Here is a 53,586-nt window from a genome sequence, read left to right on the forward strand (position 1 = left end):
GTGCAGGGAAAAGCACCGCTCAAGAACGCCAGGAGGCGTCGACCATGAACCCCGAGCTTCACCACCAGCTCATCAGCGACCGCACCGCCGAGCTCCACCGGCAGGCCCGTGAGCACCGCCTCGCCCGCGAGGCGAAGGCCACCTCGGAGGGCCGGTCCGGCGGCGAGCGCCGCCGGAGCCTCCTCTCCCGGATCCTCCCCGCATGACCACGCTCCGAGAGCCCGGCCGCCACCCTCAGCCCGGCCGGGCTCAGCGGCCTCCCTGAGCCGTACGGCGGGCCCGCCCGCCGTACGGCAAATGGGGAGATAACTACCCATAAGGCGTGACATGCTAGAGCTCATGATGGGTCGGACGGTGAGCCCCGTCTTCGTGGGGCGGCAGGCCGAACTCGCGGCGCTGACGGAGGCCTTCGCGCAGGCGTGCGAGGGCACGGCCGCGACCGTCCTCCTCGGCGGCGAGGCGGGCGTCGGCAAGACCCGGCTGACCGGTTCCTTCGCCGAACGCGTCATCCGCGACGGCGCCCACGTACTCCTCGGGGGCTGCGTGGAGCTGTCCGCCGAGGGCCTCGCCTACGCGCCGTTCACCGCCGTGATCCGCCAGCTCGTCCGCGAGTGCGGCGCCGAGAAGGTCGCCGCCCTGCTGCCCGAGGGCGGCGCGCGGGACCTGGCCCGGCTTCTGCCCGAGTTCGGCGAGCCGAGCGGCGACGCCGACGGGGAGACCGCACGCGCCCGGCTCTTCGAACAGGTCCTCACCCTCCTGGAACGGCTGGCCGAGCGCCGCCCGGTCGTCCTGGTCATCGAGGACATCCACTGGGCCGACCGCTCCAGCCGCGACCTGATCGCCTTCCTCAGCCGCAACCTGCGCGCCATACCGGTCCTGATGGTCCTCACCTACCGCTCCGACGAGCTGCACCGCCAGCACCCGCTGCGTCCGGTGCTCGCCGAGCTGGGCCGGGTCGAGGGCGTGCTCCGGCTGGACCTGCCCCGGCTCACCCAGGACGAGGTGGCCGCCCAGATGGCCGGCATCCTCGGCACGACGCCCGAGTTCGCCCAGGTCGGCAAGGTCTTCGAACGCAGTGAGGGCATCCCCCTGTTCGTCGAGGCGCTCGTCGAGTGCGGCGGCGAGTGCTCCTTCCCGGACTCCCTGCACGACCTGATCATCGGCTCCGTCGAGCAGCTCCCCGACGAGACCCAGCGGGTGCTGCGCATCGCCGCCGCCGGGGGCAACCGGGTGGGCCACGCGTTGCTCGCCGCGGTCAGCGGCCTGTCCGACATCGACCTGGAGGACGCGCTGCGGCCCGCCGTCGCCGCCAACGTGCTCCAGGTCGCCGACGGCCGCGCCTACGCCTTCCGGCACGCCCTGATCCGCGAGGCCGTGCACGACGAGCTCCTGCCCGGCGAGCACATGCGGCTGCACGCCCGCTTCGCCGAGGAGATCAGCCGGGACCGCACGATGGTCCCGCCCGGCCGGGCCGCCGTCGAGATCGCCCACCACTGGTACTCCGCCCGCGACGACAAGTGGGCCCTCATCTCCGCCTGGGAGGCCGCGGGCAAGGCCGCCAAGAGCTTCGCCTACAACGAGGAGATGCAGCTCCTGGAGCGGGTCCTCCAGCTGTGGGGCAAGGTGCCCGACGCCGCCGAACTGATCGGCGCCGACCACACCACGGTCCTGGAGCAGGCGTCGGCGGCGGCCAACGCCTGCGGCGAACTGGAGCGTGGGACGAAGTTCGTCAAGGCCGCGCTGTCCGAGCTGGACGAGGGGACCGAACCCGCGCGGGTGGCCGAGCTGGTCGTGCGGCTCTCCCAGTTCAAAACGGCCAAGCGCAAGCCCGGCGCGCTCGACGACCTCCGCTACGCCGAACGACTGGTCCCCGGGCCCGGCCCGCACCGCGCCGCCGTCCTGACCAGGCTCGGCTCCCACCTGATGTTCGGCGGCGAGGTCGCCGAGGGGACCGCGCTCACCGAGGAGGCGCTCGGCATCGCCCGCGAGCACGGCGACGAGGGCCTGGAGGCAGACCTGCTGCTCAACCTCGCCCTCGGCCACTCGATCGCCGGACGCATGAACGAGACGATCACCGTCAACATGACCGCCAAGACGATCGGCGAGCGCGTCGGCTCCGGCCGCGTCGTCCTGCGGTCGATCGCCAACACCGTGGACGCGCTCAACAACATGGGCCGCTCCGCGGAGGCGGTCGAGATGGCGCTGGAGGGGGAACGGCTGGCCAGGGAGTACGGCCGCTACCGCACCCAGGGCACCTTCATCGCCAACAACCGGGCCGAGGCGCTGGAGGCGCTGGGCCGCTTCGACGAGGCCGCCCGGGTCGCCGAGCAGGGACTCACCATGGACCCGACCCTGCGCACCCGCCACCACCTGCGCAGGATCCGCGCCGACGTGGCGATCGCCCGCGGCGAGACCGACCTGGTCGCGTCCGTGCTGAACGAGGTCGGCGCCTTCTCCACGCAGGAGGAGTTCACCCAGGAGCTGACCGCGAACATCCGGCTCCGCGTCGGACTGCACCTGCTGAACGGCGAGCCGCTCGCCGCCCTGGAGGTCGCCGAGGAGGCCGTCCGTGCAGCCCTGATCACGAGCAAGCCCATGCTGGGCTGGCGCACCCTCGCCCTGCTGGCCGGGGTCTGCGAGGTCGCCGAGCCCGTCGCGCCCGAGCGGGCGGCGGCGCTGCGGCCCCAGGTCGAGGAGGCTGCCACGTCGCTGACCGTGGACAGTCCGGTCTCGGAGGCCTACCGCTTCTCCGTCAACCGCGACCACGACGCCGCGGCCGCCGTCTGGGAGAAGCTGGACCGCCCCTTCCCGCGCGCGAAATCGCTGCTGCAGGCGGCACGGGCCGCGGCCTCCGCCGGTGACCGCGAGGGCGCCGCCGTACGGCTGCGCGCGGCGCACCCGGCCGCGGCCGCGCTGGGCGCCCGGCCCCTGACCACCGAGATCGAGTCCCTGGCGCGCCGGCTGGGGGTGACGCTGGACCGCGAACCCGCCGCCGGCGCGGCCTCCTCCCCCGTGGCGGACGCTCCCGCGGCTCCGCTGACCCCGCGCGAGCAGGAGGTGCTCCGGCTGGTCGCCCAGGGCCGGTCCAACCGCGAGATCGCCGCCGAGCTGTTCATCTCCGCCAAGACGGTCAGCGTCCACGTCTCCAACATCCTCGCCAAACTGGGCGTCGCCACCCGCGGCGAGGCCGCCGCGGCCGCGCACCGTCTCGCCCTGATCGGCTGACCTCACCGGGTACGGCGCCGCCGGCGGCCGGCCCCGCCGGACCCGGTGACGCCGACGGGCCGGCCCACCGGGTACGGCGGAGGGATCAGCCCGTCACGTCCACCTCACCGGCAGTGAGGCCACCCCCTTGATGGCGTGCCCGGTCCTGCGGGGGATCTCCTCGGAGGGGACGGCCAGCCGCAGGCGGGGCAGCTCCCGGGTGAGCAGGCCGATCGCGACGACGATCTCCAGGTGGCCGAGGTGGCGGCCGAGGCAGTGATGCGGACCGTGCCCGAACGACAGGTGGTGGTTGTAGGGACGATCGAAGATCATCCGGTGCGGGTCGGGGAAGATCCGCGGGTCGTAGCTGCCCGCGTCGGTCGAGGCGATCACTATCTCGCCGGGCCGCACCTCGGCGCCGCTGGGCAGCGTCACCCGCCGCGTCGCCCGGCGGGGCATGGTGTCGGCTCCCGTGGTGGAGAACATCCGCGTGAGCTCGGTGACCGCCGACGGGATCATCTCCGGGTGGTCGACGAGGTAGGCGTAGGCCGTCTCGTATCCCTCGTAGGGGTGGGTGAGCAGGACCTGGACGAAGGTCCCGATGGAACTCGCCGTGGTCTCCCAGCCGCCCAGCACCAGGGCGATCGGCAGCATGATCTGCTGCGCGGGGGGCAGATCCGCGCCGGCGACGGCGATCCGGCCCAGCAGGTCCGGTTCGGGCCGCTGCCGCCGCTGCTCGATGAGACCGGCCAGGTAGCCGGCCATCGCCGCCGACGAGGCCTGGGCCTCCTCCCCGGCCACGATGGTGTGGGCCAGGAACGACTCGCCCCAGTGGCGGAACCGCGCCCGGTCCTCATGGGGCAGCCCCAGCAGGTCGGAGATGGTGTCCAGCGCCAGCGGCAGCGCGAAGTCCTCGACCAGGTCCGCGGGCTCCCCGTTCTCCGTCATCTCCTTCAGCCGCGCCGCCGCGCTCATCTCGACGTCGCCCCGATGCCGCTCCACGGCCCTTGGGGTGAACAGCGCCTTGACGACGTTGCGCACGGCCGCGTGACGCTCCCCGTCCAGTCCCAGGATGGTGTCCTCCAGGCCGACGTCGTCGGCGTCGAGGGCGGCCTCCCGGGAGAACGCCGCCTGGTTCCGCAGCACCTCCTTGACGTCGTCGTAGCGGGTGACGAGCTTGCCAGTGCCGGTGGGACGGATGACCTCGGTGACGCCCGTCCCCGTCTCGCGGATCCGGTGGTACAGCTCGTTCGGGTACAGGCCGGGCCGGTTGACTCCGGCGGCGTCCTGGTCGAGCGGGTGCCTCGGGCAGGCGGCGTTCTCGGAGGCGGCGGCGGTCATATGGATCCCTTCGTACACATGTGGGTGTGTGCAGCGGATCAAAAAAAGATCGCCAAGGCAACCACGAATACGGGTTCCCGCCCCCCGTCCTCCCGGAATCGACTTATCACGTGCTATGGGCCTATAAGCGCATAAATAGCGATATATGGCGATATTTAAAAGCGATGATTCACCGGCCACGACCCCACCGCGCCCATACCCCGCCGTACCCGCGCTCGGCTGATGGACGCTTCCCGGACCGGCGCGCCTCCCCAGAGCCCACGCGGGCCGGTGCCCACCCGGGCTCATCCGGACCGGTCGGAGGTGCGTGCCGCGGTGGGCGGGATCCGGGAACACAGGGCCTGGATGGACCAGTCGAGTGCCGGGGCCGGGTCCTCCGGGGCCGGCCAGCCGTTGACCACCGCGAGCAGTTCCAGGTACCGCTGCCTGCGGGGGTCGTTCGCGGTCTCCAGCCGGGTCAGCAGCCGGCGGCGGAGCCCGTCGTCGTCGGGGAGACCGACGACACGGGCGTAATGAGCCGTCAGCGCCGCGACGATCGGGGCGGCCTGCGACGAGGCGGGCGCGACGCCGGCGTCCAATGCCGGACGGACCCCGTCCCGGACGGCCGCGACGGGGTCGCGTCGCGGGACCGCGGCGCCGCCCGCGGCACGTTCGGCCGCGTGGTCCTCGGCCGTGCGCCGTACGGCGGCGCGGAAGCCGGGGTCCCGGGACAGTTCCGCCAGTTCCACCCAGGCCCGGACCTGCTCCGTGCCGGGGTCGTCGGGCAGTTCGGGGGTCATCGAGCGCCGGATCCCCGCGAAGTGGGGGTCGGCGAGTCCGCCGAAGACGGCGTCGAGGAAGTCGTCGACCAGGCGCCGGCGTTCGTCCCCGGAGAGCTTGGCCAGCTTGTGCATGAGATCCATCTCCTCGGGAGTGGCCCCGCGCTCGGCCACCGCCGTCAGCACCGCGCGCCGCAGACGCAGGACGCTGATCTGCGTCACCAGGGCTTCGGCGTGCGTCGCCGCGACCTCGGTGAGCGAGAGCTCCCGGTCCACGACCTTGCGGATCGTGGCGAGGTCCAGTCCCAGGTCCCGCAACGTGCACACGAGGTCCAGGCGGGCGGCGGCCTCGACGTCGTAGAGGCGGTGACCGGCCGGGCTGCGGTCGGTCGGCGTCACGATCCCGCGATCGGAGTAGAACCGGATGGTCTTGACCGTCAGCCCGGTCCGCCGGGCCAGGTCACCGATCGAGTGGAGCGTGCCGCCGTTCATGGCCCCTACCTTCGCGGCTCCCCTTGGGGGAGGCGCAAGCCCCCGGCCGCCGACGGGCGGACCGCCCCCGTCCCACGAACCCTGCGGTTCATCACGGCGCCGGCGGACGGGATGAGGCCCCTACCGGAATCGGGCGACGAAACGGCGCAGCCAGCGGGCCTCCCAGGGAACGGGCGGCGGCTCCTTGCCCAGCAGGTACAGCGCGAAGGCGGGCTCCCGCCCTTCCGGAAGCGGGCGCCTGAGCCCCCGGCCGCGAACCAGCCGGCCCGAGGGCAGCCGCAGCACGCCCGGCGCCGTGGATTCCCAGGAGTCGACCATGAAAAGAGCCTAGCCTTCGTGACCTGGAAGGGAACGGCTACGGCGCCCGGCCCTGCGCTCTCCCCCGCCAGGGTGGCCGCAAGGCTACGGCGGCCAGCCCTGACCGGGAAGCGGGGTCGCTTCAGCATCGGCGAGAGCCGTGGGCTTTCGGAAAGCAAGCCGCTACGGCGGGTCATCCGTACGGCCGGGGCAGGCTTGGCGCGGAGGTGGGTGGGTGTTCCGGCCGGCTTCAAAACGCCCGCAACCGTCGCGCCCGGGACCAGGCCGGAGGCCGGTCGGCACCGGACATCAGCCACAGCGCCGGCCGGAACACCCACCCACCGCAGCGCGCACCGCCGCCCAGCCCGGGACCACCGACCCGCCCAAGCCCGGGAAACACCCCGCGCCGGAAGGCCCGGCCCACCCTCACTCAGATGAATCCACGGGACCCGTTGATTACTTAATCGATTAAGTCCTACGATACCGAAGTCATCGCCATTCCCGCTTTCGCAAGGATGCACTCCGAAGGGTGCGGTCAGGGCCCCTTCGCCCGGGTATCCACTGGTGAACGCGGCGGTTTCGGGCTGCCCATGCCCGGCGAGAGGAGATTCTCGCATTCCGCCGACGCGCCAGCGGATGCCGTCACACCGCAGACCGGACGGCCGTCACTGAATCAGTTAACCGTACCGCTGTCAGAAACGGCCGGCAGACCCACGAGGAGAGCCATGGCACCATCTTCCCCACCGCGACGCCGCGCCGTGCTCGCGACGCTGCTGGCCGTATCGGCGCTGCTGGCGGGCGGTACGGCGACGACCGCGCACGCCGCCCCGTCCGCGTGCGCGGTGGCCTACAAGGTCACCTCCGCCTGGGGCGGCGGGGCGACGGCCGACGTCACCCTCACCAACAACGGGCCGTCCGTCACCTCCTGGACGCTCGGCTGGTCCTTCACCGGCGACCAGAAGATCACTTCAGGGTGGAACGGCGTCTTCCAGCAGTCCGGAACCGCGGTGACGGTGCGCGACGCGGGCTACAACGGCTCGCTGGCCGGCGGCGCCTCCACCGGCGTCGGCTTCACCGTCTCCTACACCGGGACCAACACCGCCCCGGCGGGCTTCACCTTCAACGGCCTCCCCTGCGACGACGGCTCGTCCCCCACACCGAGCCCGACGGCGACCCCGAGCCCGACGGCCACCGCCACACCGGACCCGACCCCCACCGCCACGCCGACCCCCACCCCGACCCCGACCCCGACCCCGACCCCGACAGCCGAGCCGATCAGCCGGGTGACCAGGCAGGGCACGAAGCTCATGCTGGACGGCAGACCCTTCAGGTTCGGCGGCGTCAACCTCTCCTGGCTCGGGCTGGACGAGAACGTCGGCGGGATCGCCTACCCCACGAAGTTCCGGATCGACGACGGCCTGGACACCGCCAAGGCCATGGGCTCGACGGTGGTGCGTTCGCACACGCTCGGCATCTCGACCGGGCACCCGCTGACGCTGGAGCCCCGTCTGGGTCAGTGGAACGACGGCGCGTTCGCCACCATCGACTACGCCGTGGCCGCCGCCAGGGCCCGCGGTCTGCGCCTGGTGGTCCCGCTGACCGACAACTGGCACTGGTACCACGGCGGGCGGCACGACTTCACCGACTGGCTCGGCCTGCCGGAGGACGCCTTCTACACCGACCCGCGTGCGATCGACGCGTTCAAGCAGTACATCGACCACCTGCTCAACCACGTGAACCCGTACACCGGGACGGCGTTCAAGGACGAGCCGGGCGTGCTGGCGTGGGAGCTGGGCAACGAGCTCACCGGCGTCAACACGAACTGGATCCGCACCATCGCCCAGCATCTCAAGCGCCTGTCACCGGACACCCTGGTCGCCACGCACTGGAGCGGCCAGGAGTACGGGGTGAGCGAGATCGACATCGTCGACGCGCACTACTACCCGCTGTCCTCCGGCGACGCGGTCCGCAACGACGCCCGCGACATCACCGGGCACGGCAAGGTGTACATCGCCGGGGAGTACGGCTCCACCGACGCCGACAGCGGGAAGCTCTCCGCGATCGCCGGGGACCCCGACGTCAGCGGCGCGCTGTTCTGGCAGATCTTCCCGCACCGCGACGACCACGGGTACGTGCAGCACAACGACGGGTTCACCATGCACTATCCGGGTGACGACGCCACCATGCGGCAGCGGGCCACGGCCATCCGGCAGTTCCATTTCCAGATGAGCGGGACGCCGGTGCCCGCCGTACCCGCGCCGGGCAGGCCGCTGGTCACCTCGGTGCAGCGGAGGAGCGGCGGGGTGTCGGTGGCCTGGCGCGGATCGACGACCGCGGCCACGTACTCGGTACGGCGCGCCACCGCCGGCGCCGGCGGCCCGTGGACGACGGTCTGCGACCGCTGCGTCTCGGACAACGGCACGCCGTGGACGGACTCCTCGGCCCCCTCCGGGGACGTCTGGTACACCGTGACCGGCCACACCGCCGAGGGTACGGCCGGGCCGGTCTCGGAGGCCGGCGAGGTCGGCACCGGCGGCCAGACCGGCACGACCCTGTACGACTTCGAGTCGGGCACGGACGGCTGGACCGGCGCCGGGGTCACCGGAGGTCCCTGGTCCGTCGGCGAGTGGGCCGCCTCCGGGAGCAAGTCCCTCAAGGCGGACGTCACCCTCAACGGCACCGCCTACCTGGCGCGCACCGGCTCGGCGAACCTCAGCGGACGCGCCACGCTGCGCGCCGTCGCGAGGCTGGCGCCCTGGGGTGACGCGGGCGGCGGCGTCCAGGCGAAGTTGTACGTGAAGACCGGTCCGTCGTGGGCCTGGCACGACGGCGGACCCGTTCCGGTGACCTCCGCCGGCGCCGTCCTCACGCTGGACCTCGCCGGACTGACAGATCTGGGCGACGTCCGGGAGATCGGCGTGCAGTTCGTCAGCCCGTCCGACAGCGGCGGCGGCTCGGCGGTCTACGTCGACGACGTCACGGTGAGCTGACGGCCGCCGCCGCACAGACCTCCCGGGGTGGGAGACAGGAAGCGCCCCCGTCCCCTGACGCAGGGGGCGGGGGCGCTCGCCCGTCCGGCTCCGGTCGCGGACGCCCGCCCGGGTCGTGGCCCGTCCGTCAGGCGAACAGCGGTTCGAGCAGGAGGATGATCCCGAAGACCGCGAACGCCGCGGCGGCGCCGTACCGGATGACCTTCTCGGGGAGGTGCTTGCCGAGCATGCGGCCGACGAGGATGGCGAGCGCGTCGGCGGCGACCATGCCGACCGTGGAACCGACCCAGGTGCCGAACCAGCCGTGCTGGGTGGCCAGGGTGATGGTGGCGAGCATGGTCTTGTCGCCCAGCTCGGCGAGGAAGAAGGCGACGGTCACCGCGATGAGGGCCGACCGGGTGGTGCGCTGCGCCTTCTGCGCCTCGTCCTCGGTCAGCTCGTCGCCGCGCAGCGTCCACACGGCGAAGCCGAGGAACGCGATGCCCGCGACGATGGTGATCGCCGTGGTGGGGATGAGGTCCCCGGCGATCCTGCCCAGGCCGACGCTGAACAGGTGGACGACGGCGGTGGCCAGGGTGATGCCCGCGAGCACCGGCCACGGTTTGAACCGGGTCGCGAAGGTCATCGCCATGAGCTGGCTCTTGTCGCCGAGCTCGGCGACGAAGATCACAGCGAGGCTGATCCAGAACGCTTCCAACGAGAGTGCCCTTCCGCGTGCGCGGCCGGGCCGGAAGAGAGGCACCCGGGGAGACGGGCACGGCTTCGGCCCGGCAGCGTGTGTGTACGACTGCCAGGCCGAAGGTCTCGTCCGCCCGCATCCACTCGGATGCCGGGCCCGCGCGACCGGGCGCCGAGAGGCGCCAGTATGTCGATCACGCGATTGGGACTACTCCCCTTCGGGTGGTTTCTCTTGACTCTAACAGGCGGAGAGGACCGATTGTTCCCCTCCCCGAAGCGCCTTCGACCGGCCCGTGACGATCAGTCGCCGCCCGGCCGGGGGACGGCGGCGGGCGACCGGGAGGGCGGGCCTGTCGTCCCATCCTCCGGGTTCACCGGCCGGCGGGTGCCGGATGGCACCGATGCGCGGTAGTAGGTGATGAAAACCGCGGCGGCCCAGTTGCCGTAGTCGAGGTCATTGACCCGGACGACGGCGATGTCGCCGGTGTTGCGGTCGCGCAGGCAGAAGCTGGTGCCGGGCGGCACCTGGGGAAAACGCACCTCACGGGTGGGGTGCTGAGCCAGTCCGGCGACGCAGTCGCCGACGGTCGGTACGGTGCGACCGGCCAGGTAGGCATCGGTGAGCGACTGGAGCTCGAAGGCGCCGCGGCTGTTGCCCCCCGCGTTGGTGCTCAAGGTCCAGGCGCCCTCCCTGGCGACGACGACACCGGCGATGAGGTCGAAATACTCTTCGTAGTCGCGCAACGACAGCGGCCTGCCGACGTAGACGGGCGTGTACGCGGAGGAATGCGCACCACTGTCTCCACCGGCCTGAGCCCTGTCCGCGGGTGTCACGTCAAGGGTCTCGTTCGCCCGGGGAGACTGCGGGGAGCCGGTGGCCCGCACCACGTAGACACCGCCACCGGCCGCTGCCAGTACGAGCACCGCGGAAACCGCCGTGATCTTCCTGCGCCACCAGACCGGCCTCTCCTCTCCGGCAGCCGGTGGCGGCGACCCGCGGGGACGGAGGTCCGGGCCCGGTTCCTCCTCTGGGTACCGGGGGACGTTCCCCGGCGACGCGACGTCCTGCGAGCCGGTCACCTGCGCCTGCCGGGCGGTCGGCCGGAGCGGAATCTCCGGCATCGCCACACCCGTCATCGCCGAGCGGGCCCGCGTCCACCGGCGGCGGCATTCCTGCACCATGGCCTCGTCACCGGTCATCGCGCGGACCATCGCCACCGCGTGATCGATCGAGGGCAACCGCGTGGCGTCCAGAGCGTCCTGCAGCGTGCTGCGTGCCACTCGCGTTCCGGCCTGTCGCGTGCGGCGTTCCAGCTCACGCAGAGACGCGTCTCCACCCGAAAGCCGCACCTGCCGCAACCACAGCGCGAAATCCTCGACCGCACCGCGCTCGTCGTCCGCCATGGCGCCGCCCTCCGGTGTCCGGGACTGTCCGGAGAATAACGCCGCAGTCCGGATCTGTCCGAAGGTTTGCCTTATATGTCCGGATCGCTCTGACCTCCGGCGCATGTACGGCGCACTTGAGGCATCCCCCTTTCCCTCCAGCCGGTCGCACACCGCCCCGGCTGTCTCGAAGGGATGCCCCATGACCGACGGACAGCCCCCTCCCTGGCCGTGCTCCGGGACCGAGATGATCCGCCATCTCGAACGCAACGGATTCCACCGAGTCCCCAGCCGCCGTCATGCCAAGCTCCGCAACGACCAAGGAAGATCCGTCGCCGTTCCCCGCCACCGTCAGTTGAGAAAAGGCACCTACCACAGCATCCTGCGCCAGGCCGGCCTGAAACCTTCTTCGGACGGCGGGTGAAGGACACCGGCGTGGCCGGCCCGGATCGCATCGGGCCGCCCAGCGCCCGTGGCCGTGTGGGAGGCGCCGACCGTCACGGACTCACTGCGGGGCACCGGGCCACCGCGGCGGGCCCTCCGAGGGACGCCGGAGCATCACGCCCCGGCGCCCCTCACAGATCACAGCCGGACGCCCACCATGACGGGCTCGTTGACCAGCGTGACGCCGAACCTCTCCCGCACCCCGTCGCGGACCTCCCTGGCCAGGTCGAGCAGATCGGCGGTCGTGGCCGACAGCTCGGGGTTCGTCAGGGCGAGGGTGTGCTTGGTGGAGATGCGCGCCGCGCCGCGGCGGTACCCCTTGGGGAACCCGGCGTTCTCGATCAGCCACGCCGCCGGGACCTTGACCGACCCGTCCGGCATGTCGAACCGGGGGAACCCGGGAACGCGCCGTTCCAGCTCGGCCGCCTCGGCCGCGGACAGCAGCGCGTTGGTGAAGAACGAGCCCGCGCTGCGGCTGTCGGGGTCGGCGGCGTCGAGCACCATCCCCTTGCCCCGGCGCAGCTCCAGCACGGCCTCGCGGGCCCTCGCCACCGGCACCCGCTCGCCGAGGGCGACGCCCAGCCGTACGGCCAGCTCGCGGTAGGCGACCGGACCGGACAGCCCGCCCGCCGCCGGAAGCTCGTAGGCGACGGCGAGGACGACGTATCGTCCCGGCTCCTCCTTGAACACGCTGTGCCGGTAGGCGAACCGGCATTCGTGCGCGGGCAGCTCGGTCACGTCGCCGTTCTTGCGGTCGTAGACCCGGACGCCGGCGATGGTCTGCGACACGTCCTGCCCGTAGGCGCCGACGTTCTGGATCGGGGTGGAGCCGACCTGGCCGGGGATTCCGGCCAGGCACTCGATGCCGGAACGCCCCTCGGCCACCGCGCGGGCGACCAGCGCGTCCCAGTCCTCCCCGGCCTGGACGACGACCCGGTCGCCGTCGGCCTCGATCCCGCGGGAGGCGACCCGGACGACCAGCCCGTCGAAGCCGTCGTCGGACACGACGAGGTTGCTGCCGCCGCCGAGCACCAGGACCGGCTCACCGGCCCGGTCCGCAGCGGAGACCAGCTCGACGATCTCCTCCGCCGACCCGGCCTCCGCGAACGCCCCGGCCGGTCCGCCCAGCCCCAACGTCGTGTACGGCGCCAGCCGCACCCCTGCCACCCGCTCAGCCATGCACTTTCCCCAAAAAACGCCGGTCCCGGACCTCGCGACCAGCCTACGGGGAACCCAGCAGCCTCAGCACGCGCTCGTAGGTCCGGCGCGACTCGCGCTCACGGTATTCGGGATCGACGTCGTGGTAGCCGCGGTGCCGTCCCTCGTGGACCGGGAGCTCGTCGCCGAGGGCGACGACGGTGCCCGGGATCGTGAGGGAGAACTCCAGGTCGGCGTTGCGGTAGTAGCGCGCCCCCGAGGGGAAGCCGCCCACCGACAGCGCGGCGTCCCGCCGGACCGCGAACAGGTGGCCGAGCACCGCCCGCACGTCGCCGGGCCCGGCGTCCTTCCACTCGCGGCGGTCCTCACCCGGGTCCACGCCCTTCCAGCCCGCGGCGCTCACCTTGTCGTTCAGCGCCCCGGCCAGCGGGGTGATCGCGTCGCCGTCGAGGACGACGGAGGTCTCCATCACCACGTGCACGTCGGAGTCGTCGAGTTCCAGCAGCTTGTTGCGGCTCTCGCCCCAGCCGGCCGTGCCGCCCCGCCAGTGCGGGGTCTCGGCCACGTGCCACGCCTGGATCCGCTCGGGGTCGGCGTCGGCGAGCTCCTGCAGGACGGCGCCGGCTCCGTCCACGTCGCCCAGGTCCAGCGCGACGATCTTCGCGTCGGTGTGGGCGAGCAGGGCGCGGACGCACTCGCGCAGGTCGTCGGGCCAGCCGTCCACGACGAGTCCGACCGTGACGGTCGGCGAGGTCATCGGCTTGCGCCCCTCGACCGGGGTGATCTCCTCGTCCACCCGGGAGACGGCCAGGCTGGAGTCCCACAGCAGCTGGGAGGAGACCATGCGCTCGGGGGCGCGCTCGACGTCGTCGGACCGGCCGAGGAGCTCGGCGCCCTCGGGTCGCGGCCGGGGGGCCGCCTCGGCCTCACCGACCCGTTCGGCGTCGAGCTGGCCCACCTCCTCGGGTCGGGCGCCGGGCTCGGCGGCCGCGGCGACCCGTTCGGCGTCGGGCGCGTCGCCCCGGCCGACGTCCGCGGAGGCGCCGTGCCCGGTCCCCGCCGCGGCGCCGCCGCTCCCGGCCGGTTCGCCGGTCCTCGTCCCGTCACCGGCCCCTGCCGTACCCGCGGCGGTGTCACGGCCGGTGCCGGCGTCGGTGTCGCGGTTCGTGGCCGCGGGGATGCCGTGTCCCTCCGGGCGGATCCCCGCCTCGGCGGACCGCTCCGGCTGCCTGCCGCCCGCACCCGTCACGGGTACGGAGCTCACCGTGGGCCAGACCTTGAAGGACGGCCGGGGGGCGAGCTCGAACCCGTCGCCGACGTCGCGGACGGTCCAGCCCTCGGCTTCGATATCGTCGCGGAGCGCGTCCGCCCCCGCGTAGTCGCGGTCGGCGCGGGCCCTGGCCCGCCGCTCGGCGAGCTCCGTCACGTGAGGTGGTACATCGCTCATGCCGGGACGCTACCCACGGACCGGGCGAAGTATCGCCCGGCCCGCCCACCGCCGGATCTTTCGGCGCCGCGGACCCGGAACACGCCCGCCGTACGGCCCGCCGCCCGGGGGATCCCGCGGGACGCCCGCCGTGCGGCCCGCGCTCCGGAGACGATCCGGCGCGGGCCGGAAGCGGTCAGGAGAGCTGGACCACCGCGCGGGCCCTGGAGAGCACGCGGGAGTCGCCGGACCGGGCGGTCAGCCCGACCAGCACGCGCTTGTCGTCGAGCTTCTCCTCGACGACACCGCTCACCGTGATGGTCGCCCCCTCGTCGTCGTCCGGGACGACCACCATCGAGGAGAAGCGCACGCCGTAGTCGACGACCGCTCCGGGGTCGCCCGCCCAGTCGGTGAGGAACCGGCCCGCCTGCGCCATGGTGTACATCCCGTGCGCGATGACGTCGGGCAGGCCGACCGCCTTGGCGAACCGCTCGTTCCAGTGGATGGGGTTGAAGTCGCCGGAGGCCCCGGCGTACATCACCAGGTTGGCGCGGCGGACCCGGTAGTCGGCGGCCGGGATCTCCTGGCCCTGCTCGACCTCGTCGTACCTGACAGTCGCGGCCATCTCAGCTCGCCCCTCCGCGCTCGACGATGGTGTTGTAGGTCGTGCAGACGGGCTCGCCGCCGACCGTGGTGACGTCGCTCCTGACCGTGATGAGCTCGTTGCGGCCCACGCTGCGGATGTCGGTCACGGTGGAGACGCTGACCAGCTCGTCACCGGCGTGGATCGGCCGGTGGTACTCGAAGCGCTGCTCGCCGTGGACCACCATGGCGAAGTTCAGGCCCAGCTCGGGGTCGGCCAGGATCGACCCGCCGGAGAGGCTGAACACGATGGGGAAGGTGGGCGGCGCGATCACGTCGGGGTGGCCGGCGGCCCGGGCCGCCTCACGGTCGCGGTAGACCGGGTTGTCGTCGCCGATCGCCGCCGCGAACTCCTTGATCTTCACGCGGCTGACCTCGTAGGGCGGGGAGGGCGCGGACGCCCGACCGACGAAATCGCGGTTCAGAGCCATCTTGCTCCTTTACGGTTACCGAGCTGGTGGGACCGACGGTAACAAGAGTCCTGCGCTCCCGCCCCGCGACCGGTCATCCAGAAACCGTAGCCCGGTCCGCGGGCGGCACCGGCTGTCGGGCGCGGTCAACGCCCGGCCGGGAAAGCTGTCCGGACACGACAACCGCCCGGACCCGGTGGCCGGTCACCTGTGGGACACGACGACCGGCTCGGCCGCGGCGACCTCCGGATGCGGCGATCGCCCGGCGCGGCGACCGGCCTGAACGCGGTGATCACCCGGACGCGACGAACCGGCGCCCGATGTCGGGACGCCGGTTCGTCGTCGGTATGGAATGCCGCTGAAGCGGGCCTCACCCGGTGGAAGACCGGTGGGCCTCGCCGGGAGACCTAGCGGGTCTCGCGGTGCGCCTGGTGCGCCTTGCAGTTGGGGCAGTACTTCTTCAGCTCAAGCCGATCCGGGTCGTTGCGCCGGTTCTTCCGCGTGATGTAGTTGCGGTGCTTGCACTCCTGGCAGGCCAGCGTGATCTTCGGCCTAACGTCGGTGGCAGCCACTTGGGAGTGCCTTTCTACGTTCGGGACTGGGACAACCCACACCGATGCCCCTGCTGGGAGACCGGGAGGGTAGTAGCGGAGGCCGGACTTGAACCGGCGACACAACGATTATGAGCCGTTTGCTCTGCCTGACTGAGCTACTCCGCCTTGAGGCCGACTGACATCGGCCGACCCCGATAGGATACCTGACCCGCGGAGTGACTGCGCACTCGTGCAGGTCGGGGCCCTTGTTTCCGGGTTTCCCCAGTATGCCCGCCCGCACGCCGGGAGTCACCGGAGTTTTCCGGCCTCGTGAGCCCCGCCCGGACCGGGCTCCCGCCGTCGGCGGGTCCTCCCTGATCGCGGGTCAGATTACCAGCGGCGGGAGATCGGCGCGAACCACCGCGCCCCGCCGTACGCCACCGTACGCCACCGTACGGCGGTCCGGCACCCCGTCCCGGCCGGCCCCGGACCCCCGGAACCCCGGACCGGCGTACGGCGGACGCCCGTCCCGCGAGCCGCCGGTCGGTAGGATCCGGCCGTACACGATCAAGAAAGCGCACGATCGGAGAATCCGGCGCCGAGCCGGAGATCCCGTCCGGGAGGGCACCGTGATCGACGAGACCGAGCTGAGGCACCTGCGCCGCTGCGTGGAACTGGCGGCCGAGGCCCTGGACGAGGGGGACGAGCCGTTCGGCTCCGTGCTCGTCGCCGCCGACGGCACCGTCCTCGGCGAGGACCACAACCGGGTGGCCTCCGGCGACCACACCCGTCACCCCGAGTTCGAGCTGGCGCGCTGGGCCGCCGCGAACATGACCCCGGAGGAGCGGGCCGCCGCGACCGTCTACACCTCGGGCGAGCACTGCCCGATGTGCGCCGCCGCGCACGCCTGGGTGGGCCTGGGCCGCATCGTCTACGTGAGCTCCTCCGAACAGCTGTCGGCCTGGCTCGCCGAGCTCGGGGTCCCCGCGCCGCCGGTGCGGACGCTGCCGATCCACGAGATCGCCCCGGGCGTCGTGGTGGAGGGCCCGGTCCCCGACCTGGCGGAACAGGTCCACGACCTCCACCGCCGCTTCCACTCCCCCCGCTGACCCGCTCCCCGTCCGCCGATCGCTCCGGCCCGGCAGGTCAGCTCTCTCCGACCGGCCCGGAGTAACCGAGACGAGAGGTCTCCGCGGGGACGACCATGTCGGCGATCTCGACCGGCCTGCCTTCGGCGAGGTAGGTCCGCTCGACGGTCAGGACGATGGATCCGGCCGCGATGCCGAGTTCCTTCGCCTCGTGCGGACTGGCGGGGCGAGCACCGACGTCCTCAACCCAGTCGTCCACGGCGATGCCGATCTCAGCCATGCGGTGTGTCACTCCGTGACCGGCGAACGGCCCGTCCTCAGGGAAGGCGATGACCGTGCCTTTGGTGAGGTTGAGCGGTTCGTAGGAGTCCGACAGCATCCACGGCTGGTCGTCCGCGGTGAAGACATAGTGGGTGTGCATGACATCGGGCATGCCGCCCTGCGGATCATCGAGACCGAGCCGGGCCCTCACGTCAGGCGATGCCTGGATGGTCGCGGACTCGTACCGCCAGGCGCCCTTGCGACCCTGTCCCAGCATGTCCGCGGCGAAAGGGGAACCGGCTCGGCGTTCACGGTGCCAGGAGCGGGTGACGCGCCGTACCTTCGGCTGCTCTTTGACGTACACACCGGCGCCGGGCCGGGAGACCACATGACCTTCTTGCGCGAGCTGGCGGATCGCCTCGCGGACGACTCCTTCCGCTACGCCATGTTCAGCCGCCAGATCCTGGCGGGCGGGGAGGCGCGTCCGGGGCGGGAGTTCACCTGTGACGATTTGCCGCCTTATGTGTGCGGCGAGTTGCAAATACCGAGGCTGATCCACGCCACCAGCTTGACAGCCGGATATCCGGCTTACAAGCTGGCTATACCAATCATGAGCCGGATATCCGGATCGCTTTTCCCTGGGGGTGACTCATGCCGACCTTCGCTCAGGATTACGCCTCCCTGCCGAGCAGCACGGAAGCGGCCGTACATCATGCCCGCGCGGTCGTGAACGACCACCAGCCCCACCGCACCGCCGACGCGGAACACATCATCCGCGCGTTCTTCACCGCCGCTCTCGCCCGAACCGGGCCCGAGGGCAATATCAGCCTCATCACGACGGTGACCTCCAACAAGATCCGCTTCGAGATTCACGACGCCGACGCCCCCGTCCCAGGCGCGGAGACCGACCCTGAAGCACACCGCGTCATCTCCGACCTGGCCGACCGGTACGGCTCCCAGGCGACCCGCGCCGGGCACATGGCATGGGCCGAGTTGCACAACCGTCGGGCGGTGACCACGTGACCCGCGGCGAACCGACCGCGGAGTGCCGGCACTGCGGCTGCGAGCTGGAGCGCATCCCCGGCCGGAACGGACCCGTCCACCTCCGGCGGATCCGCCGTGGCGACGTCGACCGGGTGCCCTGCGAGGGCGATGGCTCACCGGATCGCAAGCACGAGCTGGAGACGTCCTCCGTGAACGACACCGGGTGAGCCGTCGAGGACCGTCCCGCAAGCGGCTGCGAGGTCCTCCCAGAACGTCCGGCGCGTGGAACGCCCCCGTTGCCCGTGCGCCGGACCCGGCCCGCCTCACATCCCCCGAGGCGAGCCGCGCCGGGCGTCCGGCGCGCGTCTTCCCCGATCTCATGCGCGCCGGACGTCCGGCCCCGCGGACCGGCGGAGAGTCAGCGGTGCGAAGGTGTCGTGAAGGCGAACGCCCGGCCCCGCGACCTCACGGCCCGAGCGGGTTGAAGGTCGTCGTACAGATCTCACACACAACAAGAAACGCCCGGCCCCGCGATCTCGCGGTCCGGGCGATCTGTCGTACTGGAGTGGAGCCCCTTTACGGAATCGAACCGTAGACCTTCTCCTTACCATGGAGACGCTCTGCCGACTGAGCTAAAGGGGCCTGTCCGCTGCGCTTTCGCGCCTGCCGACAGGTGTAACCATACACGGCTCCGGACCGGGATGCGAAATCAAACGGGAGCTACCGGATCACGACGTCCCGGCGGACTCCGCCTCCACGCGACGCCGCTCAGCGGGGGTTCGATCCTGTGAGTTCCGCCTGATCCTGTCCGGGCGCGGCGTCAGGTCGGGATGGATTCACCGACGCCGTGGACCAGCCGGGGCAGGCTCAGCAGCCGCCTGGCACGGGCCAGCAGCGCCAGGCCCGCCACCGCGACGGCGGCCAGCACCGCCAGCGGCCAGACGAGCTGACCGGGATATGTGATCATGGTGCCGAGCGCGCGGAAGTAGGTGACGTCGTGATCGGAGGTCAGCGTCCGCAGGTCCGCGCCGCCCAGGGCGCGTGCCAGCGCCAGCATGGTGCTGCCGTGGTGTTGCAGGCTGCCCCGGCCGAGGTTGGCGATGGAGTCGCCCGCGGTGTGATACAGCGAGGAACGCTCGATGTAGGCGAAGTTCATGCCGGTGAAGCCGGCCTTGGTCAGCGGTGTGAAGTCCGTGTTGTTGGGCAGCAGCCGATACAGCTCCACCATGGCGGAGTGGCCACGCGGCGCGGGGACGGCGCCGGTGAACGTCTCGACCAGGCGGGCGTTGTTCGCGGAGGTCTCGAACATCAGCGAAGGGCCGCTGACCCCGCGCGCCTCCCAGTTCAACAGCACGCCGCCGGCCTTGCCCAGGGCGTGCTCACGGACGAAGGCCTCAGCGCCGAGCACTCCGTCCTCCTCACCGTCCGACATGAGCAGCACGATGTCGTTACGCAGGCCGGGGCCGCCGCGCAGCGCCCGGATGGTCTCGAGCATCGCGGCCACCGCGGCGCCGTCGTCTGAGGCACCCGGCCCCATGGCTGCGGAGTCGTAGTGCGCGGCGATGAGCACGGTGCCGGTCGAGTTCGTTCCGCGCAGCCGGCCCACGATGTTGTCGACTCGGCCGAACGTCGCCAGCCCCGCCGCGGAGCGGGCACCGACCGAGCGTTGAATCTCGACCTCCAGCCCTGCCGCTCGCAGCTGCCCGGCCAGGTGGTCCCGGGCCCGGTCGCCGGCCGGGCTGCCGATGGGTCGTGGTTCGGCGGCGAACTTCTTCAGGTGAACCAGGGCGCGCTCGGCGCTGAACTGGTCGTTCGGGGCGGTGGCCGGCAGGGGTTGCATGGTGCTGTCCGCCATGGCGGTCAGCATGATCGCTGCGACCAGGACGAGCAGGGCTGCCAACCCGGCCGTCGGCCGCCGCGGCGCGTCGAACAACTTTCCAATCATGATCAAAAACGGTAGATCGATCCGCTCGCCCGGCGGAATGAGGCGCCCGCCCGTTTGAACCTGCGGTTTTCCACATTCCCTGCACGACCGTAAGGGGTATGATCCAATTTATTCGGTTACCGGGGCGAGGTGAAGTGTGCGGATCTCCATCACCGACTACACGGTCGGGGCGACCATGGCGGGCGAGCTGGCCAACACCTCGCCCACCGTGCAGGCCGCGGCGGGCGAGGCCCTGCCGACCCCGGACGCGTTGATGGAGTTCCTCACAAGGCACGGGCTGCGGCTCGACGCCGTGGCGGACGGGCGGCCGCCGACCGGCGACGACGTCCGCGAGGTTCACCTGCTGCGCCGGGAGGTGCGCGGCGTCGTGGAGACCGAGACGGAGAGCCAGGCCGTCGCGGGCGGCGCCGTGCTGGCCGGGCGAGCGGGGCTCAGGCCGGTGCTGGATCGCGACCCCGGCGGACGATGGCAGTGGTACGTCCCGACCAGGCCGGACGCGCCGCTGGCCGAGGAGTTGGCCACGCTCATCGGCATCGGGCTGCTCGGCACCGTCCGGGCACTCGGGCACGACCGGTTCCGCGCCTGCGCCGCCCCGGGCTGCCGCGGGGTGTTCGTCGACATCAGCCGCGGGGGACGCCGCATCTACTGCAGGCCCGACGTGTGCGGCAACCGGATCAATGTCGCGAATCACCGCGAACGGCGGCGGCTTGACAACACCGCTCACTGAAGAAGACAGCACCGCTCACCGAAGAAGACAGCTCCGCTTTCCGAAGGACGTGAAGAGAACCCCATGAACGGTTCCATGGACGGCACGACAGCCCATCCGGTGAGCGGGCCACCGCTCATGGGTGCTTTCCGGCTCCCCGACGGCACCTGGATCCGCGGCCGCGGCCTTCGCCATCCTCTGCCGGAAGGGCCCCTGCCCGGTTTCGGCCTTTACCTGGGCTCCGACGGGCTCCGCCGCCGGCACGAGGGTGAACTGCGGTGGCCGCACGCGTGGATCCAATGGCCCGATTTCCTGCTGCCCCGCGACCGCGGCATGGCCGTACAGCAGATCCGTGCACTGTACGAGCGAGCGCGGGCCGGCACCGCGGTGGAGGTCGCCTGCGGAGGTGGCATCGGCCGCACCGGCACAGTCGTCGCCTGCCTTGCCGTCCTGGCCGGTCTCGACCCGGCCGACGCCGTCGCCTGGACACGCGAGCACCATCATCATCGGGCCGTTGAAACCCCATGGCAGCGCCGCTGGGTGCTGCGCTTCCCCCCGCCCCTCCGCCCGGATTCACGCGGCTGAGCCGCTGACCTCGAAACATCACGCCGAAGCCCATCGCCACCGGAGCGAACTTCAGCGCCCTCGATTTCGTGGCCGCTCAGGTGCCGAGGTAGCGCAGCACGGCCAGGACGCGGCGGCTGTAGCCGGTGGTGTGCGACAGTTCCAGCTTGTCGAACAGGGCGTTGACGTGCTTTTCCACCGCGCTCTGCGACACGTGCAGGGACCGGGCGATCGAGGCGTTGGTCATGCCCTGGGCCATGAGCTCCAGCACCTGGCGCTCCCGGGCGGTGAGCCGGGCCAGCGGGTCGGCGTGGGTGGTGCGGGCGAGCAGCCGGCGCACCACCTCCGGGTCGAACGCCGTCCCGCCCGCGCCCACCCGCTCCAGCGCCTCCAGGAAGTCACCGACCTGGGCCACCCGGTCCTTGAGAAGGTAGCCGACGCCGTCGATGCTGCCGCCCATCAGCTCGGCGGCGTACCTCTTCTCGACGTACTGCGACAGCACCAGGACCCTGACCTGCGGCCATCGCCGCCGGATCTCCAGCGCGGCGCGCAGACCCTCGTCGGTGTGGGTGGGCGGCATCCGCACATCGGCCACCACCGCGTCGGGCCGCTCACCGTCCACCGCCGCCAGAAGCGCGCCGGCGTCACCCACCGCGGCCAGGACGTCGTGGCCCTCCTCCTTCAGCAGCCGCACCAGGCCCTCACGCAGCAACGCCGAGTCCTCGGCCAGCATCACACGCACGGCAGTTCCGCCTCGATCACGGTCGGCCCGCCGGGCGGGCCGGCCACGGTGAACCGGCCGTCCAGCGCGGCCACCCGCCGAGCCAGCCCGGTCAGACCGCCGCCGGCGGCGTCGGCTCCGCCCATACCGTCATCCTCCACTCGCACGATGACCATCGTGCCCTCCCGGCGCACCTCAATGGTGACCAGGGTGGCCCCGGAGTGCTTGGCGGCGTTCGTCACAGCCTCACTGGCCACGAAATAGGCGGCGGTCTCCACCGCCGCCGGGGGCCGCTCCGGCAGCTCGCAGGCCACCGTGACCTTGACCGCGGCCCGCTCGGCCACCCCGGCCAGCGCCTCGGCCAGCCCGTGCGCGTCCAGCCCCGACGGGTACACCCGCCAGGCCACCTCGCGCAGCTCCACCAGCGTCTGCTGGGCCTGCTCGTGCAGCTGTTCCAGCAACTCCGGGCGGCCTCGGCGGGCGCGTCCGGCGAGCATGGACAGCGCCACCAGCCGCTGCTGCACCCCGTCGTGGAGGTCACGCTCGATGCGCCGCCGTTCGGCGTCGACCGCCGCGACGACACCGGCGCGGCTCTCGGTCAGCTCGGTGATCCGCCGCCGCAGCGCCTCAGCCGGGTCGGGGGCGAGCAGCCGTACGGCCAGCCGCCGCTCCAGCGCCTCCACCCCCACCAGACCGCACACGTCCAGAAACAGCAGAACGAAGCCCAAGAGGCTCAAGTAGGCCGTCAGCAACGGGCTGGGCAGCATGCCGTCGAACGCCTCCCCGTGCCCCCACGACCACGCCAACATGACCGCCAGGCGGAAGCCGATCACGAGCAGCAGCACCACGATGCCGCCCAGCACACCCACGGAAATCCGGGCGGCCAGGTAACGCAGCTCACCCTCCTCGTTCCTGCCGGGGAGGTCCAGGCGCAGCCGCCACAGCTCCAGCCGGGTCAGCCACGAGGCCGCCGCGCGTACCGCGGGACGGCCGGCGAACGGCGCCGTCACCAGGACGAACAGCAAGCCCACGAGGGCGGTGACCGCGCCGGCCGCCACCGCCCCGACGAGCCGCAGCCCGCTAACCGCCCAGCGCATACCGCTCCTTGCGCCGCTCACTCGACCGCACGCCCACGAAGACCGCCACGGCCGGCGCGACCGCGACCCCGGTTCCCGCCGCGCCGAGCATTTCCATCAGGTGAGTCAGCCGTTCCGTCACGTGTCAGAGACTAGAAACGGTCAGGGTGTGGCCACCATGAGGCGGATGGCCGTTCAGGGGTGCGGGAAACCACAGCTGCCGTGGCCTGCCTGGCCGGGGCCGGTCGGTTCATGACCGAGGCCGACGTGGAATGAGCCGGGCCACCGCGAGCGGCGTCATTGAGTACCGTCCTTAGTGACCTCCAAGTAGCCCATAAGTGGATCCCCCCAGTCTGGATCCGGCACCCCGTCCGGACCTACCGAGGAGACCCCCGCCATGACCGCCGACGCCATGACCCCCGAGCTTCTGGGCTTCCAGCTCACCCACCGCGCCATGCGGGGCGACACCCGCCGCCTGGCCGTGCTGGCGGCGGAGCTGACCGAAGGCCGCCAGAGCGCCGACCCGGCCCGCGCCCGGACCGTCTCCGAGTACATCAGGACCCTGTGCGCGGGCATCCACCACCATCACACGATGGAGGACCGCGTCCTGTGGCCCGTCCTCGAACGGTCCGCCGGGGCCGAGGTGGACCTGCGCGACCTGAGCGACGACCATTCCTCGCTGGACCCGCTGCTGAACGAGATCGACGGCCAGGCCGCCGCGTTCGCCACGACCCGGGACGCCTCCGCCCTGGCCTCGTCGCTGACCCGGCTCGCCGACCTGCTCGACGAGCACATCGAGGAGGAGGAGCGGCTGCTCTTCCCCGTCATCGCGAAGTACGTCTCCGTGGCCGACTGGAAGAGGGTGGAGGACGCTGTCCGCAAGGGCACCAAGCCCGGTGTCGAGCTTCCCAGGATCGAGCAGTACGCCCGGCCCGAGGAGCTTGCCCGGCTGCGCAAGTTGGCCGGGCCGATGCTGACGGTGCTGCTCGCGGTGTTCCGCGGCGGACACCGCCGCCGCCAGCGGCAGATCTTCGGCCCTCTGGCCGTATGAGCCGGGAGCGGCCGGGTGAACCGGATGAGCCGGGAGGCGGGAGCGGGCGGGAACCGGAAGCGGCTCCGCCGTACCCGTCGCCGCGCTGATCCGCTCCCGAACCGGCGGCGGTACGGCGAGGCGGCGGGGCGACTCACCGTCCGCCCGTACGGCCCCCGCCCCGCCGGGCCCTCGACTCCTCCGCCCGCCGGGTCGCCTCGGCCGCCCGGCGGGCCCAGTGCGGGGAGCCGAGCCGTTCGGCGACCCGTTCCGCCGTGGCGTAGTGGGCGGACCCGTCCCGGCCCAGCGCCTCGGCCAGGTCGCCCAGGATGTGGGCGACCGGCCCGAGGGTGACCGACCCGCAGTGCAGCCCGGCCGCCTCGCCGTCCCAGGGCAGCAGTTCCTCGTAGCAGCGCCCGGCCGTCGGCAGGTCGCCCAGCGCGACGGCGTTCTCGGCCCGCAGCGCCGTCTGGACCAGCCAGTAGTAGTCCTTCCTGACCCGCCGGTCCGGCTCCCAGAACGTCCGGGCCTCCTCCGGCCGGCCCTCGGCCACCAGGGCCCGGGTCAGGATCTCCGAGACGTCGGACGGGACGAGGCGGTACATCGCCATGATCTCCGGGATGTCCTGCGGCAGGCCGCCCGCCAGCCGGGCGACGAAGCGGCCAATGACGCCCGCGCCGGCCGCGTTGGCGCCTCCGGCCGCGGCCATCCGCTCGGCCGCCGCCGCGTAGGACCGCTCGGCCCCCGTGAAGTCGCCCGCGATCAGCAGGAGCAGGGTGTCGAGCATCGACAGCACGCTCAGCGCCAGCCCGAGCTGGCCGCCGGTGGAGTGTTCGAGCGCCCGGTCGGCGTGGTGGCGGGCGGCGGCGAGGTCGCCACGGCCCAGGCTCACCATGTACAGGGCGTGGTGGCCCTGCATCTCGTAGCCGGGCAGCCCGGCCTCCCCGCCGAGCTCCACCAGTTCCCGGCCCACCGCCTCCAGCTCGTCGCGCCGGTGCGGCGTCAGCAGGACGAAGTAGCGTGCGTTGAGCGCCAGGCAGACCAGCTCGGCGCGGCCCAACCGCCGGGCCAGCCGCAGCGCCTCCGCGCCGGCCCGCTCGCAGGTGTCGTCGTCGTGCCCCTCCAGCTCGAAGGTGAGCGTCGCGAGCAGCCGGCAGCGGGTCTCGTCGTCGGTCCCGGCGGGGTCCGCCAGCGCCTCCCGTACCGCCGCGACGAACACCTCGTCGACCTGCCTGTACGGCTGGATGGACCAGGTCACCGGGGCCTCGTAGCAGGTCAGCGCCCGGGTCATGCCGGCGCCGAGCCGACGCGCCGCCTCCATCGCCCGTTCCCGGTGGCACCGGGCGGCCATCACGTCGCCCTCGTGGGCCTGGACGCCGACCAGGCCGCAGAGCAGGTCGAGCCGCCGGTCGTCATCGTCCCCGACGAGGTCGAGCGCGCCCCGGTAGAGGAACCCCGCCTCCCGGTAGGCGTGCATGGCCGCCGCCTTCCGGGCCGCCGCCACCACGTACGGCACGGCCCGCCCGGCCGTTCCCGGCGTGGCCGCGGCGAGCGCGTGGTGGCCCAGCGCCGAGACGTCCCCCGGCCGGACCCGCTCCAGCGCGTCGAGGACCCTGCCGTGCAGCCGGGTACGGCGGATGCGGGGGGTGTCCTCGTAGAGCGTCTCGCGCACCAGCACGTGGGCGAACCGGACCCGGCCCGGGGCGGGCTCGTCCAGCAGCCCGGTCAGCACTCCGGCCTCCAGCCCCTCCAGCAGCGCGTCCTCGTCGGAGCCCGCCATCGCGAGCAGCACGTCCACGTCCACGTCCCGGCCGACGATCGCCGCGTCCCGCAGCGCGGTCGCGGCCGTGGCGGGCAGCCGGGCGATCCTGCGCCGGATCAGGTCGCGCACCCCGGGCGGCAGCGCCCTGGCCGCCGCCATCCCGTCCGTGCTGATCAGCCGGGCGGTCTCGGACACGAAGAGGGGGTTGCCGCCGGTCCGTTCGGCCACCGTACGGGCGATGACCGGGTCGACGTCCAGCCCGGAGCGTTCCCGCAGCAGCAGGGCCACCTCGTCGCCGTCCAGCCCGCCCAGGTCGAGCCGGTGGCTGCCGTGCCCGGCCAGCGCCGCCCAGGTCGCGCCGAGGTGGTCGGTGGCCTCGGCCGGGCGGTAGGTGGCCAGGAACATGATCCGCGCCGCGGCGGGCCGTACCGCGAGGTGCCGCAGCAGGCCGAGCGTCTCGTCGTCGGCGCGGTGCACGTCCTCCAGGACGACCAGCACGCGGACGTCCTCCCGTACGGCCCGCGAGAGGTAGTCCTCCACGGCCCTGGCGAGGTGGAACCGGCCCGTCGCCGGGGCGTCGTCGGTCAGCAGGGGCGCGAGCCGCGCCGCCATGTCGTCGCCGGGGGGCAGCTCCGCGGTCAGGCGGCGCAGGATCTCGCTCCACGCCCACGCGGGCGGCGCCCCGCCGTCGGTCTCCGGGCACTGCCCGGTGGCGGTCAGCCATCCGCGGCCCGCCAGCCTCCGCGCGAACGCGCCGGCCAGGGCGCTCTTGCCCGCCCCCGCCTCGCCGCCCAGCCAGACCGTGCTCGGCCCGGAGTCTTCGGAGACGGCTTCCAGCCGGGCGAGCTCCGCCGTACGGCCGACCAGCCCGCCGTCCGGCTCCCCCTGCCCGGGGGCGCGCGGCGCGGCCGGGGAGGGGGCGGGCGCGTCCCGGCGGGGGAAGACCGCCACCCCCCGGCCGTGCGGGGGGACGTCGGAGTCACGGCGGCGGGGGAGGGCGGTCCGTTCCCGGGGGCGGGCGGATCCGGCGTGGCGCGGGGAGCCGTGATGCGAGGAGTGGTGGCGGAGGGAGTCGGCGTGGCGCAGTATGTCGGCCTCCAGCGCGCGCAGCGCGGGCCCGGGGTCGACCCCCAGCTCGTCGGCGAGGGTCGCGCGGGCCCGGCGCAGCGCGGCCAGCGCGTCGGCCTGCCGTCCGGCCCGGTAGTGCGCCAGCGCGAGCAGCCGGACGGCGTTCTCCCGCAGCGGGTGGGCCCGGACGTGCCGTTCGAGTTCGACCCCGGCCTCGCGGCCGAGTGCCAGCAGCGCCTCGGCCCGGTGCTCCACCGCGACCAGGCGCAGCTCCTCCAGCCGCGCCGCCTCCGGTTCGGCCCACCGCTCGTCGGCGAACTCGGCGTAGGCCGGTCCCTGCCACAGCCCCAGCGCCCGGTCGGCGAGGTCGAGTGCCCGGTCCCCGTCGTCCTCGGCGAGCGCGGCCGCGGCCGCGTCGATCAGCCCCGGCAGCAGCCAGGCGTCCACCCGCTCCGGTTCCAGGCGGAGGCGGTAGCCGGGCGCGGCGCTGACCAGGACGGTGGCGGGCGCCCGGGGCGGACGGCCGGGTTCGAGGACCCTGCGCAGGTTGGACACGTACACCTGGAGGGCGGCCAGCGCCCGGGGAGGGGGGTGCCCGCGCCAGAGGTCGTCGATGAAACGATCGGTGGAGACCACGTGCCCGCCCGCGGCGACGAGCCGGGCCACCACGGCTCGCTGCCGGAAGGGGCCGAGGTCCGCCGGACCACCGTTGATCTCCGCCTGGAGCGGACCGAGAACGCGCAACATAGCAAGGGCAGCGTAAGCGGTCCGGATTGCCGTTGGATTGACGTCGTCCGGCAGCATGATGCCGTACGGTTCCGGGATCCGGCCCGGGGATCCGGCTCAGGGGTTCGACAGCGAGGAGCGAGATGCCGCACGACCGGCGCGTGGAGACGATCCGGGCGCTCGACGAGAGCGACCGGCGGCACTGGTACTGGCACGGCGTGGACGACGACGGCCACGTGTGGCTGTTCGACGCCGTCATCGACGACGGCGGGGAGTACTGGCCGGTCAGGCATGCCGAGCTGGGGTCCGACGGGGTGGCCCGGCGGTACTCGTGGCGGCACATCGAGGACGAGCACGGCTTCCTGGCCGAGGGGCCGATCTATCCCGACGACTTCGGCCTGACCAAGCTGACCGCCGAGGAGTTCGCCACGCTGTGGGCCGCGCTCGACCGCTGACGGTTTCGGCCGTTGACGGGCCTGACCGCTGACAGGAACGGCAGAGGCGGAGACGGCAGACGGCAGACGGTGGCGAGGGACGGAGAACCGGCGACGGGCACGGACCGGGGAAGGGGCGCGGAAATGGAAGAGGGGACGGGAGTCCTCATCTCTTCCCGGTGACGACTCCGTTCTCGAAGGTCCGGATCACGGCCGGCGTGACGCCGTGGCGGGGCAGCTGCCCCTTCTCCGCCGCCTCCCAGCCGGTGTAGACGAGTGCCCACAGCACCTGCTGGATCCACTCCGCGCCGAGCCCGGGGTCGAAGACCCCCTCGGCCTGGCCGCGTTCGATGAGGCCGAGCGTGGTCGGCACCGACGGGTCGGGCTCGAAGTCGAAACAGCCCGTCGCCTCCTCCAGCACACGTGGGTCGCCGAACAGGAACGCCAGCCGGTCGCCGACGTCCACCATGGCCGCGATCAGCCTGCGCATGGCCTCCAGCGGCGGCCCCTGGTCGATCGCCGCTCCCGCCGTCGATCTCTCGACCACCTGGAAGGAGTCGGTGACGGCCGCGTCGACGAGCACCTTGCGGTCGGGGAAGTAGCGGTGCAGCGTGCTGCGGCCGACCTGGGCGGCCTCGGCGATGTCGGCCAGCGTGGCGCCGCGGTCGCGGGCGAGGACCGAGGCCGCGGCGCCGAGGATGGCGCGGCGCGTGCGGCTGCGGGTTCCGGACTCCGGAGTGTCGCTCACCAGCGAAGAGTAACAGTACGCCCCATAAGGAGACATCGAAGCTTGTTTTTGAGACATCAATGTCCCACTATGGAGCGATGACATCCTTCGCAGTCGTCGCCGAGGGCTTGCGCAAGCGCTACGGCGACGCCGACGCCCTCGACGGATTCGACCTGGCCGTGCCGGAGGGCACGGTGTACGGCCTGCTCGGCCCGAACGGCGCCGGCAAGACCACGGCCGTCCGGATCCTGACCACGCTGCTGCGCCCCGACGCGGGCCGCGCCGTCGTCGCAGGGTTCGACGTGGTCACGCAGCCCGACCGGGTACGGCACGGCATCGGCCTGGCCGGGCAGCAGCCGACCGTGGACGAGATCCTCACCGGCCGGGAGAACCTGGAGATGTGGGGGCGGCTGTACCACCTCGGCGCGGCCGCCGCCCGCCGCCGGGCCGGGGAACTGCTGGAGCGGTTCGGGCTGGCCGAGGCGGCCGGGAAGCGGGTCAGGCACTACTCCGGCGGCATGCGCCGCCGCCTCGACCTGGCCGCCGCCTTCATCCTGGCCCCGCGCGTGCTGTTCCTCGACGAGCCCACCACCGGGCTGGACCCGCGCAACCGCAACGAGGTGTGGCAGGCCGTACGCGGTCTGGCCGAGGCGGGCAGCACGGTGCTGATGACCACGCAGTACCTGTTCGAGGCCGACCAGCTCGCCCACCGGGTCGCGGTGGTCGACGCGGGCCGGGTGATCGCCGAGGACACCCCCGAGCGACTCAAGTCCACGGTCGGCGGCGACCACGTCGACCTGGTTCTGCGCCAGGCCACCGACCTGGCCGCGGCCGCGCGCGTCCTGGCCGGGGTCGCCGGCGCCGAACCGGTTACCGATCACGACGCCCTGCGCCTGACCGTCCCCGTCCGCGACCGGATCGCCGCCCTGACCCGGATCATGCGGGAGCTGGAGGAGGACGGCGTCGAGGTGGAGGACGTCGCCCTGCGCCGTCCGACGCTGGACGAGGTGTTCCTCAGCGTCACCGGCGCCTCCGGCGCTCCCGTCGGCGGTGACGGCGGTGGCAGCGGTAGCGGCGCCACCGGAGGAAGGACCACGGCGGGGAGGACCGCGGCATGACCGTCCTCCCCCTCACCCCCGCGCTCCCCCGCACGCGCCGCGAGCGGCTGAGCTGGACGCTGGCCGACGGGTGGACGATCGCCCGGAGCAACCTCATCCACTGGACGCGCAACCCCGCCGCCGTCCTCAACGTGCTGCTGTATCCGATCGTGATGGTGCTGCTGTTCGGCTACGTCTTCGGCAGCGCGATGAACGTCGCCGGGGGCGGCGACTACCGCGAGTTCCTGATGCCCGGGATGTACGCCCAGTCGATGACCATGGGCGTGATGACCACCATGATCGTCGTCGCCACGAGCTCCGCCCGCGGCGTCACCGACCGGTTCCGCTCGATGCCGATCTCCCGGGCCGGGGTGGTGCTGGGCCGTTCCTTCGCCGACATGGTCAACTCCGTGCTGGAGCTGGCCGTCCTGCTCGCCTGCGGGCTGGTGGTCGGCTGGGGCTGGCACCGGGGCGCGGGCGCCGCCCTGGCCGCCGTCGGTCTGCTGCTCCTGCTGCGCTTCGCGCTCATCTGGGTCGGCATCTACGTCGGGCTGGTGCTCACCCCCGAGTCGGCGAGCGCGGCCTGGATGCCGCTGTTGCCGATCACCATGCTCGCCAACACCTTCGTCTCCCCCGCGCTGATGCCCGGCTGGATGAGGGTGATCGCGGAATGGAACCCGCTTTCGGCCACGGTGGCCGCCTGCCGGGAGCTGTTCGGCAACCCTGGCTGGGGCGGCGACTCCTGGGCCGCCCAGCACGCGCTGTGGCTGGCGATCGGCTGGCCGGCGCTGATCACGCTGATCTTCCTGCCGCTGTCGGCGCGCCGATACCGGCGGCTGAACAGCTGATCCACCGCTCCCGCCGGCCGCCGGCCGGCGGCGGCTCTCCTGATCGCGCCCGCCCATGACGGGTGCGGTCACCCCGCCGGCGCGGTCACTTTCCTCCGGCGCGGTCGAACTCGGCCTGGGTGTCGAGGATCTCGAACGCGTGGTCCCGGATCCAGCCGAACAGCTCGGCCAGCGGCTCGCCGGTGCCCCTGCCGAGCGGGGTCAGGCCGTAGGTGACCTTCGGCGGCGTGGACGGCTCCACCTCGCGCCAGACCAGGCCGTCGCGGACGAGCGTGCGCAGCGTCTGGGAGAGCATCTTCTCGCTGATCCCCTCGATGCGCTCACGCAGCTCGTAGAACCGGAGGTCCTCCCGCTGGAGGGCCATCAGGACCCACACCCCCCACCGGCTGGTGACGTGGTCGAGCACGACCCGCGCCGGGCAGTTGCTGTGAAACACCTCACTCATCGTGCCGGGCGTCCACTCGGTGACCTGCATGCGTCCCTCCATGTCGTGAGCTTACCTTGAGGTACGTACTTCCCGAAAGTAAGCCCCCTCCCTAGCGTGAGCTTCCACACCACACGCCTGCTGAGGAGCTTTTCATGATCGTAGTAACGGGAGCCACCGGGAACGTCGGCCGGTCGCTCGTGCGGGCGCTCGCCGAGGCCGGCGAGCGGGTCACGGCCGTCTCGCGGCGGCCCGCCGACGGGGGCCTGCCGGAGGGCGTCCGGCACGTCCCGGCCGACCTCGCCGACCCCGAGAGCCTCCGGCCCGCGCTGGACGGCGCCGACGCGCTGTTCCTCCTCGTCGCCGGGGAGGACCCGGACGGCGTTCTCAAGGTCGCCGCGGCGGGCGGCGTCCGGCGGGTCGTCCTGCTGTCCTCCCAGGGTGCCGGGACGCGCCCGGAGTCCTACCCCCACCCGCGTGCGTTCGAGGACGCCGTACGGCGGTCCGGCCTGGAGTGGACGATCCTGCGGCCGGGCGGCTTCGCCTCCAACGCGTTCGCCTGGATCGAGCCGATCCGCGCGGCGCGGACGGCCGCCGCGCCGTTCGGCGACGTCGGGATCCCGTTCGTCGACCCGCAGGACATCGCCGAGGTCGCGGCCGCGGTCCTCCGCGAGGAGGGGCACGCGGGCCGTACGTACGAGCTGACCGGACCCGCGCCGACCACCCCGCGGGAGCGGGCGCGGGCCATCGGCGCCGCGCTGGGAACCCCGGTGCGGTTCGTCGAGCAGAGCCGCGAGGAGGCCCGGGAGCAGATGCTGCGGTTCATGCCCGAACCCGTGGTGGAGGGCACCCTGTCCATCCTGGGCGAGCCGTCGGAGGCCGAGCGCCGGGTGAGCCCGGACGTCGAGCGGATCCTCGGCCGAGCGCCGCGGCCCTTCGCCGACTGGGCCGCCCGCAACGCCGCCGCCTTCCGCTGACCACCCGCGCACCGCGCCCTCCAGCGGCCCGCGCACCCCTGACGCTCCGGCCTCCGCGTCCCCCACCCGCCCCGCGCATCCCGGCGCCGGGTGTCCCCCGCCCGTCCGGAGGGTCCTCCCGAGGGCCCGTCCGGCCACCCCACCCGCACATCGACAGTTCGCGCGCCAGGCGCGGAAAGGCACGGCATGCCCACCGCACACGTTCTCGACTCGACGATCTTCTACCGGGAGACCGGCACGGGGACCCCGATGGTCTTCCTGCACGGCAACCCGACGTCCTCCCACCTCTGGCGGCACGTCCTGCCCGCCGTCGGCGGCCCCGGCCGTCTGCTCGCACCCGACCTGATCGGCATGGGAGACTCCGGCAAACCGGACATCGAATACGGCTTCGACGACCACAGCCGGTACCTCGACGCGTGGTTCGACGCGCTCGGCCTCGACGACGTCGTGCTGGTCGGGCACGACTGGGGCGGCGCCCTCGCCTTCGACTGGGCCGCCCGCCACCCCGGCCGGGTCCGGGGCGTCGCGTTCACCGAGACCATCGTCAAGCCCATGACCTGGGAGGAGTTCCCCGAGGGCGGCCGCCCGCTCTTCCAGGCGATCAAGACACCGGGCGTGGGCGAGACGATGATCCTGGACGACAACGCCTTCATCGAGCAGGCGCTGCCCGGCACCGTGGCCACCCCGCTGACCGAGGAGGACCTCGACGTCTACCGCGCGCCGTACCCCACCCGGGAGAGCCGGCGGCCGCTGCTGAGCTGGCCGCGGGCGATGCCGCTGGGCGGGGAGCCCGCCGACGTCGTGGCCAGGGTCGCGGCCTACGGCGAGTGGCTGGCGGCCAGTGCCGACGTGCCCAAGCTGCTCGTCACCTTCGAGCCCGGCCCCGGGACGATGATGGGCCCGGAGATGATCGACTGGTGCGCCGCGAACATGGCCGCCCTCGACGTCGACAGGCGCTCCGGGGTCGCCGGCCACCACACCCCGGAGGACCGGCCCGCCGCGCTCGCCGAGGCGATCGCCACCTGGTCCGACCGATACGGCCTGCGCCGCGCCGCACGGAGCTGACCACGTGGCCCCGCGGCCCGGCCGTCCGCGGCGTAGCCTGTCCTCCTGTGAGCACCGAGGTGACCTACTCCGCGCCGTCCCGGCCGACCGGGGCGTCCGTCGTGACCCCGGACGGCGGGAGGGCACCCGTGAAATCCCGTGGAGCCGGGACCTCCCGTCGGACTAGGTTTCCGTCATGCCCGAACTCGAGCGGCTCCGCTGGCAGCTGGACGTGTCCTGGTCGTTGCTCTCTCATCACCTTGAGCGGGTGACCGACGAGGAGGCCCTGTGGGAACCCGCGTCGAACTGCTGGAACGTCCGTCGCCGGCCGGACGGGACGTGGGCGGCCGACTGGGCCGTGCCGGAGCCCGAGCCGATCCCGGTGACGTCGATCGGGTGGGTGATGTGGCACATCGGCTTCTGGTGGAGTCACGCGCACGAGCAGTGCTTCGGGGACCCCGGCGCGGCGGCCGACTGGTCGCGGGCCGCGGCGGTGACACCGTGGCCGGGAGACGTGGCGTCGGCGATCGGATGGCTGAACGGGTGCCGTGACCGCTGGGCCGGTGCGCTGGGTTCCCTGGACGGCGCGGAACTGGGCTCCACCGAACGAAGCCGCTGGTTCGCCGACGGGACGCTCTCCCTGGGACATGTGCTCGCCTGGGCGAACATCGAACTGATGAAGAACGCCGCGGAGATCGGATCGCTGCGCCACCTGTACAACGCGGACCGGGGCTGACGAACGGCACGGACGGCGTGACACGGAGTGATGCCGACGCCACCGTCCAGGAGGTCATCACAGGCTGGCGGGCCACTGCCAGGATCAAGGCCGGCCCCGCGCAGTACGACAAGGCTCGCCGGCCCACGAACGGAGACTTCGGGCCGGTACGGGTTTCACCACCCCGTCGCGGGCCCGCCGGACTCCCGGGGACGCCCCGGGGAGAGGCGGGCGGCGACGGTCTCCAGGAGGGCGACCACCTCGGCGACCCGCGCCGGGTCGTCCGTGTCCAGTGCCTTGGCGAGCGGGCCGTCGATCGGCGTGGCCCGCACCTCGGCCACCCTCTCCGGCACCTCGGGAGCGACCTGGACGAGGGTGCGGCGGCGGTCGGCGGGGTCGGGGCGGGTCACGACGGCGCCGACCGTTCGCAGCCGCCCCACGGCGGCGGAGACCGCGCTCTGCGGCAGGCCGGTGCGCGCGGCGATCTCGCCGATGGAGGTCTCCGCATGGTCGCGCAGGTCGGCGACGACCACCAGGACGGTGCGGGTGCCGGTGGTCTGCGGCCCTATGCCCTCGACGGGCATGGCCTCCTCGCCGATCTTCATCAGCGTGCGGCCGAGCAGGAAGAGGTCGACTCCGTTCATGCCGTCAAATTTACATCAAAAAAGATGCATCAAGTCTGATACATTCCGGCCGTGAACGGAATCCTCCGCGTCCCCGGCGCCCGTCTCTACTACGAAGTCCACGGCACCGGCCCGGTGCTGCTCATCTCCCAGAGCGGCGAGGGCGACGCCCGCCGTACGGTCGACCTGGTGGACCGGCTCGTCGCCGACCACACCGTGGTCACCTACGACCGGCGCGGCCTGTCGCGCAGCGTCCTGGACGACCCCGGCGCCGGCGTCACCATGGCCGAGCACGCCGACGACGTCCACCGGCTGCTCGCGGAGGTCACGGACGCGCCCGCCGACATGCTCGGCTGCAGCTTCGGCGCGGTCCTCGGCCTGCACGTGGCCGTCGATCACCCCGGCAGGATCGGAACGCTCATCGCCCACGAACCCGTCGCCCCCGCCCTGCTCCCGCCCGCGGAGCGCGACCACCATCGACAGGAACTCGCGGACCTGCAGCGGCTCTACCGCGATCAGGGGCTCGCCGGAGCCGTCGCCGAGATCGCCGCGGTCCTCGGCATCAGGCTCGGCGAACAGCAGACCGAGCCGGGGCTCACCCCGCACCCGATGGACGACCGGCGCCGGGCCGACTTCGACTTCTTCATCCGCAACGACTTCGGCGCGGTCATCGAGGACACGCTGGACGTCACCCTGCTCAAGGACACCGCCACCCGCGTCGTCCCCGCCGCGGGGCGCACCACCCCGCGCCACGTGTTCGACCACCGGTGCGCGCACGAACTGGCGGCCCTCGTCGGCGCCGAGGTGGCGGAGTTCCCCGGCGGGCACAACGGCAACCTCACCCACCCGCGCGCCTACGCCGCCCGCATCCGCGAACTGCTCCGCCCCTCCTCCTGACCCGTCCGCCGAGGGAGTGCGCGGTGTGGAGGGATCAAGACTCGATGCCGGCCGGTACCAGGCCCAGTTCGTACGCGAGGACCGCCGCGTGCGTGCGGTCGCGGGCGCCGAGCTTGCCCAGGACGTTGGTCACGTGGGTCTTGACCGTCTCCCTCGACACGTGCAGCACGGCGGCGATCTCCGGGTTCGCCTCTCCCAGCGTGATGTGCCGCAGCACCTCCAGCTCGCGCGGGGTCAGAGCCACCCGGGGCCGCTGGCCGGCGCCGCGCGCGTGGGCCGAGGCGATACGGCGGAGCGCGCCGGGGAAGAACACCGCGTCACGCGAGTGCACCAGGCGGACGGCCTCCACCAGTTCGCTCGCGGGGGCGCGTTTGAGCACGTAACCGGCGGCTCCGGCGCGCAGCGCCCCCCACACGAGCCGGTCGTGCTCGAAGGTGGTGACCACGACGACGCGGGTGGATGGAGAACGGCGGGACAGCTCGGCGGTGGCGGCCAGGCCGTCCATCACCGGCATGCGGACGTCCATCAACACGACGTCGGCTCCCGCGCCCGCCTCGACGGCCTCGCGTCCGTCCGCGGCCTCGCCCACGACGGTGAGGTCATCGTGCAGGGAGAGCAGCGCGGACCACCCCTCGCGGATCAGCCGGTCGTCGTCGGCCAGCACGACGCGGATCACAGGGGAAGCCTCGCCCGGACGCGCCAGGTGGCGTCCGCCCGTTCCAGCGTGCACGTCCCTCCGGCCAGGCGGGCCCGCATGTGCATGCCGAGCAGGCCGCGCCTCCTTCCGGCGGGAGCGGACCCGGCATCGGTGCCTATGCCGGTGTCGGTGTCGGTGTCGGCGGCCGCGTTCTCCACGGTCAGCACCAGGTCGCCGGCCACGGCGACGTCGAGTGTGATCGGGCCGCGCCCGTGGCGCAACGCGTTGGTGAGCGCCTCCCTGGCGATGGCGTAGGCGGCGCGCGAGGTCGTCTCCGGGATTCCGTCGAGACGTCCGGCGCTGACCCGCACGTCGAGCCCGCGGGTGAGGGTGTGGAGCGAGCCGAGCGTGGGCGTCCGCGCGGCGTCGTCCCCGTCATCGAGGACGCCGAGCACCACATCGAGCTGTTCCTGGGCCGAGCGGGCCGCGTCCACCAGGTGATCCAGCGACCGCGCCGCCCGAGCAGCGTCCGCTTCCGTCAGGTGGTCCAGCCGCCGCGCCGCCCGCGCCAGGTCCGATTCCGAAGCCGGTTCCGGGTCCGGTCCGGGCCGCCGCAGCGCGGCCTGCGCCGCCATGCCCTGCACCAGGACGACGCTCAACGCGTGACCGACCGAGTCGTGCAACTCCAGCGCGAGGGACTGGCGGCGGCCGAGCTCCTCCAGCGCGCCGGAAGGCTCGGCGCGCAGCAGGCGACGGGCCGTCCACCGCTGGCCGAGTCCGGCGGCGGCCAGGAGGGCCAGCACGACGGCGGTCAGGGCGAGCGTCCCGGCCGCCTCGGCGGGGTTCCCGCTCCACCGCTCGACGTCACCCAGCCTGACCAGCCCGGGAGACAACAGCAGCACACCGGCGCCCAGCGTGGCGCCGCCGTACAGATGGAGACCCGTCAGTGCGGCCAGGTACAGCCGGTCGGCCCTCGGCGGGACCTCGACATCGAGGAGTTCCTGCAGCGCGACCGCCTCGATGCGCCGTACCAGCGGGACGGCGGCGAGCAGCGCGGCGGCGGGCAGGCACACCGCCCACAGCGCCAGGACACGCGCCGGCGTCCGCTCGGCGAGGACCACCAGGCCGAGCACCACCGCCACCGGGGTCAGCAGGGCCGCGCCGAGTGCCTGGTAGACCGCCGCCCGCACGACACGTCCGGTGGGTCCGTTCACGACGCCGATGCTAGCCGCGCCGCCGGGACGCGCCCTCCCCCGGCAGGGGGAGGTGACGTCCCGGATGCGTTCCTAGCGTGGGACGGCGTGATGAGAAACGTTCGGATCGCCGTCGCGCTGCTGTTGTCCGCCGTGACCGCCGTCGGCCTGCTGTGGTGGATGAGCCCGGCGAGCTACCCCTTCGGGGCGCGCGACCGTGTCACCGTGTCGCTGTCGCATCTGGTCGAACACGACGTGGCCGGCCCGATGACCGTCGCGGCGGGGCTGGCCGGGCTGGCGCTGTCGTTCGCCTCGGGCAGGGTGCTGAGGGCGGGCGCGGTCGCGCAGGCGCTCTTCTTCGGCGTGGTGCTGTCCGACGCCGGCATCATGTCCCTGCTGGGCTACGGCATGGCGCTGCTCGGGCCCGTCGCCCTGGTGGCGGGCCTGGTCATGGCGGGACTGCGCGGCAGGCCGTGGGGGTTTCCCGTACTGGGAGCCCTGCTCGTCCTGGCGGTGGCCGGCGCGCTCAGCGGGATGGTCTCGCTCGGAGGGTTCGCGGTCAACGTGGTCGCGAGCTTCGGCGCGTACGCCGGGCGGCTGGCCTGGACGCTGGCAGACGCCGTCGCCTGCGCGGTCTGGGTGGCGACGGCGGTGGCGGCCTTCGGAACCGGCCGGGCGATGCGGTGGACGCGCCCGGAGGCCGTCGCCCACTGGGGACGCGTCGCCACGATCGGAGCGGCCCTGTGCCCGCTGCCGTACGCGCTGTACCGGCTGACCTGGCTGACGCCATGGCCCACGGACGTCGATCCGGCGGTGCTGGACATGGCCCCGGGGCTCAGGGCGCAGGGCCTGGCCCTCGCGTTCGCCGGCGTCGGCGGCGCGGTGCTGACGCTCGGGCTGGTCAGCGGGTGGGGCGAGGTGTGGCCGCGGTGGGTGCCGGTCGTGCACGGCCGTCCGGTCCCCGTGCGCCTGCCCGTCACGACGGGAGGGCTCATCGCCGGCGCCTGCTGCCTCGCCTCCCCCGGCCTGGTGGTCAACACCGTGGAGGACGGAAATCCGCTCATCCTGCTGCTGTGGCCGTATCCGCTGTGGGGGGTGCTCCTGGGCGCCGCGGTGTTCGCCTACTGGCTGCGCAGACGACGGCCCGCCGCCGGGACGCCGGAGACGGCCGGCCTCCGGAGGTGACGGACCGTTCAGGAGCCGGTGCGCGCCGACCTGGCGACGACCGGCCTGACCGTTCAGGGGCCGGGGGCGTGCCGTATGCCGTGCAGTACGGCGGTCAGGCCGTCGTCGAACTCGGTCTCGGCGTCGACGCCGCGGGACTCCCGGGCGGTCTCGGCCAGGAGGGGGAACTCCGGCAGGCCGGCGATGACGCCCGTGCCGGAGCCGGCCAGCGGGCCGAGGTGGTCGAGCTGGAGCGCCCCGATGACGTAGGCGAGCAGGCAACGCAGCGCGACCACCCGCCGGGGCCCGTCGAGGCCCGCCTCCCTGAGGATTCCGACGAGCGTCTCCGACCATCCCAGCAGCCGCTCGGACCGGTGCCGCTGGGCGACGACCAGCGGGATCACCGGTGGATGCGCCCCCACGGCGTCACGCAGCCGCCGGACCATGACGGTCACCCGGCCGGTCCAGGGCCCGGCGGGATCGGGCGGGGCGGTGTCCATCCGGGACAGGACCAGGTCGACGACGAGTTGTTCCAGTTCGGCGCGGTCGGTGACGTACCGGTAGAGCCCCATGGTGCTCATGCCGACCTCTTTGGCGACGGTGCGCATCGTGAGCCCGGCGAGGCCGTCGCGGTCGATGACGGCGAGCGCGGCGGCGGCCAGCGCGGTCGGGGTGAGCGAGCGGGGACGAGGCATGGCTCTTGACAGCGTACGGCATACGCTTATCCTCGTAGGCGTATGCCGTACGCCAAAGAGCGGAAAGGCCCATGAGCTCATTCACCCACCCCCGGACCGTCGGCTCCCGCGTGCTGACCCCCGTCAACCAGCCGCCGCTCGCCGTCCCCTCCCCCGACCGGCTGATCCACCTGCAGTTCCGGCGGTTCGCCGGCTGCCCGGTCTGCAATCTGCACCTGCGCTCGGTGGCGCGGCGGCACGACGAGATCGAGGCGGCCGGCATCCGTGAGATCGCGGTGTTCCACTCGCCGGCGGACGAGCTGGCGCGGCACGCCGAAGGACTGCCGTTCGCCATGGTCGCCGACCCGGACCAGCGGCTCTACCGGGAGTTCGGCGTGGAGCCGTCCGTCCGCGCGCTGCTCGACCCGCGCGTGTGGCCGGCGATCGTCCGCGGCGTCGCGGTGAGCACGTGGCGGATGCTGCGGGGGCGGGACCGCGCGCCGTCGGCCTTCCCGCACGGCGGGCGGTTCGGCCTTCCCGGCGACTTCCTGATCGCCGGCGACGGCCGGGTACTCGCTTCCAAGCTCGGCCGCCACGCCTACGACCAGTGGTCGGTCGACGAGCTGCTCGCGCTCGCCGCCCGCGTTCCCCGGACCGAACCGGAGGCCGGCGCCACAGGGAGGAGGGAACACGCCTGACACCCCTCGCCGGTCGTCGCACGTGGGACGCCTTCCGGTGAGGGCTCCGCTCAGAAGGAGATGACGACCTTGCCGGGAACGTGACCCTCCTCCAGGTAGGCGATCGCCCGGGGGATCTCCTCGAAGGGGTGCCGACGGTCGATGACCGGGATCACCCGTTTGTCGTCCAGGAACGCGCTCAGCGTCAGCAGGTTCCGCTTGGGGCTGGGGCAGCTGAGGGCGTCGGCCACCGATATCCGGTGACCCGCGAAGCGGGACGCCGCCAGGGCGGAGAACACCTGGCCCATGGGCTGTATCCAGCGGCCGGGCGGGCCGCCTACCACCACGTAGGCCCCCTTGGGGACCAGGGTGCGGCGGGAGACGGAGACCGGCCGGCTTCCGGCGATGTCCACGAACAGGTCGTAGCGCCGGGTCTCGCGGGTGAAGTCCTGGGTGGTGTAGTCGATGACCCTGGTCGCGCCGAGGGAGTGGACCAGGTCGGCGTTCCGGGCGCTGCAGACGCCGGTGACCTCGGCGCCGAGGGCGCGGGCGAGCTGCACGGCGAACGTGCCGACCCCGCCGGACGCGCCGTTGATGAGAACACGCTGGCCGGGCAGGATGTGGCCCTCGTCGCGCAGGGCGAGGAGGGCGGTGTTGGCTGCCATCGGAACCGCGGCGGCCTCCTCGTACGAGAGGTTCTCCGGCTTCGGGGCGAGGTCGGATTCACGGACGCAGACGTATTCGGCGAAACCGCCGCCGTTGATGACGGCGAAGACGTCGTCGCCGGGGCGGAACTCCGTGACGTTCCGGCCGACGGCTTCGACCCGGCCGGAGACGTCGGCTCCCAGGATGGTGACCTTGGGGACGCGGAGCCCCAGACCGCCGGGCATCAGGCGTGCCAGGTACGGCTCGCCCCGCATGTTGTGCCAGTCGTACGGATTGACGGAGCCGGCGCGTACCCGGACCAGGACCTCGTCGTCGCGAGGAACGGGGACGGGGATCTCGGTGAGCGTCAGGACATCGGGGGGACCGTACGAGCGTGAGACGAACGCCTTCATCGCCATCTCCCTGTGCGAGTCGGTGCCGGGGTGATTGAAAGGCTAGGAAACGCGATCGCACCCACGAATCAGCCGAAAGTACGCCTGATCGCTGGATGATCGGCCGAGCGGAATCGGGCCTTTCGTGCGATGAGTGGAGACGGGCGAAGAAGTCACGATCCCCTCATGACCGAAAGCAGCGTGAGGGGCGCGAAGCCCGACAAGGTACGGCCCGGCGGACGGCGCGCCGGAGCCCCCGGCTGGATGGTCCCCACCGGCCTGATCATGCTCAGCGCGATTCCGGTGGTCGCCGGCGCGCTGCGCCTGGGGGAACTGGCGGGCGGCGCGACGGGCGATCCCGCCGACGCGCGGTTCTTCGCCGCGCCGCTGCCCGTGGTGGCGCACATCATCGGAGCGTCGATCTACGGCATCGTGGGCGCCTTCCAGTTCACGCGGAGGTTCCGTCGCAGGAGGCCGGCCTGGCACCGCATGGCGGGACGGGTCCTCATCGTCTGCGGACTCGTCACCGCCCTCTCCGGCCTGTGGATGACCGTGTTCTACCCCCGCCCGGAAGGCGACGGCGATCTCCTCGCGGCGTTCCGGCTCGTGTTCGGCACGGCGATGGCGGTCTCCATCGTGCTCGGCTTCGCCGCCGTCCGGCGAAGGGACCTCCGCCGCCACCGCGCCTGGATGACCCGCGCCTACGCGATCGGCGTGGCCGCGGGCACCCAGGCGTTCACCCAGCTCCCCTGGATGCTCCTCGTCGGGCCTCTCACCGAGACCCCCAGGGCCCTGCTCGTGGCCGCCGGATGGTTCATCAACCTCGCCGTGGCCGAATGGGTCATCCGCAGACGCTAGCTCCTGATCCGGTGGGTCTCGTACGCCCACATGGCGATCTCCACCCGGTTCCGGGCGCCGAGCTTGGCCATCAGGCTGGCGATGTGGGTCTTGACGGTGCTGAGTGAGATGTGGAGTTCGTCGGCGATCTCACTGTTGGTACGTCCCCGGGCCACCGTGACGAGGATCTGTTCCTCGCGCTCGGTGAGCGCCTCGATGGGACGGACCAGCGGCGCGGCGGGCCCGGCGTGCGCGAAGGCGGTGAGCAGGCGGGCGGTGACGCTCGGAGCGATGAGGGCGTCACCGGCCGCCGCGGCGTGAACGGCCTGGGAGAGCAGCTCGGCGCCGGCGTTCTTCAGCAGGAACCCCCGCGCTCCCGCACGCAGCGCCGCGTAGACGTACTCGTCGAGGTCGAAGGTGGTGATGACCACGACGGCGAGCGGGTCGTCGACGGCGGGCCCGGCGAGCATCCGGGTGGCCTCGATGCCGTTGAGCACGGGCATCCGGATGTCGAAGAGGCACACGTCCGGCCGGAGCCGCCGGGCGAGCTCGACCGCTCGCCGCCCGTCGGGGGCCTCGCCGACCACCTCGATCCCCGGCTGCGCGTCGAGGATCATCACCAGCCCGGTACGGACGATCTCCTGGTCATCGGCGACCAGCACCCGGACGCTCATCCGGTCACCCCGGTACGCGGCAGCACGGCGGTCACGCTCCACCCCCGGCCGGGATCGGGGCCCGCCACACAGGTGCCCCCGAGGAGATCGGCTCGTTCCATCATGCCGATGATCCCGTACCCGGGTGTCCCCGTGGGACGGGCGGGATCGCCGTCGTCGCTCACGTGCAGACGGACCGACGTGTCACCGGCGCTGACCCGGACCAGGACGCGGGTGGCGTGCCGCGCGTGACGCCGGGCGTTGGTGACCGACTCCTGGGCGAGGCGGTAGATCGCGGCCTCGACGGGAGGGGAGAGACCGGCGGTGTCGCCCTCGACCTCCACCCGGACGGACGGGCCGGACCGTCCCGGACTTTCGAGCTGGGAGAGATCGGCGATGCTCCGTCCGGGCGCCAGGTCCGCGGGCGCGTTCCGGCGGAGGACGTGGACCATGGCGCGCATCTCGGCGAGCGCCTGGGCCGCCTCCGCCTCGATCACCCGCAACGCCTCGGTGGCGGCGTCCGGCCGTGACGCCGCCGTCGCCAGCCCCGCCTGCGCCCGGATCGCCATCGCCGAGACGTGATGGGCGACGGTGTCATGCAGATCCCGGGCCAGTTGCTCGCGTTCGAGCAGTTTGGCCTGGTCGAGTTCCCTCGTCCGCGCCCTCGTCCGGTACCGGAACGCCGCCCCCAGGGCGGTCGCCGCGAGCACGACGGCGAAGGCGGCGGCGGTGTCGGCGGGACCGGGGTAGTCCACGACCACGGAGAACGCGGCCTTGACGAGAATGATCGCCAACCCGGCGACCGCCTCCCGCCCTGACCCCCACCGGAACAACGCGTAGGGCAGGAGAAGCAGATAGACCATGGTGTTGGACTCGGGTGAGTCACCGCCCAGCAGCACCTGGGCCACACCGGACGCGCCGAACGCGATCGCGACCATCAGCAGCGGCCGGGTGCGGCGCCACAGCAGTGTGGGTACCAGCCCGGCCGCGAGGATCACCGAGACGACCCGCGAGGGCATGTCCGGCCGTACCACCCCTTCGAGCAGCGCGACCGGCAGCAACACGCCGACGAGCACCCAGTCTCGCCACACCCGCCGCGGTGCGCCGGGGGGACGGGGCTCGTACCACACGGAGCGAATGAGGCCGTGCACGAAGTCATGGTACGAGAGACTCCGCCACTTACAATCAGCCCAAAGTACGAGACATTTCGCTCACCGAATTGATAACCATCTCGAACATGGATCAGAACCGTCCACGCCCTCATGCGTTCAGCTACTGAGGAAGCTCAACCCGAGAAAGGTTGCCCATGCGTCTGCATCCGGGTGAGACCCAGGCCGTCGGCTGGCAGGTGGTAACCGTTCTCGATGCCGTCCGGCGGTTGTGTGACGCATCACCCGGCGTCACCGGACGTGCGAGGGTGATCGCGATCGACGGCCGAGGGGGCGCCGGCAAAACGACCTTGGCCGAGCGGCTCCGTGGGGTGGTTCCCGGCTCCGCCATCGTGCACACCGACGACATCGCGTGGAACCACGCCTACTTCGACTGGGGCGCCGTACTCGTCGAGAACGTCCTTCGTCCCGTGCACCGCGGTGAGGCGGTGGACTTCCGCCCCGATGCCTGGATCACCCACGGCCGTCCCGGATCGATCACCGTGCGCGTGAACGGCCGTGGGACCGAGCCACCATGATCGTCGCCAGCCATCCACAGATCGACCACGACCCGGCCACCGAGCTGGTCATCGCCCCGCCCACGGGTTCCCAGGCCGCCGTCGCCGTCGAACACGCCCCGGCCGCCGGGAAACCGGTACGAGCGAACCCGCCGAGTCCTCTCTCGCCTCACGAGGAGACCTGACGTACGGCTCAGCCTCGCCGCAGAACCCGCCCTCCCCGACCGGCAGGCCGTACGGCCTGAAGCACGGACGGTGGCGGCCGGTCCCGGCGGGCACCGGTCTCGGCTGATCCGTCACGCCGAGTCCTCACCCGATTTCCACGGACTCTGTGGGGGGGGCGGACGTCGCCTACGTCTACTCCCCGTCCTTCTACGACGACTCCAGCAGCGTTCCTCCGTTGAACGCGGTCGTCTGGAACCGCGCCATGACCGAGGACCGCATCCGGACGGACCTCACCCACCAGTGGGAGAGCGAGTCCGATCGTGCGCCGGCGCCGTCGCCGCACACCCGACAGAAGCGGCGCGGAAAGTGTCGGGTGGTCGGGACCGATGCCGCCGCACGATGGGGACATGGATGACACGACCCTGGTATCCCGCTTCCTTCGTGACGGCTTCGTGAAGCTGGAGGGCGCCGTCGCGCCGCGCGTGGCCGCGGACTGCGCGCGGCTCCTGTGGCGGGAGACGGGCTGCGACCCGGACGACCCGGCGACGTGGACACAGCCCGTGCACTGGGTGGGTGGCCTGGCCCAGGGGCCTTTCGCCGCCGCACCCAACTCCCCGTTCCTCCACCACGCGTACGACCTCCTCGTCGGCGCGGGCCGCTGGGAGCCGCGCTACTCGCTGGGCTCGTTCCCGCTGCGCTTCCCGCACCCGGAGGAGCCGGACGACGCGGGCTGGCACATCGAGGGCAGCTATATGCCGGAGGGCGAGACCTGGTACTTCACGAATGTGCGATCCCGCGACCGGGCGCTGCTGATGCTGTTCCTGTTCAGCGAGGTCGGTGAGGAGGACGCCCCGACCCGGATCCGGGTCGGCTCGCACCTCGACGCGCCGAAGGTGCTGGAGAAGTACGGGGAGGACGGGGCGAGCGGGCTGACCCTCGCGCCCGACCTGGTGGCGGCGTCCGACCACCGGCCGCTCGCCCTCGCCACCGGGTCCCCGGGTGACGTCTTCCTGTGCCATCCGTTCCTGGTGCACGCGGCGCAACCACACCACGGGGCGCGGCCCCGCTTCATGGCCCAGCCGCCGCTGATGCCGGCCGCGCCGTACGAACTGGAGCGGGCCGACGGCGCGTACTCGCCCGTGGAGATCGCGATCCGCCGGGGCCTGGGAAGGGACACCCCCGGCCCGGACGGGGACGGCGCCGACGACAGCGCCGGATAGACGCGCTCGGCGCGACAGGCGGGACACGGATAGGTCATGTACGGCGTCGGACAGACGCGTCCGGCGCGGCAGGTGGGGCACGGGTGGTCATGTACGGCGGAGGCGGGACAGCGGTGGGTCTGCGGGTGAGCGGCCGCAATGCGCGATTCCAACGGTGGGAGGCCCTCCTCCGGAGCCGGACCAAGCGGCAACGTCACGGTGAGTTCCTCGTGCAGGGCGTGCGCCCGATCACCATGGCCGTCGAACACGGCTGGCGGATCCGGGAACTGCTCTACGACGCCGGCGGTCAGCTGTCCGGCTGGGCACGCGGGGCCCTGGACACGGTCCGGGCCGAGAAGATCGCCGTCTCCCGTGAACTGATGCACGAGCTGGGAGGCAAGGCGGACACGGTTCCGGAGCTGCTGGCCGTGGTCGCGCTGCCGGAGGACGACCTGTGCCGGATCCCGGCCGCGCCGACCATGCTCACCGTCGTGTTCGATCGGCCCGCCAGCCCCGGCAACATCGGGACCCTCGTCCGGTCCGCGGACGCCTTCGGCGCCTCCGGGGTCATCATCACCGGCCATGCCGCCGACGTGTACGACCCGAAAGCGGTCCGGGCGAGCACCGGCTCGCTGTTCGCCCTGCCCGTGGTCCGGGTGCCCTCCCACCGGGCCGTTCTGTCCTGGGTCGATGAGATCCGTGCCGCCGGCATCGGCATGAGCATCGTGGGAACCGATGAGCACGGCGCACTGGATGCCGCCGAGTACGACTTCACGCAGCCCACGCTGACCCTGATCGGCAACGAGACCACCGGTCTCAGCTCCGGCTGGCGTGAGGCCTGCGACCGGCTCGTCCGGATCCCGATGTCCGGGTCCGCCAGCTCCCTGAACGCGGCGACCGCCGCGACCGTCGTGCTGTACGAATCGGCCCGCCAGCGGACCGCCGCCGCCCGGCGGTAGCGCGCCGGCGTTCCAGAGCCGTCCCCCATTCGCGGGCTGAAGGAGGGCGAAGGGCCATCGGATTAGAAGCGGATGACCCTTCATGGGCTTCGCATAGCCTCTGATCTGCGGAATGAGGTGTCGGGGTGAGCCGAAGACGGGGATCATCCCGTGCATGTCCCGCAACGCCTATCGAGTAGCCACGGCTCCCTATGAGTCCCTCATGGTCTCCTCGCTGACGGGCATGCAACGGGCACGGGGCATGGCTTCTGCTTCCTCGCGGCATGCCTATGGTCATATGGCCGGGCCGAGGAAGGAACGTCTCCACACGGTCCTGTGGACGCCGGCTCGGCCGAGCGGGACGCTGGCATGGATGTGCTCGCGCTGTGTGCTTTCCCGTATGACAGCGGTCTCAGAGTTTGTACAGCCTGTTGAACGGTGTAGTGATTCGTTGCTGCCGCGATCCGAAATCGACGAACACGGCGATCTCGTCTTCTACAGCGATGACGACGCCGAGACCATACCGATCATGGGTCACTTGGTCGTTCACGCTGAACCGCTCGGCAGGCGGGGCGGGGGGCGGGGGCTTGAAGGGGCTTGTGGACAGGTGGCGACGGGGCGCGTCGCTGGCTGACTTCATCCCCACCAGTATGTGCCGCCTGTTGGAACGCTCGCAACGGGACATGGACATGGCCCTGAAAATGACCAAGGCGCGAGTCTGGATCAGCGTCCTGACCTAGGCCTTCGCGCGTGGAGCCGATGACGGGAATCGAACCCGCGCTGTCGGCTTGGGAACTGCATCGATCATGGCCCACTGGAACCCTGAGCTGGGCAGCGAGCCGGTCCTGAGTGACCGTGGCGGGCCCCTCGTCCCCCTCTTAATGGCTTGCTAAGGGCCCAACGATCAGCCAGCGACCTGGTATTTCTCGCGCAACGCGCGTACCCCGGCCCGCCTGATCATCCCGTCCGCCTTCGACCCGCCCGAAGGGGAAGCGGGCCAGGGTCACGGGGACAAGGTGGAGCCCCCAACCGCAGGAACGGCCTTGGCCCCGTGGCCCTGGCCCGCTCGGCTTGTCCTGGGTCGATGGTGGGCGGGATGATCAGGCTTCCACCTCAGCCACCCACGAACCTCAGGCCCGAACGGCGATCATCCCGGAGCCGGAGCGCCCCCGCCGGAGGCGATCTTTTCCATGAGGTACGGGTGGAGAGATCATCCGAGTAGCGGGAACTCGGCACGTGAGTGCCAGCGGTCTCCGTCGCTGACGAAGAGGCTGACCAACGTGACGTTGGCTGAGATGGGCAGTCGTGCGGTCAGCGCGGCTTCCGCCTCGTCGAGCACATGCGCCTGTTGGCCGTGGGCGACAGTCAGGTGCGGGATGGCGTACGGCTGCATGGTCCGGAAACGCAAAAGAGGCCCCGAAGGGCCTCTGAGCTGCCAGTTGGCTGGTGGCAGGTGCAGGACTTGAACCTGCGTAGGCTGAGCCGACGGTTTTACAGATGTCATGCAGCCGTTCCGGCGATTCCGCGTTCTTCCTGGTCAGGCATCGACCAATAGCGCCGGAGGGTCCTCGTCATCCTCGTCGTGCCACGTATGTGCCAGATGACCTCTGGGACCGTTCTCCGTGCCATAGTCGGCGTCGAGCCCTTCCGCGATCTCCCGGTCCCGGCCTTCCACGGCCCGAGCGTAGTGCCGGGTGGTCACGCTCGCGTTGGCGTGGCCGAGCCGACGCGCCGCCGCCATGACGCCGTGCCGGTCGGCTACCCAGGTGGCATGCGTGGCGCGTAGATCATGCGGTGTGACGTCCTCCAGCCCAGCCGCCATGACCGCCGGATCGAAGTGCCAACGACGCCAGGCGTTGTAGTGCAACGGCTTGCCTGTCTTGCCGGTGAACAGCAAGGTGTCGGGGTCATCAGCCAGTCCGCCGAGATGAGACCGGACGGCCGCGACCACGAAGCCGGGGAGCGCAATTTCTCGCCGCTGATGAGACTTGGGCGTGTCGAAAACGTGCCTCCCTGCGATCTCCGCCAGGGAGGCCGCGACGATCAAACGGCCCTGGTCGAGCTCAACGTGCCGCCGCCGCAGCGCGAACGCCTCACCGATTCGCAGGCCACCGTACGCGAGGAGCTGCACAAGCAGGCCGTGAGGTGCCCGCATGGCCGCGACCAGACGCTCTACCTCTTCCCGGGTGAGGATGTGCGGCTCAGTCTCGGGCATCCGGGGAAGCCGAACGCCCCGGCACGGGGACGACTTGATCAATTCATTGTTCACAGCGGCCGTCATGATCTGGGACATGAGCCGGTACGCCTGCCGGACCCGCGAAGGGCTGAGCCCCCGCTTGATCAGACTCGCCACCCACTCGTTGACCATGATCGGCCTCACCTGTCCGACCTCACTCTTGCCGAAACGCGGCTCTATCAGCGTCCGGAGAAGCGAGCCGTAGGAGGCTCGCGTCTTGGGCTTGAGGGAAGGACTCACCGAGGAAAGCCAGCGCTCCCCCCACTCCTTGACCGTGATCTTCGCCTCTTCGGGGTTGATCCACTCCCCTCGTACGATCTCAGCTTCCTTGAGAGTGAGCCAGCGTTCGGCATCCCGCTTCTTCGCGAACGTCTGAGGAGCCGAGCGCAGTTGCCCATCAGGCCCCCGATAACGGGCCTGCCAGCGCCCCGAGGGCAGCTCTCGCGTGTTGCCGAAACTTCGCTTGGCCATCACGCGGCCCTCCTGCGTCGTTTGGTGGTGATGGGTTCGACGAGCCCCGCCGCGATGAACGCTTCCAACGCCGCTTCGGGGATGCGGACGTTGCGCCCGACGTGGACGAAGGTGATCCGGCGTTCTTCGATCAGGCGACGGGGGAAGCGGACCGAGGTGTTGAGCCGTTCGGCGGCCTCTTCGACGGTCAGCAGCCGGCCTCGCGCCAGCTCAGGAAGGAGCGAGGTGGGTTCACTCCCTGCCCTTCTGGTCACGCCGCCACCTCCAGTTTGGGGACTGCCGAAAGATCGGGGACGGGACTTCCGTTCGCCCTGGTGTCGAGTTCGAGGAGCCGTGCGCGGATGCGGTGCCGGTTGGCGACGCCGCGCAGCAGCCGAAGCGGCAAGGGTGTTCGGTTCGGGTCCTTGGTGGAGACCGGCCGCCAGACGTAGCGGTGCGGGTCGGTGGCCTCGTCGGGGAGGCCGAGCATGTCGAGCACCCAGGCCCGGCGGTCGGCCTTGTGTTCGCGGAGGGTCTTGTTGGACCACTTGCGGGAGACGAGCACGCGCCGGCCCGCGTAGCCGAGGTGTTCGGCCTTGTGCGCCTTGCCCCGGCACCGGCCCGGAGCCATGCCCGGCTTGGCGCCCTTGGGCTGCACGCCGTACCGGAGCCAGTTCGGGCACGTCGGCGCGCACGGCTCGTAGCGCAGTGCTTCGACCATCCGGGCGGCGTGGTCACGCCGGGCGGAGTTCTCGGCGTCGTCGGGGTCGAGGGGGTCGCCCAGGCTCTTGGTCAGGTACTTGGTCAGGTAGCCGATGCGCTTGTGCGCGTCCGGCGATCCGGCGATGACGCCTTGAACGTCGACCTGGTCGCCGAAGCGGAGCACGTGCAGGGGTTCGGCGTCGTCGTCCTGGTCGAGCCGGTCGAGCGCTTCGTACCAGGTGGGCAGCACCTCCCCCGTTTCAGGGTCGAGATAGTCGCCGCTCTGCCCGTCCGGGTAAGCCTGGTCGTCGCCCAGGTCGGCCCGCGGAGCCCACACCGGCAGGTGATCGCCCTCGAAGCGCACTTCATCGACCGAAGGCCACCACACCTGGTGATAGGTCGCGGCGGCAATGGCCTTGATCTCGGCGCGGGGCAGGGTGCCGCGGATCGCCATGTGCAGATGGGGAGCGAGCCGCTTCTGTGGCTCCACGGTGGCGAAGTACTGCACGTCATAGCCGGCCACTCGCCGGAGGTTCTGCACGAACCGATCGACGAGCTTGGAGAAGTGCAGCGCGTCCCGTGCCGCTCGCGCGTAGTCGTAGGTGGCCGGGTTGACGGGCACGCCTCGTCCGGCCTGGATGCGGCCGTAGGACGGCAGGGTCAGGGTGACGAACAGCGAAGGCCGGAGCACCGTGCCATCGACGCCGACGAAGGTCCGCCCCAGCGTGGTGTTCTGCCTGGCCCGCTTGGGCAGGTCCGGAGCGTCCTGGCGACGCTTGGTCGAGCGGGAGCGCTTGGGAGCCGTACGGCCGGCCAGGACGTTGCCCCGCATCCCCGCGGCGTTGATCTCCGCATCGATGCCCCGGATCGCCTCGTCCCAGTCGGCGACGTCCTCACCGTTCCGTTCGGCGGCATCCCTTTGCGCCTGCACGTCGGCCCGGAACTCGATCAGCCACCGCTGGTCTTCGGTGGAGGGGTTCGGTTCGGCGATCGGCTCGTGGTCGAGGTGCCAGCCCTCCCGGCACTGAGCCCGGCGGAGCTGCCGGTTGCGCTTGGCACACGGCGGACACTTCGCCTCCTGCGTGGCTCCACAGGGAACGTCGAACGTCTCGCTCTTACCGGTCTGGGTGTCGAGCCGACGCAACTCGATCGGGCGGATGCAGACGCCGTTGAGCTTGGCGACCTCCACGGCGACGTCGAGCGCCAGGGGCAACGTGTCGCGGACGAGCCGGGGAAGGGTGCGATCCGAGGCATCGGCGGGGACGTCGGCCGCAGGGGAGAACGGTGGGGCGGGGGTGTCGGTCACATGGCCTCCCTTCGGTCGAGCACATCGGCGCACAGCCGGTAGGCGTCGCTGTAGGGGTCTTTACGAAGCCGCAGGTTGACCAGCTCGAAAGGCGGGACGTCGGCGGCCTTGGGGCCGAGGAGGCCGCAGGCTTCCAGTTCGGCGAGCGTGGCGTGAAAGACGATCCTCATCACGCGGCCTCCCCCGTCTGGGGCAGGGGGAGGGTGGCGGCGGTGAAGACGGCGACCATGTCGCGGATGTCCGCGTCGGAGACGTAGCCGGCCCGAGCGCGCATCGGCTCGGGTGAGGTCTCCAGCCGGGCGTAGGCGATGCCCGCGCCGAGGTCCGGATCAGGCGAGATGAGATCGGCCAGCGCGCCCCGATCCCGTGCGCCGTCGCCGAGGACCATGTCCACCTGCTCCGACTCGTCCAGCCGTAGCGCGATCTTGTCGGGGAACAGGTTGCGGATGCTGAGCACGTCTTTACGCGGGTCCTGCAACGCGGCCAGCACCCCGACGCCGACCGCCCGCCCCTGAGTGGTGAGGGTCGCCAGCGCAGCCGAGATACGTAACTTGAGTGCCTTGTCTTTCTGGTAGGCGGTCAGGAACGCCACCTCGTCGACCACCACCAGGACAAACGGGTCATCGGTGGTGGGCGTGTGGTCGCGCCGTACTCCGGCGAAGCGGCCCGCTCTTTCCTGCATCACCTTGACGGCGTCCTCCAGCAGGTCGGCGCAGGCGTCCGGATCGGCGGCGTACCGGTCCCCGAACAGCGCACGGCCGAAGGACAGTTCCATCAGCTTGGGGTCGAGAGCCCAGATCTCGACCAGGCCCGCCCGCACCGCGGGTAGCAACCCCCGGATCGTGGACCAGATGATCGACCCCTTGCCCGCCCCGGTCGCGCCCGCGACGAGAACGTGAGTGCCGTGGACCTTCAGCCGCCACGGCGTACCGTCCTCCCGCTTGCCGATCTCGACCGGCCCGACCGACACCGCGTCAGGGATGGGCAGCGCCGGGAACGGAACGGCCAGCGGGTCACGACGGGGGAAGGCCAGCAGCAGCCGGCCCGACCGGACGACCGTCACCCGGCAGGAGGCCGCGCCGAACCCGTGCGCGAGATGATCGATCCGGTCGGACCAGTCCTTGACCGACTGGCCGGTGAGCATCCTCACCGTCACCAGATCGGCCCACGAGGTACAGGTGACCTTGACCAGATGGGGGACGAAGTCGCGGCCCCGGAGATGACGGCCGAGACCGGAGATCATCATCACCGGTTGCCAGTGCCGCCGGTACACCCACACCAGCCGCCAGAAGGCCAGCAGCCGCCAGCCCACCAGGGACAGGAACGAGGCCCGCCCGAGCAACGCCCAGCAGGTGAGACCGGCGAGCGTCCCGGCGACGAGGCCGAGGCCGTACGGCCAGCCGTAGCGCACCGACAGCGCGCAGGGGACGGCGACGACGGCCGAGGCGATCGGGTGACGCCAGACCAGCCGCACCAGGCCGGCCAGCAGCCGCCAGACGAAGACGACGATGGTGATGATCGCCGGGGTACGGACGACCGCCGGACGGAACACCACCGCTGTGTCAGGGGTCGTGGACACGAGGTTCTGCGCCTCGTGACCGGGCAGTTTTTTGAACATTAGACTCGTGCTCTCTTCCTTGATGTGGTGTCGGGGGAGAACCGAGGAGCCGCCGGAAGTTGCACCTTCCAGCGGCCCCGCTTCATGTCAGGCCGCGAGGACGTAGGGCGTGGACTCGCTCATGCCGCCGCGGCCTCCTTGCCGGCGGAGGTCTGCGGCTTGACCGCACCGGCACCGGTCCGGGGAGCGCGCATCGCCCGCGCCCGGATCGACCAGGCCAGACGGCCGGTGTTCTGTCCGACGTACGGCGTGACGCTCATGCCCTCGAACTCGACCGGCACGAACGGCAGGCCCGGCAGTGGAGCCGGGGGAACCGGCTGCACCGCGGACAGGATCTTGACCGCGACCGTCTTCTGTCCGGCCTTGACGGTCGGGTCGGCGTCCATGACGGCGACCTGCCAGACCGGCTCACCGGTGGTCTTGTCCTTGGCGTAGACGGTCCGGCCGTTGGTCGAGGCGGTGAAGTCCTTGACCTGCTCGACCTCACCGACGATGTAGCAGCCGTGCGGGAAGACCTGCTCGAAGCTGACGGGGATGGGGCCCTGGATGGCCATAACTTGTTCTCCTATCGTTCTGTCGTCAACTCGTACTGTCGAGTTGAACGGTACTTCGAGAACGGACACTCGACAATACGAGTTTCCGAGATGCTATGTGATGTGGGTCACACTACAGCGCGTAGGCTTCTTCCAGCTCATGCAGAGCGCCGGGAAGCGTGACCTCGATGACCAGCACGGGACGGCCCGAAGCGTCGTGGACGCGCGCGAAGACACCCAGGACCGCAGCCGTCTTCCCCAGCCCCAGCACCTTCGCCTCATCGGGCAGAGGGTGACGGGCAGCCAGCCGCTCCACGGCGTGATCGAGTCGCAAGCCCTTGACTCCCTGAAGGTGCTGGCGAACGCTCACCGTCAGCGGCTCATCACGCCCGAGATCGGTCCCTTCGGCCAGTTCGAGCGGACACCAG

The 53,586-nt window shown here is 71.9% G+C and carries 57 protein-coding genes, 2 tRNA genes and 1 pseudogene (1 of these 60 running past the window's edge); 24 read left to right on the top strand and 36 right to left on the bottom strand.

What is annotated here, in order from left to right; translation table 11 throughout:
• The first annotated feature begins 44 nt into the window (after window positions 1–44).
• Both ACFYSC_RS18010 and ACFYSC_RS18015 read left to right on the top strand, forming a co-directional pair.
• The gene (locus ACFYSC_RS18010; RefSeq protein WP_362936520.1) at window positions 45–206 is read left to right on the top strand and encodes a hypothetical protein; all 162 of its coding nucleotides are present in this window, start codon (window positions 45–47) and stop codon (window positions 204–206) included.
• 133 nt (window positions 207–339) lie between these two features.
• Complete coding sequence (locus ACFYSC_RS18015; RefSeq protein WP_389962412.1) at window positions 340–3,225, top strand: AAA family ATPase; 2,886 nt, start codon at window positions 340–342, stop codon at window positions 3,223–3,225.
• Window positions 3,226–3,318: 93 nt separating this feature from the next.
• Here ACFYSC_RS18015 and ACFYSC_RS18020 read toward each other — a convergent pair whose 3' ends face one another.
• The 3 genes and pseudogenes from ACFYSC_RS18020 to ACFYSC_RS18030 all read right to left on the bottom strand — a co-directional run.
• Window positions 3,319–4,545: a cytochrome P450 gene (locus tag ACFYSC_RS18020; RefSeq protein ID WP_389962415.1), complete on the bottom strand. Its 1,227-nt coding sequence runs from the start codon at window positions 4,543–4,545 to the stop codon at window positions 3,319–3,321.
• Window positions 4,546–4,829: 284 nt separating this feature from the next.
• A complete protein-coding gene (locus ACFYSC_RS18025; RefSeq protein ID WP_389962418.1) occupies window positions 4,830–5,795 on the bottom strand; it encodes a MerR family transcriptional regulator in 966 nt (321 codons plus the stop codon).
• Between the two features lie 144 nt (window positions 5,796–5,939).
• Window positions 5,940–6,113, bottom strand: a pseudogene (locus ACFYSC_RS18030) (protein phosphatase); the annotation flags it as partial.
• A gap of 704 nt (window positions 6,114–6,817) precedes the next feature.
• Here ACFYSC_RS18030 and ACFYSC_RS18035 point away from each other — a divergent pair.
• On the top strand, window positions 6,818–9,082 hold the full coding sequence (locus ACFYSC_RS18035) for a cellulose binding domain-containing protein (RefSeq protein WP_389962421.1): 2,265 nt from the start codon (window positions 6,818–6,820) through the stop codon (window positions 9,080–9,082).
• 127 nt (window positions 9,083–9,209) lie between these two features.
• On the opposite strand, the gene ACFYSC_RS18040 is transcribed toward ACFYSC_RS18035, so the two are convergent.
• Together ACFYSC_RS18040 and ACFYSC_RS18045 are read right to left on the bottom strand one after the other, a co-directional pair.
• Window positions 9,210–9,779, bottom strand: coding sequence for a TMEM165/GDT1 family protein (locus ACFYSC_RS18040; protein WP_389962424.1), 570 nt, complete (start codon window positions 9,777–9,779; stop codon window positions 9,210–9,212).
• Window positions 9,780–10,060: 281 nt separating this feature from the next.
• Window positions 10,061–11,164 (bottom strand): hypothetical protein, encoded by a 1,104-nt coding sequence (locus ACFYSC_RS18045; RefSeq protein WP_389962426.1) that lies wholly within the window; start codon window positions 11,162–11,164, stop codon window positions 10,061–10,063.
• Window positions 11,165–11,390: 226 nt separating this feature from the next.
• Here ACFYSC_RS18045 and ACFYSC_RS18050 point away from each other — a divergent pair, with 226 nt between their 5' ends.
• On the top strand, window positions 11,391–11,567 hold the full coding sequence (locus ACFYSC_RS18050; RefSeq protein ID WP_389962755.1) for a type II toxin-antitoxin system HicA family toxin: 177 nt from the start codon (window positions 11,391–11,393) through the stop codon (window positions 11,565–11,567).
• A gap of 158 nt (window positions 11,568–11,725) precedes the next feature.
• On the opposite strand, the gene ACFYSC_RS18055 is transcribed toward ACFYSC_RS18050, so the two are convergent.
• The 6 genes from ACFYSC_RS18055 to ACFYSC_RS18080 form a co-directional block, all read right to left on the bottom strand.
• Window positions 11,726–12,766, bottom strand: a complete 1,041-nt coding sequence (locus tag ACFYSC_RS18055) for a UDP-N-acetylmuramate dehydrogenase (RefSeq protein ID WP_389962429.1) — start codon at window positions 12,764–12,766, stop codon at window positions 11,726–11,728.
• A 43-nt stretch (window positions 12,767–12,809) separates the two neighbouring features.
• A complete protein-coding gene (locus ACFYSC_RS18060) occupies window positions 12,810–14,192 on the bottom strand; it encodes a glycosyltransferase family 2 protein (protein WP_389962432.1) in 1,383 nt (460 codons plus the stop codon).
• A gap of 175 nt (window positions 14,193–14,367) precedes the next feature.
• A complete protein-coding gene (locus ACFYSC_RS18065; protein WP_389962435.1) occupies window positions 14,368–14,796 on the bottom strand; it encodes a MaoC family dehydratase in 429 nt (142 codons plus the stop codon).
• Window position 14,797: 1 nt separating this feature from the next.
• Entirely contained in the window at window positions 14,798–15,244 is a 447-nt protein-coding gene (locus ACFYSC_RS18070) for a MaoC family dehydratase N-terminal domain-containing protein (protein WP_389962438.1), read from the bottom strand.
• 386 nt (window positions 15,245–15,630) lie between these two features.
• Window positions 15,631–15,795 carry a 50S ribosomal protein L33 gene (gene rpmG / locus ACFYSC_RS18075; protein WP_350957462.1) on the bottom strand — a complete coding sequence of 55 codons (165 nt, stop codon included), beginning with the start codon at window positions 15,793–15,795 and terminating at the stop codon, window positions 15,631–15,633.
• Window positions 15,796–15,868: 73 nt separating this feature from the next.
• A tRNA-Met gene (locus ACFYSC_RS18080) sits at window positions 15,869–15,942 on the bottom strand.
• Between the two features lie 443 nt (window positions 15,943–16,385).
• Here ACFYSC_RS18080 and ACFYSC_RS18085 point away from each other — a divergent pair.
• Window positions 16,386–16,865 carry a nucleoside deaminase gene (locus ACFYSC_RS18085; RefSeq protein ID WP_389962441.1) on the top strand — a complete coding sequence of 160 codons (480 nt, stop codon included), beginning with the start codon at window positions 16,386–16,388 and terminating at the stop codon, window positions 16,863–16,865.
• 37 nt (window positions 16,866–16,902) lie between these two features.
• Here the strand turns inward: ACFYSC_RS18085 and ACFYSC_RS18090 are convergent, their stop codons facing one another.
• Window positions 16,903–17,664 carry a GntR family transcriptional regulator gene (locus tag ACFYSC_RS18090; RefSeq protein WP_389962444.1) on the bottom strand — a complete coding sequence of 254 codons (762 nt, stop codon included), beginning with the start codon at window positions 17,662–17,664 and terminating at the stop codon, window positions 16,903–16,905.
• A gap of 92 nt (window positions 17,665–17,756) precedes the next feature.
• On the opposite strand from ACFYSC_RS18090, the gene ACFYSC_RS18095 reads away from it, so the two are divergent.
• Window positions 17,757–18,128, top strand: a complete 372-nt coding sequence (locus ACFYSC_RS18095; protein ID WP_389962447.1) for a hypothetical protein — start codon at window positions 17,757–17,759, stop codon at window positions 18,126–18,128.
• Window positions 18,125–18,316, top strand: a complete 192-nt coding sequence (locus tag ACFYSC_RS18100) for a hypothetical protein (RefSeq protein ID WP_389962450.1) — start codon at window positions 18,125–18,127, stop codon at window positions 18,314–18,316. The genes ACFYSC_RS18095 and ACFYSC_RS18100 overlap by 4 nt, the downstream gene beginning before the upstream one ends.
• Before the next feature lie 339 nt (window positions 18,317–18,655).
• On the opposite strand, the gene ACFYSC_RS18105 is transcribed toward ACFYSC_RS18100, so the two are convergent.
• Window positions 18,656–18,731 (bottom strand) — tRNA-Thr (locus ACFYSC_RS18105).
• A gap of 178 nt (window positions 18,732–18,909) precedes the next feature.
• Window positions 18,910–20,034 carry a M28 family peptidase gene (locus ACFYSC_RS18110; RefSeq protein WP_389962452.1) on the bottom strand — a complete coding sequence of 375 codons (1,125 nt, stop codon included), beginning with the start codon at window positions 20,032–20,034 and terminating at the stop codon, window positions 18,910–18,912.
• Window positions 20,035–20,170: 136 nt separating this feature from the next.
• Between ACFYSC_RS18110 and ACFYSC_RS18115 the strand changes: the two genes are divergently transcribed.
• Window positions 20,171–20,761 carry a CGNR zinc finger domain-containing protein gene (locus ACFYSC_RS18115; RefSeq protein ID WP_389962455.1) on the top strand — a complete coding sequence of 197 codons (591 nt, stop codon included), beginning with the start codon at window positions 20,171–20,173 and terminating at the stop codon, window positions 20,759–20,761.
• Window positions 20,762–20,824: 63 nt separating this feature from the next.
• A complete protein-coding gene (locus ACFYSC_RS18120) occupies window positions 20,825–21,325 on the top strand; it encodes a protein-tyrosine phosphatase family protein (protein WP_389962458.1) in 501 nt (166 codons plus the stop codon).
• 76 nt (window positions 21,326–21,401) lie between these two features.
• Here ACFYSC_RS18120 and ACFYSC_RS18125 read toward each other — a convergent pair whose 3' ends face one another.
• The 3 genes from ACFYSC_RS18125 to ACFYSC_RS18135 are packed head-to-tail and all read right to left on the bottom strand — an operon-like array spanning window position 21,402 to window position 23,243.
• Window positions 21,402–22,046 carry a response regulator gene (locus ACFYSC_RS18125; protein ID WP_389962461.1) on the bottom strand — a complete coding sequence of 215 codons (645 nt, stop codon included), beginning with the start codon at window positions 22,044–22,046 and terminating at the stop codon, window positions 21,402–21,404.
• Window positions 22,037–23,122: a sensor histidine kinase gene (locus ACFYSC_RS18130; RefSeq protein WP_389962464.1), complete on the bottom strand. Its 1,086-nt coding sequence runs from the start codon at window positions 23,120–23,122 to the stop codon at window positions 22,037–22,039. Before ACFYSC_RS18130 ends, ACFYSC_RS18125 begins: the two co-directional genes overlap by 10 nt.
• On the bottom strand, window positions 23,106–23,243 hold the full coding sequence (locus ACFYSC_RS18135; RefSeq protein ID WP_389962467.1) for a hypothetical protein: 138 nt from the start codon (window positions 23,241–23,243) through the stop codon (window positions 23,106–23,108). The genes ACFYSC_RS18130 and ACFYSC_RS18135 overlap by 17 nt, the downstream gene beginning before the upstream one ends.
• A 255-nt stretch (window positions 23,244–23,498) precedes the next feature.
• Between ACFYSC_RS18135 and ACFYSC_RS18140 the strand changes: the two genes are divergently transcribed.
• Complete coding sequence (locus ACFYSC_RS18140) at window positions 23,499–24,152, top strand: hemerythrin domain-containing protein (protein WP_389962470.1); 654 nt, start codon at window positions 23,499–23,501, stop codon at window positions 24,150–24,152.
• 133 nt (window positions 24,153–24,285) lie between these two features.
• Here the strand turns inward: ACFYSC_RS18140 and ACFYSC_RS18145 are convergent, their stop codons facing one another.
• Window positions 24,286–27,708 carry a BTAD domain-containing putative transcriptional regulator gene (locus tag ACFYSC_RS18145; protein WP_389962473.1) on the bottom strand — a complete coding sequence of 1,141 codons (3,423 nt, stop codon included), beginning with the start codon at window positions 27,706–27,708 and terminating at the stop codon, window positions 24,286–24,288.
• A gap of 122 nt (window positions 27,709–27,830) precedes the next feature.
• Between ACFYSC_RS18145 and ACFYSC_RS18150 the strand changes: the two genes are divergently transcribed.
• Window positions 27,831–28,142 (top strand): hypothetical protein, encoded by a 312-nt coding sequence (locus ACFYSC_RS18150; protein ID WP_389962476.1) that lies wholly within the window; start codon window positions 27,831–27,833, stop codon window positions 28,140–28,142.
• Between the two features lie 145 nt (window positions 28,143–28,287).
• Here the strand turns inward: ACFYSC_RS18150 and ACFYSC_RS18155 are convergent, their stop codons facing one another.
• A complete protein-coding gene (locus tag ACFYSC_RS18155) occupies window positions 28,288–28,869 on the bottom strand; it encodes a TetR/AcrR family transcriptional regulator (RefSeq protein WP_389962479.1) in 582 nt (193 codons plus the stop codon).
• A gap of 59 nt (window positions 28,870–28,928) precedes the next feature.
• On the opposite strand from ACFYSC_RS18155, the gene ACFYSC_RS18160 reads away from it, so the two are divergent.
• Entirely contained in the window at window positions 28,929–29,966 is a 1,038-nt protein-coding gene (locus ACFYSC_RS18160) for an ATP-binding cassette domain-containing protein (RefSeq protein WP_389962482.1), read from the top strand.
• Entirely contained in the window at window positions 29,963–30,793 is an 831-nt protein-coding gene (locus tag ACFYSC_RS18165) for an ABC transporter permease (protein ID WP_389962485.1), read from the top strand. The genes ACFYSC_RS18160 and ACFYSC_RS18165 overlap by 4 nt, the downstream gene beginning before the upstream one ends.
• An 85-nt stretch (window positions 30,794–30,878) precedes the next feature.
• On the opposite strand, the gene ACFYSC_RS18170 is transcribed toward ACFYSC_RS18165, so the two are convergent.
• Window positions 30,879–31,280 carry a winged helix-turn-helix transcriptional regulator gene (locus ACFYSC_RS18170; RefSeq protein ID WP_389962488.1) on the bottom strand — a complete coding sequence of 134 codons (402 nt, stop codon included), beginning with the start codon at window positions 31,278–31,280 and terminating at the stop codon, window positions 30,879–30,881.
• A gap of 92 nt (window positions 31,281–31,372) precedes the next feature.
• Between ACFYSC_RS18170 and ACFYSC_RS18175 the strand changes: the two genes are divergently transcribed.
• The 3 genes from ACFYSC_RS18175 (at window position 31,373) to ACFYSC_RS18185 (ending at window position 33,974) form a co-directional block, all read left to right on the top strand.
• Window positions 31,373–32,194: an NAD(P)H-binding protein gene (locus ACFYSC_RS18175; RefSeq protein ID WP_389962491.1), complete on the top strand. Its 822-nt coding sequence runs from the start codon at window positions 31,373–31,375 to the stop codon at window positions 32,192–32,194.
• A 186-nt stretch (window positions 32,195–32,380) separates the two neighbouring features.
• On the top strand, window positions 32,381–33,259 hold the full coding sequence (locus ACFYSC_RS18180) for a haloalkane dehalogenase (protein WP_389962494.1): 879 nt from the start codon (window positions 32,381–32,383) through the stop codon (window positions 33,257–33,259).
• 175 nt (window positions 33,260–33,434) lie between these two features.
• A complete protein-coding gene (locus ACFYSC_RS18185) occupies window positions 33,435–33,974 on the top strand; it encodes a DinB family protein (protein WP_389962497.1) in 540 nt (179 codons plus the stop codon).
• Between the two features lie 155 nt (window positions 33,975–34,129).
• Here ACFYSC_RS18185 and ACFYSC_RS18190 read toward each other — a convergent pair whose 3' ends face one another.
• A complete protein-coding gene (locus tag ACFYSC_RS18190) occupies window positions 34,130–34,597 on the bottom strand; it encodes a MarR family winged helix-turn-helix transcriptional regulator (protein ID WP_389962500.1) in 468 nt (155 codons plus the stop codon).
• 51 nt (window positions 34,598–34,648) lie between these two features.
• On the opposite strand from ACFYSC_RS18190, the gene ACFYSC_RS18195 reads away from it, so the two are divergent.
• Window positions 34,649–35,473: an alpha/beta fold hydrolase gene (locus ACFYSC_RS18195; protein ID WP_389962503.1), complete on the top strand. Its 825-nt coding sequence runs from the start codon at window positions 34,649–34,651 to the stop codon at window positions 35,471–35,473.
• Between the two features lie 34 nt (window positions 35,474–35,507).
• On the opposite strand, the gene ACFYSC_RS18200 is transcribed toward ACFYSC_RS18195, so the two are convergent.
• Both ACFYSC_RS18200 and ACFYSC_RS18205 read right to left on the bottom strand, forming a co-directional pair.
• Window positions 35,508–36,149 (bottom strand): response regulator, encoded by a 642-nt coding sequence (locus ACFYSC_RS18200; RefSeq protein ID WP_389962507.1) that lies wholly within the window; start codon window positions 36,147–36,149, stop codon window positions 35,508–35,510.
• Window positions 36,146–37,324 carry a sensor histidine kinase gene (locus ACFYSC_RS18205; RefSeq protein ID WP_389962510.1) on the bottom strand — a complete coding sequence of 393 codons (1,179 nt, stop codon included), beginning with the start codon at window positions 37,322–37,324 and terminating at the stop codon, window positions 36,146–36,148. Before ACFYSC_RS18205 ends, ACFYSC_RS18200 begins: the two co-directional genes overlap by 4 nt.
• Window positions 37,325–37,411: 87 nt before the next feature.
• On the opposite strand from ACFYSC_RS18205, the gene ACFYSC_RS18210 reads away from it, so the two are divergent.
• Window positions 37,412–38,488, top strand: a complete 1,077-nt coding sequence (locus ACFYSC_RS18210; RefSeq protein ID WP_389962513.1) for a hypothetical protein — start codon at window positions 37,412–37,414, stop codon at window positions 38,486–38,488.
• 53 nt (window positions 38,489–38,541) lie between these two features.
• On the opposite strand, the gene ACFYSC_RS18215 is transcribed toward ACFYSC_RS18210, so the two are convergent.
• Window positions 38,542–39,162: a TetR/AcrR family transcriptional regulator gene (locus ACFYSC_RS18215; protein WP_389962516.1), complete on the bottom strand. Its 621-nt coding sequence runs from the start codon at window positions 39,160–39,162 to the stop codon at window positions 38,542–38,544.
• A 71-nt stretch (window positions 39,163–39,233) separates the two neighbouring features.
• On the opposite strand from ACFYSC_RS18215, the gene ACFYSC_RS18220 reads away from it, so the two are divergent.
• Entirely contained in the window at window positions 39,234–39,839 is a 606-nt protein-coding gene (locus ACFYSC_RS18220) for a peroxiredoxin-like family protein (RefSeq protein WP_389962519.1), read from the top strand.
• A 50-nt stretch (window positions 39,840–39,889) separates the two neighbouring features.
• Here the strand turns inward: ACFYSC_RS18220 and ACFYSC_RS18225 are convergent, their stop codons facing one another.
• Entirely contained in the window at window positions 39,890–40,876 is a 987-nt protein-coding gene (locus ACFYSC_RS18225) for an NAD(P)-dependent alcohol dehydrogenase (protein ID WP_389962522.1), read from the bottom strand.
• 165 nt (window positions 40,877–41,041) lie between these two features.
• On the opposite strand from ACFYSC_RS18225, the gene ACFYSC_RS18230 reads away from it, so the two are divergent.
• Window positions 41,042–41,713 (top strand): DUF2306 domain-containing protein, encoded by a 672-nt coding sequence (locus ACFYSC_RS18230; protein WP_389962525.1) that lies wholly within the window; start codon window positions 41,042–41,044, stop codon window positions 41,711–41,713.
• Here ACFYSC_RS18230 and ACFYSC_RS18235 read toward each other — a convergent pair.
• Window positions 41,710–42,366, bottom strand: coding sequence for a response regulator (locus tag ACFYSC_RS18235; protein ID WP_389962528.1), 657 nt, complete (start codon window positions 42,364–42,366; stop codon window positions 41,710–41,712). The genes ACFYSC_RS18230 and ACFYSC_RS18235 overlap by 4 nt on opposite strands.
• Window positions 42,363–43,496, bottom strand: a complete 1,134-nt coding sequence (locus tag ACFYSC_RS18240) for a sensor histidine kinase (protein WP_389962530.1) — start codon at window positions 43,494–43,496, stop codon at window positions 42,363–42,365. The genes ACFYSC_RS18235 and ACFYSC_RS18240 overlap by 4 nt, the downstream gene beginning before the upstream one ends.
• 155 nt (window positions 43,497–43,651) lie before the next feature.
• Between ACFYSC_RS18240 and ACFYSC_RS18245 the strand changes: the two genes are divergently transcribed.
• The 4 genes from ACFYSC_RS18245 (at window position 43,652) to ACFYSC_RS18260 (ending at window position 46,334) form a co-directional block, all read left to right on the top strand.
• Window positions 43,652–44,032: a hypothetical protein gene (locus ACFYSC_RS18245; protein ID WP_389962533.1), complete on the top strand. Its 381-nt coding sequence runs from the start codon at window positions 43,652–43,654 to the stop codon at window positions 44,030–44,032.
• Window positions 44,029–44,196, top strand: a complete 168-nt coding sequence (locus ACFYSC_RS18250) for a hypothetical protein (protein WP_389962536.1) — start codon at window positions 44,029–44,031, stop codon at window positions 44,194–44,196. Before ACFYSC_RS18245 ends, ACFYSC_RS18250 begins: the two co-directional genes overlap by 4 nt.
• Window positions 44,197–44,583: 387 nt before the next feature.
• Complete coding sequence (locus ACFYSC_RS18255; RefSeq protein ID WP_389962539.1) at window positions 44,584–45,396, top strand: phytanoyl-CoA dioxygenase family protein; 813 nt, start codon at window positions 44,584–44,586, stop codon at window positions 45,394–45,396.
• Window positions 45,397–45,485: 89 nt separating this feature from the next.
• Complete coding sequence (locus ACFYSC_RS18260) at window positions 45,486–46,334, top strand: RNA methyltransferase (protein ID WP_389962757.1); 849 nt, start codon at window positions 45,486–45,488, stop codon at window positions 46,332–46,334.
• Window positions 46,335–46,725: 391 nt separating this feature from the next.
• On the opposite strand, the gene ACFYSC_RS18265 is transcribed toward ACFYSC_RS18260, so the two are convergent.
• The 9 genes from ACFYSC_RS18265 to ACFYSC_RS18305 all read right to left on the bottom strand — a co-directional run.
• The gene (locus tag ACFYSC_RS18265) at window positions 46,726–46,953 is read right to left on the bottom strand and encodes a hypothetical protein (RefSeq protein ID WP_389962542.1); all 228 of its coding nucleotides are present in this window, start codon (window positions 46,951–46,953) and stop codon (window positions 46,726–46,728) included.
• Between the two features lie 570 nt (window positions 46,954–47,523).
• Window positions 47,524–47,706 carry a hypothetical protein gene (locus tag ACFYSC_RS18270; protein WP_389962544.1) on the bottom strand — a complete coding sequence of 61 codons (183 nt, stop codon included), beginning with the start codon at window positions 47,704–47,706 and terminating at the stop codon, window positions 47,524–47,526.
• Window positions 47,707–47,850: 144 nt separating this feature from the next.
• Window positions 47,851–49,020: a tyrosine-type recombinase/integrase gene (locus tag ACFYSC_RS18275; protein ID WP_389962760.1), complete on the bottom strand. Its 1,170-nt coding sequence runs from the start codon at window positions 49,018–49,020 to the stop codon at window positions 47,851–47,853.
• Window positions 49,020–49,274 (bottom strand): excisionase family DNA-binding protein, encoded by a 255-nt coding sequence (locus tag ACFYSC_RS18280; RefSeq protein WP_389962547.1) that lies wholly within the window; start codon window positions 49,272–49,274, stop codon window positions 49,020–49,022. Before ACFYSC_RS18280 ends, ACFYSC_RS18275 begins: the two co-directional genes overlap by 1 nt.
• Window positions 49,271–51,007, bottom strand: a complete 1,737-nt coding sequence (locus tag ACFYSC_RS18285) for a replication initiator (RefSeq protein WP_389962550.1) — start codon at window positions 51,005–51,007, stop codon at window positions 49,271–49,273. Before ACFYSC_RS18285 ends, ACFYSC_RS18280 begins: the two co-directional genes overlap by 4 nt.
• Window positions 51,004–51,177, bottom strand: coding sequence for a hypothetical protein (locus tag ACFYSC_RS18290; RefSeq protein ID WP_389962553.1), 174 nt, complete (start codon window positions 51,175–51,177; stop codon window positions 51,004–51,006). Before ACFYSC_RS18290 ends, ACFYSC_RS18285 begins: the two co-directional genes overlap by 4 nt.
• Window positions 51,177–52,625 (bottom strand): FtsK/SpoIIIE domain-containing protein, encoded by a 1,449-nt coding sequence (locus tag ACFYSC_RS18295; protein WP_389962556.1) that lies wholly within the window; start codon window positions 52,623–52,625, stop codon window positions 51,177–51,179. The genes ACFYSC_RS18290 and ACFYSC_RS18295 overlap by 1 nt, the downstream gene beginning before the upstream one ends.
• A gap of 119 nt (window positions 52,626–52,744) precedes the next feature.
• Window positions 52,745–53,179: a plasmid replication, integration and excision activator gene (locus ACFYSC_RS18300; protein WP_389962559.1), complete on the bottom strand. Its 435-nt coding sequence runs from the start codon at window positions 53,177–53,179 to the stop codon at window positions 52,745–52,747.
• A gap of 112 nt (window positions 53,180–53,291) precedes the next feature.
• Window positions 53,292–53,586, bottom strand: the 3' portion of a protein-coding gene (locus ACFYSC_RS18305; RefSeq protein WP_389962562.1) for a GntR family transcriptional regulator. Its footprint extends 443 nt past the window's final position; 295 of the gene's 738 nt are visible here — the last part of the coding sequence; its start codon lies beyond the right edge, outside the window; its stop codon occupies window positions 53,292–53,294.

Source organism: Streptosporangium sp. NPDC004379 (genome assembly GCF_042873875.1).
Lineage (GTDB): Bacteria > Actinomycetota > Actinomycetes > Streptosporangiales > Streptosporangiaceae > Streptosporangium.

What these genes read in the sequence shown, in the direction of transcription:
- ACFYSC_RS18235 (WP_389962528.1), bottom strand. Translation starts at nt 42,366, where the DNA reads ATGAGCGTCCGGGTGCTGGTCGCCGATGACCAGGAGATCGTCCGTACC.
- ACFYSC_RS18250 (WP_389962536.1), top strand. Translation starts at nt 44,029, where the DNA reads ATGATCGTCGCCAGCCATCCACAGATCGACCACGACCCGGCCACCGAG.
- ACFYSC_RS18015 (WP_389962412.1), top strand. Translation starts at nt 340, where the DNA reads ATGATGGGTCGGACGGTGAGCCCCGTCTTCGTGGGGCGGCAGGCCGAA.
- ACFYSC_RS18150 (WP_389962476.1), top strand. Translation starts at nt 27,831, where the DNA reads ATGCCGCACGACCGGCGCGTGGAGACGATCCGGGCGCTCGACGAGAGC.
- ACFYSC_RS18275 (WP_389962760.1), bottom strand. Translation starts at nt 49,020, where the DNA reads ATGGCCAAGCGAAGTTTCGGCAACACGCGAGAGCTGCCCTCGGGGCGC.
- ACFYSC_RS18175 (WP_389962491.1), top strand. Translation starts at nt 31,373, where the DNA reads ATGATCGTAGTAACGGGAGCCACCGGGAACGTCGGCCGGTCGCTCGTG.
- ACFYSC_RS18095 (WP_389962447.1), top strand. Translation starts at nt 17,757, where the DNA reads ATGCCGACCTTCGCTCAGGATTACGCCTCCCTGCCGAGCAGCACGGAA.
- ACFYSC_RS18295 (WP_389962556.1), bottom strand. Translation starts at nt 52,625, where the DNA reads ATGTTCAAAAAACTGCCCGGTCACGAGGCGCAGAACCTCGTGTCCACG.
- ACFYSC_RS18110 (WP_389962452.1), bottom strand. Translation starts at nt 20,034, where the DNA reads ATGATTGGAAAGTTGTTCGACGCGCCGCGGCGGCCGACGGCCGGGTTG.
- ACFYSC_RS18290 (WP_389962553.1), bottom strand. Translation starts at nt 51,177, where the DNA reads ATGAGGATCGTCTTTCACGCCACGCTCGCCGAACTGGAAGCCTGCGGC.
- ACFYSC_RS18245 (WP_389962533.1), top strand. Translation starts at nt 43,652, where the DNA reads ATGCGTCTGCATCCGGGTGAGACCCAGGCCGTCGGCTGGCAGGTGGTA.
- ACFYSC_RS18300 (WP_389962559.1), bottom strand. Translation starts at nt 53,179, where the DNA reads ATGGCCATCCAGGGCCCCATCCCCGTCAGCTTCGAGCAGGTCTTCCCG.
- ACFYSC_RS18260 (WP_389962757.1), top strand. Translation starts at nt 45,486, where the DNA reads ATGTACGGCGGAGGCGGGACAGCGGTGGGTCTGCGGGTGAGCGGCCGC.
- ACFYSC_RS18180 (WP_389962494.1), top strand. Translation starts at nt 32,381, where the DNA reads ATGCCCACCGCACACGTTCTCGACTCGACGATCTTCTACCGGGAGACC.
- ACFYSC_RS18010 (WP_362936520.1), top strand. Translation starts at nt 45, where the DNA reads ATGAACCCCGAGCTTCACCACCAGCTCATCAGCGACCGCACCGCCGAG.
- ACFYSC_RS18220 (WP_389962519.1), top strand. Translation starts at nt 39,234, where the DNA reads ATGAGCTCATTCACCCACCCCCGGACCGTCGGCTCCCGCGTGCTGACC.
- ACFYSC_RS18190 (WP_389962500.1), bottom strand. Translation starts at nt 34,597, where the DNA reads ATGAACGGAGTCGACCTCTTCCTGCTCGGCCGCACGCTGATGAAGATC.
- ACFYSC_RS18145 (WP_389962473.1), bottom strand. Translation starts at nt 27,708, where the DNA reads ATGTTGCGCGTTCTCGGTCCGCTCCAGGCGGAGATCAACGGTGGTCCG.
- ACFYSC_RS18025 (WP_389962418.1), bottom strand. Translation starts at nt 5,795, where the DNA reads ATGAACGGCGGCACGCTCCACTCGATCGGTGACCTGGCCCGGCGGACC.
- ACFYSC_RS18060 (WP_389962432.1), bottom strand. Translation starts at nt 14,192, where the DNA reads ATGAGCGATGTACCACCTCACGTGACGGAGCTCGCCGAGCGGCGGGCC.
- ACFYSC_RS18165 (WP_389962485.1), top strand. Translation starts at nt 29,963, where the DNA reads ATGACCGTCCTCCCCCTCACCCCCGCGCTCCCCCGCACGCGCCGCGAG.
- ACFYSC_RS18215 (WP_389962516.1), bottom strand. Translation starts at nt 39,162, where the DNA reads ATGCCTCGTCCCCGCTCGCTCACCCCGACCGCGCTGGCCGCCGCCGCG.
- ACFYSC_RS18050 (WP_389962755.1), top strand. Translation starts at nt 11,391, where the DNA reads ATGATCCGCCATCTCGAACGCAACGGATTCCACCGAGTCCCCAGCCGC.
- ACFYSC_RS18070 (WP_389962438.1), bottom strand. Translation starts at nt 15,244, where the DNA reads ATGGCTCTGAACCGCGATTTCGTCGGTCGGGCGTCCGCGCCCTCCCCG.
- ACFYSC_RS18130 (WP_389962464.1), bottom strand. Translation starts at nt 23,122, where the DNA reads ATGCGCTGGGCGGTTAGCGGGCTGCGGCTCGTCGGGGCGGTGGCGGCC.
- ACFYSC_RS18185 (WP_389962497.1), top strand. Translation starts at nt 33,435, where the DNA reads ATGCCCGAACTCGAGCGGCTCCGCTGGCAGCTGGACGTGTCCTGGTCG.
- ACFYSC_RS18255 (WP_389962539.1), top strand. Translation starts at nt 44,584, where the DNA reads ATGGATGACACGACCCTGGTATCCCGCTTCCTTCGTGACGGCTTCGTG.
- ACFYSC_RS18055 (WP_389962429.1), bottom strand. Translation starts at nt 12,766, where the DNA reads ATGGCTGAGCGGGTGGCAGGGGTGCGGCTGGCGCCGTACACGACGTTG.
- ACFYSC_RS18045 (WP_389962426.1), bottom strand. Translation starts at nt 11,164, where the DNA reads ATGGCGGACGACGAGCGCGGTGCGGTCGAGGATTTCGCGCTGTGGTTG.
- ACFYSC_RS18035 (WP_389962421.1), top strand. Translation starts at nt 6,818, where the DNA reads ATGGCACCATCTTCCCCACCGCGACGCCGCGCCGTGCTCGCGACGCTG.
- ACFYSC_RS18170 (WP_389962488.1), bottom strand. Translation starts at nt 31,280, where the DNA reads ATGGAGGGACGCATGCAGGTCACCGAGTGGACGCCCGGCACGATGAGT.
- ACFYSC_RS18225 (WP_389962522.1), bottom strand. Translation starts at nt 40,876, where the DNA reads ATGAAGGCGTTCGTCTCACGCTCGTACGGTCCCCCCGATGTCCTGACG.
- ACFYSC_RS18230 (WP_389962525.1), top strand. Translation starts at nt 41,042, where the DNA reads ATGACCGAAAGCAGCGTGAGGGGCGCGAAGCCCGACAAGGTACGGCCC.
- ACFYSC_RS18020 (WP_389962415.1), bottom strand. Translation starts at nt 4,545, where the DNA reads ATGACCGCCGCCGCCTCCGAGAACGCCGCCTGCCCGAGGCACCCGCTC.
- ACFYSC_RS18265 (WP_389962542.1), bottom strand. Translation starts at nt 46,953, where the DNA reads ATGAAGTCAGCCAGCGACGCGCCCCGTCGCCACCTGTCCACAAGCCCC.
- ACFYSC_RS18120 (WP_389962458.1), top strand. Translation starts at nt 20,825, where the DNA reads ATGAACGGTTCCATGGACGGCACGACAGCCCATCCGGTGAGCGGGCCA.
- ACFYSC_RS18065 (WP_389962435.1), bottom strand. Translation starts at nt 14,796, where the DNA reads ATGGCCGCGACTGTCAGGTACGACGAGGTCGAGCAGGGCCAGGAGATC.
- ACFYSC_RS18270 (WP_389962544.1), bottom strand. Translation starts at nt 47,706, where the DNA reads ATGCAGCCGTACGCCATCCCGCACCTGACTGTCGCCCACGGCCAACAG.
- ACFYSC_RS18140 (WP_389962470.1), top strand. Translation starts at nt 23,499, where the DNA reads ATGACCGCCGACGCCATGACCCCCGAGCTTCTGGGCTTCCAGCTCACC.
- ACFYSC_RS18160 (WP_389962482.1), top strand. Translation starts at nt 28,929, where the DNA reads ATGTCCCACTATGGAGCGATGACATCCTTCGCAGTCGTCGCCGAGGGC.